General features: G+C 70.8%; 51 protein-coding genes and 2 tRNA genes (2 of these 53 cut by a window edge). 17 read left to right on the top strand and 36 right to left on the bottom strand.

What is annotated here, in order from left to right; translation table 11 throughout:
• The 9 genes from HQK15_RS15270 to HQK15_RS15230 form a co-directional block, all read right to left on the bottom strand.
• Positions 1-678: the 5' portion of an ATP-binding cassette domain-containing protein gene (locus tag HQK15_RS15270; protein WP_367649208.1), read on the bottom strand. 159 nt of this gene lie to the left of the window's left edge; 678 of the gene's 837 nt are visible here — the first part of the coding sequence; the start codon lies at positions 676-678; its stop codon lies off the left edge, out of view.
• Between the two features lie 59 nt (positions 679-737).
• On the bottom strand, positions 738-1,784 hold the full coding sequence (locus tag HQK15_RS15265; protein ID WP_173492367.1) for an ABC transporter permease: 1,047 nt from the start codon (positions 1,782-1,784) through the stop codon (positions 738-740).
• Positions 1,785-1,848: 64 nt separating this feature from the next.
• Entirely contained in the window at positions 1,849-2,832 is a 984-nt protein-coding gene (locus HQK15_RS15260; protein ID WP_173492366.1) for a sugar ABC transporter substrate-binding protein, read from the bottom strand.
• Positions 2,833-2,866: 34 nt separating this feature from the next.
• Positions 2,867-4,363: a CoA-acylating methylmalonate-semialdehyde dehydrogenase gene (locus HQK15_RS15255; RefSeq protein WP_173492365.1), complete on the bottom strand. Its 1,497-nt coding sequence runs from the start codon at positions 4,361-4,363 to the stop codon at positions 2,867-2,869.
• Positions 4,360-6,312, bottom strand: coding sequence for a 3D-(3,5/4)-trihydroxycyclohexane-1,2-dione acylhydrolase (decyclizing) (gene iolD / locus HQK15_RS15250; protein WP_173492364.1), 1,953 nt, complete (start codon positions 6,310-6,312; stop codon positions 4,360-4,362). The genes HQK15_RS15255 and iolD overlap by 4 nt, the downstream gene beginning before the upstream one ends.
• Complete coding sequence (iolB, locus tag HQK15_RS15245; protein ID WP_173492363.1) at positions 6,309-7,172, bottom strand: 5-deoxy-glucuronate isomerase; 864 nt, start codon at positions 7,170-7,172, stop codon at positions 6,309-6,311. Before iolB ends, iolD begins: the two co-directional genes overlap by 4 nt.
• Complete coding sequence (locus HQK15_RS15240; protein ID WP_173492362.1) at positions 7,169-8,062, bottom strand: Cgl0159 family (beta/alpha)8-fold protein; 894 nt, start codon at positions 8,060-8,062, stop codon at positions 7,169-7,171. The genes iolB and HQK15_RS15240 overlap by 4 nt, the downstream gene beginning before the upstream one ends.
• Positions 8,059-9,024, bottom strand: a complete 966-nt coding sequence (gene iolC, locus HQK15_RS15235) for a 5-dehydro-2-deoxygluconokinase (RefSeq protein ID WP_437340254.1) — start codon at positions 9,022-9,024, stop codon at positions 8,059-8,061. The genes HQK15_RS15240 and iolC overlap by 4 nt, the downstream gene beginning before the upstream one ends.
• On the bottom strand, positions 9,021-9,920 hold the full coding sequence (locus tag HQK15_RS15230; protein WP_367649207.1) for a sugar phosphate isomerase/epimerase family protein: 900 nt from the start codon (positions 9,918-9,920) through the stop codon (positions 9,021-9,023). The genes iolC and HQK15_RS15230 overlap by 4 nt, the downstream gene beginning before the upstream one ends.
• Positions 9,921-10,057: 137 nt before the next feature.
• On the opposite strand from HQK15_RS15230, the gene HQK15_RS15225 reads away from it, so the two are divergent.
• Positions 10,058-10,795, top strand: a complete 738-nt coding sequence (locus tag HQK15_RS15225) for a GntR family transcriptional regulator (RefSeq protein ID WP_173492361.1) — start codon at positions 10,058-10,060, stop codon at positions 10,793-10,795.
• 98 nt (positions 10,796-10,893) lie between these two features.
• On the opposite strand, the gene HQK15_RS15220 is transcribed toward HQK15_RS15225, so the two are convergent.
• The 6 genes from HQK15_RS15220 to HQK15_RS15195 form a co-directional block, all read right to left on the bottom strand.
• Positions 10,894-11,367, bottom strand: a complete 474-nt coding sequence (locus tag HQK15_RS15220; protein WP_173492360.1) for an SRPBCC family protein — start codon at positions 11,365-11,367, stop codon at positions 10,894-10,896.
• Positions 11,367-11,828 (bottom strand): SRPBCC family protein, encoded by a 462-nt coding sequence (locus HQK15_RS15215; RefSeq protein WP_173492359.1) that lies wholly within the window; start codon positions 11,826-11,828, stop codon positions 11,367-11,369. The genes HQK15_RS15220 and HQK15_RS15215 overlap by 1 nt, the downstream gene beginning before the upstream one ends.
• Before the next feature lie 54 nt (positions 11,829-11,882).
• The gene (locus HQK15_RS15210) at positions 11,883-13,139 is read right to left on the bottom strand and encodes an esterase/lipase family protein (RefSeq protein WP_173492358.1); all 1,257 of its coding nucleotides are present in this window, start codon (positions 13,137-13,139) and stop codon (positions 11,883-11,885) included.
• A gap of 80 nt (positions 13,140-13,219) precedes the next feature.
• Positions 13,220-14,587, bottom strand: a complete 1,368-nt coding sequence (tig, locus tag HQK15_RS15205; protein ID WP_173492357.1) for a trigger factor — start codon at positions 14,585-14,587, stop codon at positions 13,220-13,222.
• An 85-nt stretch (positions 14,588-14,672) separates the two neighbouring features.
• Positions 14,673-16,136, bottom strand: a complete 1,464-nt coding sequence (locus HQK15_RS15200; RefSeq protein ID WP_173492356.1) for a sensor histidine kinase — start codon at positions 16,134-16,136, stop codon at positions 14,673-14,675.
• Positions 16,133-16,804, bottom strand: a complete 672-nt coding sequence (locus tag HQK15_RS15195) for a response regulator transcription factor (RefSeq protein ID WP_173492355.1) — start codon at positions 16,802-16,804, stop codon at positions 16,133-16,135. The genes HQK15_RS15200 and HQK15_RS15195 overlap by 4 nt, the downstream gene beginning before the upstream one ends.
• A 134-nt stretch (positions 16,805-16,938) precedes the next feature.
• On the opposite strand from HQK15_RS15195, the gene HQK15_RS15190 reads away from it, so the two are divergent.
• Entirely contained in the window at positions 16,939-17,367 is a 429-nt protein-coding gene (locus tag HQK15_RS15190) for a hypothetical protein (RefSeq protein WP_173492354.1), read from the top strand.
• 45 nt (positions 17,368-17,412) lie between these two features.
• Here HQK15_RS15190 and HQK15_RS15185 read toward each other — a convergent pair whose 3' ends face one another.
• Together HQK15_RS15185 and HQK15_RS15180 are read right to left on the bottom strand one after the other, a co-directional pair.
• Positions 17,413-19,080: an alkaline phosphatase D family protein gene (locus HQK15_RS15185; protein WP_367649206.1), complete on the bottom strand. Its 1,668-nt coding sequence runs from the start codon at positions 19,078-19,080 to the stop codon at positions 17,413-17,415.
• Between the two features lie 107 nt (positions 19,081-19,187).
• A tRNA-Pro gene (locus HQK15_RS15180) sits at positions 19,188-19,261 on the bottom strand.
• A 31-nt stretch (positions 19,262-19,292) separates the two neighbouring features.
• On the opposite strand from HQK15_RS15180, the gene HQK15_RS15175 reads away from it, so the two are divergent.
• From HQK15_RS15175 to HQK15_RS15165, 3 genes are all read left to right on the top strand, one after another.
• The gene (locus tag HQK15_RS15175) at positions 19,293-19,832 is read left to right on the top strand and encodes a nucleoside/nucleotide kinase family protein (RefSeq protein WP_173492352.1); all 540 of its coding nucleotides are present in this window, start codon (positions 19,293-19,295) and stop codon (positions 19,830-19,832) included.
• A 64-nt stretch (positions 19,833-19,896) separates the two neighbouring features.
• Positions 19,897-19,970, top strand: a tRNA-Gly gene (locus HQK15_RS15170).
• 215 nt (positions 19,971-20,185) lie between these two features.
• The gene (locus HQK15_RS15165) at positions 20,186-21,193 is read left to right on the top strand and encodes a hypothetical protein (protein WP_173492351.1); all 1,008 of its coding nucleotides are present in this window, start codon (positions 20,186-20,188) and stop codon (positions 21,191-21,193) included.
• A gap of 4 nt (positions 21,194-21,197) precedes the next feature.
• Here HQK15_RS15165 and HQK15_RS15160 read toward each other — a convergent pair whose 3' ends face one another.
• Genes HQK15_RS15160 through HQK15_RS15130 form a run of 7 tightly spaced genes read right to left on the bottom strand, consistent with a single transcriptional unit; the run spans position 21,198 to position 27,892 of the window.
• Positions 21,198-22,352, bottom strand: a complete 1,155-nt coding sequence (locus tag HQK15_RS15160; protein ID WP_173492350.1) for a PP2C family protein-serine/threonine phosphatase — start codon at positions 22,350-22,352, stop codon at positions 21,198-21,200.
• Between the two features lie 13 nt (positions 22,353-22,365).
• Positions 22,366-23,178, bottom strand: a complete 813-nt coding sequence (locus HQK15_RS15155) for an Fpg/Nei family DNA glycosylase (RefSeq protein WP_173492349.1) — start codon at positions 23,176-23,178, stop codon at positions 22,366-22,368.
• A complete protein-coding gene (locus HQK15_RS15150) occupies positions 23,171-23,629 on the bottom strand; it encodes a ribose-5-phosphate isomerase (protein WP_173492348.1) in 459 nt (152 codons plus the stop codon). Before HQK15_RS15150 ends, HQK15_RS15155 begins: the two co-directional genes overlap by 8 nt.
• 33 nt (positions 23,630-23,662) lie before the next feature.
• Positions 23,663-25,201 carry a CDP-glycerol glycerophosphotransferase family protein gene (locus HQK15_RS19160; protein WP_173492347.1) on the bottom strand — a complete coding sequence of 513 codons (1,539 nt, stop codon included), beginning with the start codon at positions 25,199-25,201 and terminating at the stop codon, positions 23,663-23,665.
• A gap of 16 nt (positions 25,202-25,217) precedes the next feature.
• Positions 25,218-26,108, bottom strand: coding sequence for an alpha/beta hydrolase (locus tag HQK15_RS15140; protein WP_173492346.1), 891 nt, complete (start codon positions 26,106-26,108; stop codon positions 25,218-25,220).
• Between the two features lie 15 nt (positions 26,109-26,123).
• Complete coding sequence (locus tag HQK15_RS15135; RefSeq protein ID WP_173492345.1) at positions 26,124-26,747, bottom strand: mycothiol-dependent nitroreductase Rv2466c family protein; 624 nt, start codon at positions 26,745-26,747, stop codon at positions 26,124-26,126.
• A complete protein-coding gene (locus HQK15_RS15130) occupies positions 26,744-27,892 on the bottom strand; it encodes a glutamate--cysteine ligase (protein ID WP_173492344.1) in 1,149 nt (382 codons plus the stop codon). The genes HQK15_RS15135 and HQK15_RS15130 overlap by 4 nt, the downstream gene beginning before the upstream one ends.
• Before the next feature lie 49 nt (positions 27,893-27,941).
• Between HQK15_RS15130 and HQK15_RS15125 the strand changes: the two genes are divergently transcribed.
• Positions 27,942-28,604, top strand: a complete 663-nt coding sequence (locus HQK15_RS15125) for a class I SAM-dependent methyltransferase (protein ID WP_173492343.1) — start codon at positions 27,942-27,944, stop codon at positions 28,602-28,604.
• 16 nt (positions 28,605-28,620) lie between these two features.
• On the opposite strand, the gene HQK15_RS15120 is transcribed toward HQK15_RS15125, so the two are convergent.
• On the bottom strand, positions 28,621-29,259 hold the full coding sequence (locus tag HQK15_RS15120; RefSeq protein ID WP_173492342.1) for a maleylpyruvate isomerase family mycothiol-dependent enzyme: 639 nt from the start codon (positions 29,257-29,259) through the stop codon (positions 28,621-28,623).
• A gap of 62 nt (positions 29,260-29,321) precedes the next feature.
• Between HQK15_RS15120 and pepN the strand changes: the two genes are divergently transcribed.
• From pepN to HQK15_RS15105, 3 genes are all read left to right on the top strand, one after another.
• A complete protein-coding gene (gene pepN / locus HQK15_RS15115) occupies positions 29,322-31,844 on the top strand; it encodes an aminopeptidase N (protein ID WP_173492341.1) in 2,523 nt (840 codons plus the stop codon).
• A gap of 94 nt (positions 31,845-31,938) precedes the next feature.
• Positions 31,939-32,808: a dihydropteroate synthase gene (gene folP / locus HQK15_RS15110; RefSeq protein ID WP_173492340.1), complete on the top strand. Its 870-nt coding sequence runs from the start codon at positions 31,939-31,941 to the stop codon at positions 32,806-32,808.
• Positions 32,801-33,751 (top strand): glucosyl-3-phosphoglycerate synthase, encoded by a 951-nt coding sequence (locus HQK15_RS15105; protein WP_173492339.1) that lies wholly within the window; start codon positions 32,801-32,803, stop codon positions 33,749-33,751. The genes folP and HQK15_RS15105 overlap by 8 nt, the downstream gene beginning before the upstream one ends.
• 15 nt (positions 33,752-33,766) lie before the next feature.
• Here the strand turns inward: HQK15_RS15105 and HQK15_RS15100 are convergent, their stop codons facing one another.
• A complete protein-coding gene (locus HQK15_RS15100; protein WP_173492338.1) occupies positions 33,767-34,747 on the bottom strand; it encodes an NAD(P)H-dependent flavin oxidoreductase in 981 nt (326 codons plus the stop codon).
• 13 nt (positions 34,748-34,760) lie between these two features.
• Positions 34,761-35,336 (bottom strand): TetR/AcrR family transcriptional regulator, encoded by a 576-nt coding sequence (locus tag HQK15_RS15095; RefSeq protein WP_173492337.1) that lies wholly within the window; start codon positions 35,334-35,336, stop codon positions 34,761-34,763.
• Between the two features lie 64 nt (positions 35,337-35,400).
• Between HQK15_RS15095 and HQK15_RS15090 the strand changes: the two genes are divergently transcribed.
• A complete protein-coding gene (locus tag HQK15_RS15090; RefSeq protein ID WP_173492336.1) occupies positions 35,401-36,543 on the top strand; it encodes an acyl-CoA dehydrogenase family protein in 1,143 nt (380 codons plus the stop codon).
• 57 nt (positions 36,544-36,600) lie between these two features.
• Positions 36,601-37,356: an SDR family NAD(P)-dependent oxidoreductase gene (locus HQK15_RS15085; RefSeq protein WP_173492335.1), complete on the top strand. Its 756-nt coding sequence runs from the start codon at positions 36,601-36,603 to the stop codon at positions 37,354-37,356.
• Here HQK15_RS15085 and HQK15_RS15080 read toward each other — a convergent pair.
• Together HQK15_RS15080 and HQK15_RS15075 are read right to left on the bottom strand one after the other, a co-directional pair.
• A complete protein-coding gene (locus HQK15_RS15080; protein ID WP_173492334.1) occupies positions 37,353-37,856 on the bottom strand; it encodes a DoxX family protein in 504 nt (167 codons plus the stop codon). The two genes, HQK15_RS15085 and HQK15_RS15080, sit on opposite strands and share 4 nt — an antisense overlap.
• Positions 37,857-37,865: 9 nt before the next feature.
• Complete coding sequence (locus tag HQK15_RS15075) at positions 37,866-38,147, bottom strand: hypothetical protein (RefSeq protein WP_173492333.1); 282 nt, start codon at positions 38,145-38,147, stop codon at positions 37,866-37,868.
• Positions 38,148-38,180: 33 nt separating this feature from the next.
• Here HQK15_RS15075 and HQK15_RS15070 point away from each other — a divergent pair, with 33 nt between their 5' ends.
• A complete protein-coding gene (locus tag HQK15_RS15070) occupies positions 38,181-39,116 on the top strand; it encodes a mechanosensitive ion channel family protein (protein ID WP_173492332.1) in 936 nt (311 codons plus the stop codon).
• A 1-nt stretch (position 39,117) separates the two neighbouring features.
• Entirely contained in the window at positions 39,118-39,507 is a 390-nt protein-coding gene (locus HQK15_RS15065) for a globin (RefSeq protein WP_173492331.1), read from the top strand.
• 4 nt (positions 39,508-39,511) lie between these two features.
• Here the strand turns inward: HQK15_RS15065 and HQK15_RS15060 are convergent, their stop codons facing one another.
• The 4 genes from HQK15_RS15060 to HQK15_RS15045 are packed head-to-tail and all read right to left on the bottom strand — an operon-like array spanning position 39,512 to position 42,717.
• The gene (locus HQK15_RS15060) at positions 39,512-40,237 is read right to left on the bottom strand and encodes a thioesterase family protein (protein WP_173492330.1); all 726 of its coding nucleotides are present in this window, start codon (positions 40,235-40,237) and stop codon (positions 39,512-39,514) included.
• Positions 40,234-40,965 (bottom strand): acyl-ACP thioesterase domain-containing protein, encoded by a 732-nt coding sequence (locus HQK15_RS15055; RefSeq protein ID WP_173492329.1) that lies wholly within the window; start codon positions 40,963-40,965, stop codon positions 40,234-40,236. Before HQK15_RS15055 ends, HQK15_RS15060 begins: the two co-directional genes overlap by 4 nt.
• Before the next feature lie 16 nt (positions 40,966-40,981).
• Complete coding sequence (locus tag HQK15_RS15050; protein ID WP_173492328.1) at positions 40,982-41,209, bottom strand: biotin/lipoyl-binding carrier protein; 228 nt, start codon at positions 41,207-41,209, stop codon at positions 40,982-40,984.
• Entirely contained in the window at positions 41,209-42,717 is a 1,509-nt protein-coding gene (locus HQK15_RS15045; RefSeq protein ID WP_367649205.1) for an acyl-CoA carboxylase subunit beta, read from the bottom strand. The genes HQK15_RS15050 and HQK15_RS15045 overlap by 1 nt, the downstream gene beginning before the upstream one ends.
• 159 nt (positions 42,718-42,876) lie before the next feature.
• Between HQK15_RS15045 and fabG the strand changes: the two genes are divergently transcribed.
• From fabG to HQK15_RS15025, 4 genes are all read left to right on the top strand, one after another.
• A complete protein-coding gene (gene fabG, locus HQK15_RS15040) occupies positions 42,877-43,632 on the top strand; it encodes a 3-oxoacyl-ACP reductase FabG (protein WP_173492327.1) in 756 nt (251 codons plus the stop codon).
• Between the two features lie 7 nt (positions 43,633-43,639).
• Positions 43,640-44,677 carry a phosphotransferase family protein gene (locus tag HQK15_RS15035; RefSeq protein ID WP_173492326.1) on the top strand — a complete coding sequence of 346 codons (1,038 nt, stop codon included), beginning with the start codon at positions 43,640-43,642 and terminating at the stop codon, positions 44,675-44,677.
• Between the two features lie 10 nt (positions 44,678-44,687).
• Complete coding sequence (locus HQK15_RS15030) at positions 44,688-45,305, top strand: TetR family transcriptional regulator (protein WP_173492325.1); 618 nt, start codon at positions 44,688-44,690, stop codon at positions 45,303-45,305.
• Positions 45,306-45,524: 219 nt separating this feature from the next.
• Positions 45,525-46,505 (top strand): type IV toxin-antitoxin system AbiEi family antitoxin domain-containing protein, encoded by a 981-nt coding sequence (locus HQK15_RS15025; protein WP_173492324.1) that lies wholly within the window; start codon positions 45,525-45,527, stop codon positions 46,503-46,505.
• Between the two features lie 120 nt (positions 46,506-46,625).
• On the opposite strand, the gene acpS is transcribed toward HQK15_RS15025, so the two are convergent.
• From acpS to HQK15_RS15010, 3 genes are all read right to left on the bottom strand, one after another.
• Positions 46,626-47,018, bottom strand: coding sequence for a holo-ACP synthase AcpS (gene acpS, locus HQK15_RS15020; protein WP_173492323.1), 393 nt, complete (start codon positions 47,016-47,018; stop codon positions 46,626-46,628).
• Positions 47,015-56,044 carry a fatty acid synthase subunit beta domain-containing protein gene (locus tag HQK15_RS15015; RefSeq protein WP_367649204.1) on the bottom strand — a complete coding sequence of 3,010 codons (9,030 nt, stop codon included), beginning with the start codon at positions 56,042-56,044 and terminating at the stop codon, positions 47,015-47,017. Before HQK15_RS15015 ends, acpS begins: the two co-directional genes overlap by 4 nt.
• A gap of 185 nt (positions 56,045-56,229) precedes the next feature.
• On the bottom strand, positions 56,230-56,905 hold the 3' portion of the coding sequence (locus HQK15_RS15010; RefSeq protein ID WP_173492321.1) for an SDR family oxidoreductase. The gene runs 92 nt beyond the window's last position; only the last 676 of its 768 coding nucleotides appear in the window; the start codon falls outside the window, past its right edge; its stop codon occupies positions 56,230-56,232.

The following is a 56,905-nucleotide window of genomic DNA, read 5'->3' as shown; positions in this document are numbered from 1 at the left end:
GCCGCGGCGCAGCAGCATGAAGCGGTCACCGACCGGATAGGCGTGGTGCGGGTTGTGCGTGATGAACACGACACCGAGACCGCGGTCGCGGGCCTTCGCGATGTACTTCAGCACGACACCCGACTGCTTGACGCCCAGGGCGGCCGTCGGCTCGTCGAGGATCAGCACACGGGCACCGAAGTAGACCGCGCGGGCGATCGCGACGCACTGCCGCTCACCGCCCGACAGCGTGCCGATCGGCTGCTCCACGTCGCGCAGGTCGATGCCCATCGCGGCGAGCTCGTCCTTGGAGATGCGCTTCATCTCGTCGACGTCGAGCTTCCTGAACGGCCCGACACCCTTCGTGATCTCGCTGCCGAGGAAGAAGTTGCGCCACACCGGCATGAGAGGGACGACCGCGAGGTCCTGGTAGACCGTCGCGATGCCGAGCTCGAGCGCGGCGCGCGGGCTCGAGAGCGTCGTCGCCTCGCCGTCGATCAGCAGCTCGCCGTCGGTGTGCTCGTGCGCACCGGCGAGGATCTTGATGAACGTCGACTTGCCGGCGCCGTTGTCGCCCAGCACGCAGGTGACCTCACCGGCGCGGACCGACGTGGAGACGTCGCTCAGCGCAATGATGTTGCCGTAGCGCTTGCCGATGTCCTTGACCTCGATGACGGCGGTGCCCACGGGAGGGGGCACGGAAGCCGGTGTGACCTCGCTGGTCTTGGAGGGTGTCTTGGACTCTGTGGACTTGCCGATCATCGTGCCAGCTCCGCTCGCTTGCGTACCCATTCGTTGAGGAGCACCGCCACCAGGAGCATCACGCCGAGGAAGGCGAACAGCCAGTCGTTCTCCCAGCCGCTGTAGACGATGCCCGAGTTGACCATGCTGTAGATCAGCGCGCCGAACGCTGCACCGATCGCCGAGCCGTAGCCGCCGGTCATGAGGCAGCCGCCGACGACGGCGCAGATGATGTAGATGAACTCCTGACCCACACCGGTGCCGGCCTGGACGGTCGAGGTGCGGAACACCAGGAGCATGCCGACGAGCCAGCCGGCGCCGGCGGTCGTCATGAACAGACCGACCTTGGTCTTGAAGACCGGGACGCCGACCTGGCGCGCGGACGTCTGGGCGCCACCGACGGCGAAGACCCAGTTGCCCACGCGGGTGCGCAGCAGGATCCAGGTCGCGAGCGCCGTGACGGCGAGCCACCAGAAGACCGAGATGCGCAGGGCGCCACCGGCGGCGTCGCCGTTGATGTCGATCGATGCACCGAAGACGGCCTTGGCCTGGTCGTAGTAGGGCACGTTGCTGAGGCCCTGGATCGCGACCTGGCCGATGAGGGCCTTCGTGCCGGCGAGGTTGACGCCCTGGAGGACGAAGAAGGTGCCCAGCGTCACGATGAAGCTCGGCAGGCCCGTCCGCATGACGAGGATGCCGTTGACCAGGCCGATGAAGAGGGCGATCGCGAGCGAGATGAAGATCGCGGCCCAGACGTTGAGGCCGTACTCGGTCGTGAGGATGCCGACGACGAGGCCCGTGGTGCCCGTGATGGCACCGGCGGAGAGGTCGAACTCGCCGCCGATCATCAGCAGGGCGACGGCGACCGCCATGATGCCGATCGTCGAGGCGCCGGAGAGCCAGGTGGCCGCTCCCTGGGACTTCGCGAAGGTGTCGGTCGTGACGGCGAAGAAGACGAAGATGACGACGGCCGCTGCGAGGGCGCCGATCTCCGGGCGTTTCATGAGTCTGGTGAGGGTCGAGGTGCGCGCGATGCGCTCGTCGACCGCGGTGGCTGTCGCCATGATCTGCTCCAATTCCTGGGCCGCCTGGCCCTGGGGCCCGGACTCGCCGGGCCCCAGGATCAGGTCAGCGGGTTCCGTTCGCGGCGAACTTCAGGACCGCGTCGGCGTTGTCCTTCGTGATGAAGGCGGGACCGGAGTTGACCGGCTGGCCTCCACCGACGTCGTTGCCGTTGATGTCCTTCAGGTACAGCGTCGTGATGCCCAGGAAGCCCTGGACGTACGGCTGCTGGTCGACGGCGAACAGGATCTTGTCGGACTGGATGTTCTTGATGACGTCCTCGGAGAGGTCGAACGTGGCGACCTTGGCCGAGCTGCCCGACTCCTCGACCGAGCCGACGGCGTCGATCGCGTACTGGCCACCGAGGGTCAGGACCGTGTCGATCGACTTGTCCGTCTGCAGCTTCGACGTGATGGTCGCCTGGACGGCGCTGTCGTCGGTGCCGTCGACCTGCAGGTTGGAGATCTTGCCGCCGAACGTCGCGGCGACCGCCTTGCAGCGCTCCTCCAGACCGACGTTGCCGGCCTCCTGGATGACGCAGATGGCGTTCTTGGCGCCCTCGGCCTTGAGACGCTCGCCGACGGCCTCGCCGGCGATCGTCTCGGTCTGGCCGATGTGGGTGATGGCGCCGAACTCCTTGAAGCGGTCGACGCCGGAGTTGATCGTGACGACGGGCACTCCTGCGGCGGTCGCCTTCTTGACGGCGTCCTCGAGTCCGTCCGGGTTGGCCATCGAGACGACGATGCCGTCGTAGCCGTCAGCAACTGCGGTGTCGATCAGCTGCGACTGGTTGGCCGGATCGGGATCGGCGCTGTACTTGACCTCGACGCCGTAGTCGCCGCCGGCCTTCTCGGCGCCGGACTTGACCCGGTCCCAGAACGCGTCGCCCGGTCCGCTGTGGGTGATCACGGCGTACTTGAGGTCCTTGGCGTTGTCCTTCGTGGCGTCCTCGTCCTTGCCGGTGCCGCTGCACGCGGCCAGCAGCGAGCCGACGATGGCAGCCGTGCCGGCGAGCTGGAGCAGCCGCTTCTTCGAGGTGGTGGTCTTCATCGGTGTGTTCCTTCTCTTCTCCATGAACCCGGCGTCATTGAGCCGTCGGGAAGTTCAGCTGGGCGAGCGATTCCTCGCTGACGTGGGGCCACCGGGTGGTGACGACCTTCGCCTGCGTGTAGAACCTCACTCCTTCGGGACCGTGGATGTGGTGGTCGCCGAACAGTGAGTCCTTCCAACCTCCGAAGGAGTGGAAGGCCATGGGGACGGGGACCGGCACGTTGATGCCGATCATGCCCACGTGGACCTTGCGCTGGAAGGTTCGTGCCACCTCACCCGAGGAAGTGAACACAGCGGTGCCGTTGCCGTACGGGTTCGAGTTGATGAGCTCGATCGCGGCATCCAGCGTCGGAACCCGCAGCACGGTGAGCACGGGTCCGAAGATCTCGTCGGTGTAGACCGACATGTCGGTGGTGACGTCGTCCAGCAGCGAGGGGCCCACGAAGAAGCCCTCCTCGTAGTCGTCGACGACCAGGTCGCGGCCGTCGACGACGACCTTCGCGCCGGCGGCCTCGCCCTGACCGATGTAGTCGACGATGCGGTCGCGCGACGCCTTCGTCACGACGGGGCCCATCTCGGCGTCCGGGTCGGTGCCGACGCTGACCTTGAGGTCGGTCGAGCGCTCGCGGATCTTCTCGACCAGCGTGTCGGCGGCGGGGCCGACCGCGACGACGGCCGAGATGGCCATGCAGCGCTGTCCGGCCGAGCCGTAGCCGGCGGCCACGATGTGGTCGGCCGCAAAGTCGAGGTTGGCGTCGGGCATGACGACGGCGTGGTTCTTGGCGCCGCCCAGGGCCTGCACGCGCTTGCCGGTGCGCGAGGCGCCCTCATGGACGTACTTCGCGATCGGCGTGGAGCCGACGAACGAGACGCCCGCGATGTCGGCGTGCTCCAGGATCGCGTCGACCGCGACCTTGTCGCCGTGGACGACGTTGAACACACCGTCGGGCAGGCCGGCCTTGGTGTAGAGGCGGGCGACCAGGTCGGACGCACCGGGGACGCGCTCGGACGGCTTGAGGATGAACGTGTTGCCCGTCGCGATCGCGACGGGGTGCATCCACAGCGGCACCATGATCGGGAAGTTGAACGGCGTGATGCCCGCGACGACGCCGATCGGCTGGCGGAACGTGTGCGAGTCGACACCTCCGGAGACGCTGTCGGAGTACTCGCCCTTGAGCAGCTGCGGGATGCCTGCGGCGAACTCCACGACCTCGCGGCCACGGACGACCTCGCCCTTCGCGTCGTCGAGCGTCTTGCCGTGCTCGGAGCTGATGATCGCCGCGAGCTCGTCCTCGTGCTCGACCAGCAGCTGGCGGAAGTCGAACATGATGCGCGAGCGAGCCGTCACCGACGTCTCGGACCACGTCTGGAACGCCGTGAGCGACGACGCCACCGCGGCGTCGACGTCACTGGCCGTCGCAAGACGGACCTGCGACTTCGCGACGCCACGCGCCGGGTCGAACACGTCGCCGAAGCGGTCGCTCTCGCCCGGGAAGCTCTGGCCGTCGATGTAGTGGTCGTACTGGGTCATTCTGAGTCCTTCTCGTTGTGTGCTGCCTCGGGTGCCGGCGTCAGGTAGCTGCGCTGGCGAGACTTGTGGTCCTCGTAGGCGGTGCGGGCCTGCTGGGTCGACTCCAGCACCGAGACCTCGGCGACCGGCACGTCCCACCAGGCGGGGCTGTCGGGCGCCGGGACCAGCGGATCGGTCTCGACGTGGATGACGGTCGTACGGGTCGACTCCTTGGCCTTGAGCACCGCGGCCCGGAAGTCGTCGATGCCCGCGACGGCCAGCACGTCGGCGCCGAGGCTGGCCGCGTTGGCCGCCAGGTCGACGGGCAGTTTGTCGCCGTCGAGGCCCGTGCTGGTGCGGTAGCGGTAGGACGTGCCGAACCGCTGCGAGCCGAGCGACTGCGACAGGGCGCCGATCGACGCATAGCCGTGGTTCTGCACCAGGACCACGATGATCTTGATGCCCTCGGCCACCGCGGTGACGAGCTCGGTGTTCATCATCAGGTAGGAGCCGTCGCCCACCATGACGAAGACGTCGCGCGGCGCCTCCCCCCGATCGTGCTCGGAGTCGAGGCTCGCGAGCTTGACGCCCAGGCCGCCGGCGATCTCGTAGCCCATGCAGGAGAAGCCGTACTCGACGTGATAGCCCTTGCGGTCGCGGGTGCGCCACAGCTTGTGCAGGTCGCCCGGCATGGAGCCGGCGGCGCAGAGCACGACGTCGCGCGGGTCGGACAGCTCGTTGACGGCACCGATGACCTGCGACTGGATCGCGAGTCCCTCGGCAACCTGCGGAGCGCCCTGCCCGTCATACGCGCGCTGGACGATCGTGTCCCACTCCCCCGCCAGCTCGGTCGCCCGGGCGGTGTGGGCCGGGTCGGCCGTCCAGCCGTCGAGCGCGGCGGTCAGTGCCGTGAGGCCTTCGCGAGCATCGGCGACCAGGCTGACGGCCGAGTGCTTGTGGGTGTCGAACGCCGACACGTTGAGGTTGACGAACTGCACGCCCTCACCCTGGAACACGGTGCGGGAAGCAGTCGTGAAGTCGCTGTAGCGCGTGCCCACGCCGATCACGACGTCGGCCTCGGCGGCCAGCGCGTTGGCGGCGGTCGTGCCCGTGGCGCCGATCGCGCCGACCGACTGCGGGTGGTCGTAGGGCAGCACGCCCTTGCCTGCCTGCGACTCGCCGACCGGGATGCCGGTGGCCTCGACGAAGGCGCGGAGCGCGTCGTTGGCCTGCGAGTAGGTGACACCGCCACCGGCGACGAGCAGCGGCCGGCGTGCCGAGCGGATCGCCGCGACGGCCCGTGCCAGCGCAGCCGGCTCCGGGACGGGACGCGCCACGTGCCAGACGCGCTTGGCGAACAGCTCGTCCGGGAAGTCGTACGACTCGGCCTGGACGTCCTGCGGCATCGCGAGCGTCACGGCGCCCGTCTCGGCGGGATCGGTCAGGATGCGGGTCGCGTGCAGCAGCGCGGACGCCAGCTGCTCGGGACGGTCAACCCGGTCGAAGTGCACCGAGACCGGGCGGAAGATGTCGTTGACCGAGATGTCGCCCTGCTGGGCGCTCTCGAGCTCCTGCAGCACCGGGCTCGCGACTCGGGTCGCGAACGTGTCGCCGGGCAGCAGCAGGACGGGCAGGCGATTGATCGTGGCCAGAGCCGCACCCGTGACCATGTTGGTGGCGCCGGGGCCGACCGAGGCCGTCACGGCCATCGCGGCGAGACGGTCGCGCTGACGGGCGTACGCCACGGCGGCGTGCACCATGGCCTGCTCGTTGCGACCGTGGAAGAAGCGCAGGTGCGACGGATCACCCGACTGCTCGCGCTCCAGCAGCGCCTGGCCGATGCCGGCGACGTTGCCGTGGCCGAAGATGCCCCAGCACCCGGCGAAGAAGAGCTCCTCGACGCCGTCGCGCTCGACGTACTGGGCCTCGAGGAAGCGGACGGTCGCCTGGGCGACGGTCAAGGTCGTCATCGGTCTCCTCCGAACGGAAGTCTCGGGTCGATGGGCTGGTCGGCCCAGGTGTCGCGGATCCAGGCGTGGGCCGGGTCGTCGCAGATCAGCCACGCCCGCTCCTCGCCGGGACCAGCCATGACGTTGAGGTAGTACATGTCGTAGCCGGGCGCCGCGATCGACGGACCGTGCCAGCCGTGCGGGATGAGCACGGCGTCGCCGCTGCGCACCTCGGCCGAGATGTCGATCTCGGCGTCGTCGTGACCATAGACCCGCTGGAAGCCGATGCCCGGCCCGGCGGGGCCGTCGGCCACCTCGAAGTAGTAGATCTCCTCGAGGGCCGTCTCGCCGTCGCGCTCCTCGTCGTGCTTGTGCGGCGGGTAGGACGACCAGTTGCCGCCCGGCGTCAGCACCTCGCACGCAATGAGGTTGACCGCGTCGAGCACGCCCGGGACGCCGAAGTTGTTGACCTGGCGGCTCGCCTGGCCGGCGCCGCGCATCTCGACGGGCACGTCGGCGTGGGCCAGGTAGGCCGGCTCGAGGCGCTCGTGGCAGCGGGCCGACGCGAGGGCGAAGCGGCCTCCGGCGGCGCTGGCGACCGTGAGCCGGGCGTCACGCGGCGCGTAGACCACGTCGCTCGGACCGTCGAAGACGCTGGCGCGTCCGCCGAGCGTGAAGGTGTGACCGTCGACGGTCACCTCGGCGGACCCGCCCAGCGACAGCACCATGACCTCGGAGTCGTCGGTGTCGAGCTCCTGGGACTGCCCGGGGGCGAGGGCCAGGACGCGCAGCCCGCTGAACTCCCAGCCGGCGGACGTCGGGGTCACCTCGAGCGCGTACGGCGCCGAGACGCCTTCGCCCGCACGGATGACGAGGGTCATCGGGCCATCATCTCCACGGTCGCGTCGACGGCGCCCTCGACGTCCCCGCCGGGCGGGAACAGCAGGGAGCGGCCGACGACCATGCCCTTGACCATGGGGCTCGTCAGGGCCTTCGACCACGCGGCGAACTGCGCGTCCTGGTCGGCGGCGACCTCGCCGCCGAGGAGCAGGACGGGAAGCGTGGTCGAGGCCAGGACGGCCTCCATGTCCTCGATGACCGGCAGCTTGAGCCAGGTGTGGGCGGACGTGCTGGCCAGACCGGCGGCGACAGTGGCCGAGCGCACGACGGCCTCGGTCGACAGGTCGTTGCGGATCCGTCCTGACTCGTCGCGCCCGGAGATGAACGGCTCGACCATCGCCATCAGCTGGTGCGACGCGAGCGAGTCGACCGCCTGGGCGCACGCCTGCATCGTCGAGACGGTCCCGGGGTCGGACGGGTCGATGCGAAACAGCATCTTGCCCCCCTGATATCCCGCGCCGGCGATCGCCGGAGCATCGTACGCCGTGAAGCGGTCATCGATCTCGAACGTGGTGCCGGCGAGGCCACCGCGATTCATCGAGCCGATCACCACCTTGCCCTCCAGGGCGCCGAGGATCAACAGGTCCTCGATCAGGTCGGCGGTGCCGAGGAAGCCGTCGACCCCCGGACGGTCGAGGGCCCGCACGATGCGGTCGAGCAGCTGGACGCGGTCACCCATCGCCAGGGCGTCGTCGCCGGCGCGCAAGGCGCCCCGGGCCGGGTGGTCGGTCGCGATCAGCATCAGGCGACCGGTCTCGCCGATCAGCCCCTCGGGCTGCCGGCGGGCGGCGGCCAGCTCGGCGATGCGCTCGGGGTGAGCGCTGCGGACGTCGACGATCGTGCGGATGTCGTCAGGAGTGACGGCGCTCATCGAGCAGCTCCTTGTGCGAGGTAGGCCGACAGCTGGTCGACCGTGGGCATGGCGTCGGCGCAGGACAGCTGACCCGCGACGTACGACCCGGCGGCGTTGGCACCGGCGAGGGTATCGGTGAGCGAGGCACCGGTGAGCAGGCCGTGCACGAGGGCGCCGCCGAAGGCGTCACCCGCACCCAGCCCGTTGACGACGTCGACGGGCACGGGCGGGACGACGACGGACTCGTCACCACGGACGCCGAGCACGCCGGCCGGACCCTGCTTGACGACAGCGAGGTCGACACCGGCGTCCTGCAGCGCCTTGGCGGCGGCGTGCGGCTCGGTCTCGCCGATCGCGACCCGGCACTCCTCCTTGTTGCCCACCGCGACAGTGACGTGCGGCAGCGCCTTGGCGATCTCGGCCGTGGCTGCCTCGGGCGAGTCCCAGAACATCGGCCGGTAGTCGAGGTCGAGGACCGTCGTGCCGTGCCCCGACCGCGCCTCGAGCGCCGCGAGGTGCGCCTCGCGGCTCGGCTCCTGCGACAAGCCGGTGACAGTCACCCAGAAGACGTCGGTCGCGCGGATCGCGTCGTAGTCGAGCTCGTCGGGGCTGATGTGCAGGTCGGGCGCCTTGGGGCCGCGGTAGAAGTAGAGCGGGAAGTCGTCGGGCGGGAAGATCTCGCAGAACACGACGGGCGTCGGCAGCCCGGCGACGGCCGAGACCCACTGGTCGTCGACCCCGAAGCCCTGCAGCGCCTGGTGCACGAACCGGCCGAACGGGTCGTCGCCCGTGCGGGTGACGACGGCCGAGCGGTGCCCGAGTCGCGACGCCGCCACGGCGACGTTGGTGGCGCTGCCCCCGAGGAACTTGGCGAACGACGTCACGTCCTCGAGGCCGACGCCGATCTGCTCGGGATAGATGTCGACGCCGACGCGTCCCATCGTGATCAGCTCGTGCGGTGCGCTCTGGGTCTGGGTCACGCCAAGGCATCCTTCACGAAGTCCAGGCACGAGCGCACGTCGCCGATGGGGCCCTCGCCGGCCGGCTCGCCGTCCTTGAACATCACGTCCTGCTCCAGGACGTACCAGCCGTCGTAGCCGTGCCCCTGCAGGGCGGCGATCATCGCGCGGATGTCGACGTCGCCCTGTCCGAGCACCTGCCACATCCCGGCGGCGACAGCATCGGCGAACGCGACCTCGCCGGAGACGACCTTGGCTGCCGCGGCGGCGTCGACGTCCTTGAGGTGCACGTGCTTGACGCGCGGGAGGTTGGCCAGCGTGATGGCGACCGGGTCGGCGCCGGCGGCCGCGAGGTGGCCGGTGTCGATGCAGAGGCCGACGTGCGAGCCGTCGACGACGCGCTGGACGTCGTCGGCGTTCTCGACGAGGGTGCCCATGTGCGGGTGGATCGCGGCGACGACACCGCGCGTCGCGGCGTGGTCGGCGATGCGGTCGAGGTTGGCCAGCAGGGTCTTCCACTGCAGCTCGTCCAGCACGGGTCGGGCGTCATACCCGTCGGCACCGGTCGAGGCGGCCAGCACGACGACGCCTGCGCCGGAGGCGAGGCACGCGTCGATGAACGGGTCGACGTCGGTCAGCGGGTCGTGGTCGGGGTCGTGGAGCACGACGGGCAGGAATCCGCCGACGGCCTGCAGCCCGTAGCCCTCGAGGAAGGCAGCCTTGGCGGCCGGCTCCTCGGGCAGGAAGCCGTCGGGTCCGAACTCCGTGGCGGTGAGACCGAGGGCCTGCATCTCGGTCAGGACGCGGTCGGCGGGCATCTGGTAGCCCCAGCCGGGGACCTCGCACACTCCCCAGGAGATGGGGGCGCCGGCGATGCGGAGCGGGGTCTGGCCCTGGGGGTCAAGGGTCGTCGACACGGGTTCCTCACGTTTCTGTGTTCAGGTCTATTTGTCGTGACAAAGTCGGTGGGTCGAGTGTGTCCCACGACACAAGAGGCTGTCAAGCCTTTGTCCTGACATATTGACATGGGGTTGCCGCCCGGTAGATTGACCGCATGCCAGGCCCCCGGTTCACCCTCGATCGATCGAGCCCCGTACCCCTCTACTTCCAGGTGGCCGAGCAGTTCGAGCGCGCGATCCTCGACGGATCCATCGCTCCGGGAGAACGTATCGACAACGAGGTCTCCCTCGCCGCGGACCTCGGGCTGTCGCGCCCGACGATGCGCCAGGCCATCCAGGTGCTCGTCGACAAGGGCATGCTCGTCCGCAAGCGCGGCGTCGGCACGCAGGTCGTCCACGGCAAGATCCGCCGGTCCGTCGAGCTCACGAGCCTGCACGACGACCTCAGCGCCGCAGGGCAGCAGCCCCACACCGAGGTCATCGCCGTGGGCAAGGTGCCGGCAGACGAGGACGTCGCCCGCGAGCTGCAGCTCTCCAGGGGCGCCGACGTCTGGTCGCTCGAGCGTCTGCGGTTCGTCGACAAGCAGCCCCTGGCCCTGATGCACAACTTCATCCCCGTCGACGTCGTCGACCTCGACGCGGTCGACCTGGCCGAGACGGGGCTCTACGCCCACCTGCGCGACTGCGGCATCGTCATGCGGGTCGCCCGGCAGCGCATCGGCGCCCGGGGGGCCACGGTCGACGAGGGACGCCTGCTGCGCGAGCGCAAGGGCGCACCCCTGCTGACGATGCAGCGCACGGCGTACGACAACGCCGGCCGCGCCGTCGAGTACGGCCGCCATGCGTACCGCCCTGATCTGTACGCGTTCGAGCTCACCCTCGTCGACCGCTGACCCCCTCGCGCTGACGAGAGCGTTCCCGCCCCTCCAGGAGAGGGTTCCTGCCCCTCGAGGGGCGGGAACGCTCTCGTCAGGGGGCGGGAAGGGTCTCCTCAGCGGTGGGTGTCGGCGGCGATCGCGGCGAGGGTCGTGTCCATGCCGGCGAGGAGCTCGACGTCGTGGCTGTCCGAGCCGCCCAGGAACACCTTCGCCGTCAGGCGCACGACCAGGCTGGGGTCGACCAGCGCCGACCGCCGCTCGGTCAGCAGGGTCCCGCCGCCGGCGGTCGGTTCCAGCTCGTAGGACCACTCGACGTCGGTCGGCGTCACGTGGAAGGCCAGCGCGCCGCGACCGGAGTCACGAGCGGGGTCCTTCCATCGGGTGATGCGCGTGAACGTCGGCCAGACGAACCACCCGCGGCGGTTGAGGTTGACCGCCCGACGACCCACCCGCGGGCGGCCGATCATCCACGAGCCGACCAGCTCGGGGCTGCGGCGTCGCATCGCCCCCAGGTCGGACACGGCGGCCCAGACGGCGGCCGGGGGTGCGGCGATCTCGATCGAGGTCTCCAGCGGCGGCTGGCCCATCAGGCCTTCTCCGCAGCGGCCTTGACCTGCTCCAGCGTGCGCCGGATGCCGTCCTTCAACGACACCTCGAACGTGTCGGTGCCGCCGAGGAACCGCTGCGTCGCGACGTTCGAGACCTTCGAGACCCCCCGCGGCGCCGTGCGCGACTCGGTCAGCCGCGTGCCCGTCGCCGTGGGCTCGAGCTCGTACGTCCAGACCGTGCGGTTCTCGAGGATCTGGAACGCGATCCTGCGCTCGGGCTCGAACGCGACGACCTTGGCGTTGGTGGGCCAGCGCTTCCAGCCCTGACGGTTGAGGTTGAACGTCCGCGTGCCGAGGCCGATCTCCTGGCCCAGCACGAACATCCGCCGGCACTGGGGGCTGCGCTCCCCCATGCTCCGCAGGTCGGACACGATGCCCCACACGGTCGCGGGGGTGGCATCGATGTCGATCGTGCCGTCGATCAGCTGCTGGTTGGCCATGCGGGCTCCTCGGGAGTGGGGGTCGCCCGAGGATATCCAGATAACGGCGGTATGTCAGGCCTGACGCGGAGCCGGGAGCGCCTGGGGGTTGCGGGTGCGGGCGTTGAGCCACTCCACGAGCCAGTCGCCGACCTGCGGATGGTTGAGCAGCGCGAAGTGATGGGCGCTCGGGAGGTACTCGAACCGTGCACCGTCCACGACAGGTCCCGTCCGGCCGACGCCGGTCGCCGACGAGAAGTGGACGAGCAGGTCACCGAGCACGGCGCTCAGCGGGTGCCCCTGCGACGCGCCGAGGGTTGCGGCGACGAAGTGGTACTCCGCGTGGGCGAGCGGCGCCGCGGCGATGCGGTCGAGACCCCACTGACCGGTGAGGTCCTGCCCCTCCCACTCGTCGCGGGTGATGTAGCCGTGCCGCAGGTCGACGATGCCGGCCGACCGGCTCTCGAGGATCGAGCTGAACGGGGCCGACTCCGGCCAGAACCGCAGCAGCCGCGAGCCGAGGTGGGCGACCTTCTCCAGGTTGGCGCCGGCGTGCGGCGTGCCGAGGCAGACGACGTCGCGCACCAGGTGCTGCCAGGTCTCGCCCGCGGCCGTGGCGTGGTTGGTGGCGGCACGGGCGACCAGGCCACCCATCGAGTGCCCGACGAGCGTGATGCGCGTGACCGGCACCGGCCAGTTGGCCACGATCTGCTGGACCAGCACGTCGAGGTGCTTGCCGTTCTCCGAGATGTGCAGGCCGGTGTTGTAGCGCACCATCACCGGTGTGCCGTCGGTCTCGGCCGCGATCCGCTCGGCGTACGTCGTGCCGTGCACCTTGGCTCCGTTGGACCACGACTCGTCGTTCTCGCACAGGCCGTGCAGGAAGATCACCGGGTGGCTCGTGCCGTGCCGGAACGCCTGCGCGAGCGGCCAGGACGTCGCGGGCACGTCGTCGCCCTCGACCCGGACGGCCATCGTGATGGCCTGCGGGTCGTCCAGCATGCGCAGCTCGTCGCCGATCAGGCCGTTGAGCGCGGCGACCACGAGGCGGCCGCGCGGGCCGGCCTCGATGGGCCGCCCGACGCCGCGCGAGGCCATCGCGCGGACCGATCCGCTCGAGACCCGCAGCACGCCGGAGATCGCACCGTAGACGGAGGTCACGACCGCGTCGTGCAGCGACTCGGGCACGCGCCCGCCGACCAGGCGGGTGGCCCTGAAGACCCGTGACGAGACGGCGCGGTGCATCTCGCGCGCGGTGCCGACGATCAGGCGGTCGCCGTAGTCGAGCGCCAGCGCAGCGACGTCAGTCGTCCGGGCGGGTTCGGCAGGCATGTTCCCATACTGCCGGTATCTGAGCGGGATGGGAACAGGCCGCACCGAGGCGTTGGTCACGCCTCGGTGCGGGACGAGGCTCAGGCCTCGTCGGACGCCTCGGCGTCGTCGGTGTCCTCGGCGATCGAGCCGTCGGCGCGCAGCTTGGAGAGCTCGACGACGTTGCCCGACTTGTCGCTGACCTTCGCACCCTCGACCAGCGACGCCAGCGCCTTGCCGCGCAGAACCTCGCTGACCATCTCGGGCACGTGGTTGTGCTCCATGATGTGCTGGATGTAGGAGTTCGGGTCCTCGCCCGACTGCTGAGCGCGGCGCATGATGTGCTGCGAGAGCTCGTTGTCGTCGATGCCGAACTCCTCGTCGGCGACGACCTGGTCGAGCACGAACTGCGCGATCAGCGAGTCGCGGACGCGCTTCTCGAGCTCGGCCTCGAACTCGTCGACGGTCTGCTCCTCGTCGTCGAGGTACTGCTCGAACGAGACGCCGGCCATGGCGAGCTGCTGCTCGATCTGCTGACGACGGCTCGAGATCTCCTCGGTGACGAGGTCCTCGGGCAGCGGCGCGTCGATCGCGCTGACGATCTCGTCGAGCACCAGGTCACGGGCCTCGTTGGCCTGCTCCATGCGCTTGCCGCGGGTGACGCGCTCGGTCAGATCGGCGCGGAGCTCCTCGATCGTGTCGAACTCCGACGCGGTCTGGGCGAACTCCTCGTCGAGCTCGGGGAGCTGCTGCTCCTTGACGTCCTTGACCGTGACGGTCACGTCGACGTCCTGCCCGGCGAGGTCTCCGCCGACGAGCTGGGTCGTGAAGGTCTTGGACTCGCCGGCCGACAGGCCGATGACGGCCTCGTCGAGGCCGTCGAGCATCGTGGCCTTGCCGACCGAGTAGGGCATGCCCGCGGCCTGCGCCTCGGGGATCTCCTCGCCGTTCTGCGCGGCGGACAGGTCGATCGTCAGGAAGTCACCGTCGGCGACCGCGCGGTCGACCTCGGCGAACGTCGCGAAACGCTCCTGCAGCGCGGTGAGCTGCTCGTCGACGTCGGCGTCGGCGACGGTGGCGTCCTCGACCGTGACCTCGATGGTCGACACGTCGGGGAGCGTCAGCTCGGGGCGGACGTCGAGCTCGGCGGTGACCTCGATCGGCTGGCCGTCCTCGAACGTGGACAGGTCGATCTCCGGCTGGCTCAGCGGCTGCAGGTTGGTGTCCTGGATGGCCTGGCTGTACCAGCCCGGCAGTGCGTCGTTGAGGGCCTGGTCGAGGACGGCGCCACGGCCGACGCGCTGGTCGACGATCGCCGCGGGGACCTTGCCCTTGCGGAAGCCGGGGATGGTGATCTGCGAGCCGATGGTCTTGTAGGCAGCATCAAGACTGGGCTTGAACTCCTCGAACGGCACCTCGATGGTGAGCTTGACCCGTGTCGGGCTCAGTGTCTCGGTGGTGCTCTTCACGTGTTTGACTCCTGCTTGATCTCGGGTGGGGGGTCGTCTGACCCGCTGCGGCCGTGGGCGGCCGTCAAAGCGTCCCTTCAGTCTCTCATGACCGGGAAATGACCGGGAATGCGCCACCGACTGCCGGCACGGGCGCCGTCAGTGCCGGCAGGACCAGCCGGAATCGCGCTCCTCCCGTCGACTCCACGCACGTCAGATCACCTCCGTGCGCCCGCGCGATGCCCCGGGCCACCGGCAGCCCGAGACCGACTCCCCCGGCGTGGCGGTCACGGCCATGGTCGAGGCGGACCATGCGCTCGAAGATCCGCTCACGGTCCTGCGGCGCGACCCCGGGGCCGTCGTCCGTGACGTCGACGACCACCTGGTCGCCGTGGCGGACCACCGCGATCTCCACGTGGTCGGCGACCCGTTCGGCGTTGGCCAGCAGGTTGCCGAGCACCTGCGCGACCCGGTCGGGATCGGCGAGGACGGTCACGTCGCCGTCGGACCTCACCGTCACGGCTGTCGCATCGCCCAGCAACGGGCGCTCGGCGGCCGCACGGGCCGCATCGGCGAGGTCGACGGGCCTGCGCACCAGGTCGAGCCCCTGGTCGACGCGCGACATCAGCAGCATGTCGTCGACGAGGCGCGCCGCGTGGCGGGCTTCGCGGACGACGTGCACCGCGAGCTCCTCGCGTCCGGCCCGCGTCGACTGGTTGCGCAGCAGGCTCTCGGCGGCCGCCTGCATGCCGGCCACCGGTGTCCTGAGCTCGTGGGCGGCGTCCGACAAGAAGTCACGCAGCCGCTGCTCGGCCTGCAGCGCCGCACGCTCGGCGCCTTCCACCTCGTCGAGCATCGCGTCGAACGCACTCGCGGTACGACCGATGTCGGTGTGGGGCCGGTCGGGCCGCAGGCGCCGTCCCCGGTCACCGGACGTGATCGAGCGCGCGACCCGCGTCATGTGGTCGAGCGGCGCGAGCGCCCGGCGCACCACGACCAGCAGCACCAGCGCGGCCAGCAGCAGGGTCACGGCAGACGCCACGACCAGGATCAGCCGCAGCTCGGCCAGGGTCGTCTCGACCTGGCTGGAGTCGGCCGCGACCCGGACGATCGAGCCGTCGTCCAGCTCGCCGTCCAGGGTCAGGGCCGTGCCGAGCTCCTCGACCTGGCCGCTCGGCTGCGTCCTCTCCCCCGGCGGGTTGCCGCCGCGGCCCGGCGGCGGCCTGCGACTCGCCCCGCCGGCGTCTGCCGTGATCTCCTCGGGCGACGGCCCCGACGTGAAGACCTCGCCGGCGCTCGTGCGGATGAACGCTGACACCCCCTGGCCCGACAACCGGTCGACGAGCTCCTGGTCGGTGACCGACCCGCTCAGCGCCTGCGCGGTCTCGATGCGGTCCTGCAGGCGCTGCTCGATCTCGCCGCGCAGCCGCGACCCGAGCGCCGCGTCGACGCTGACCCCGAGCACGACCAGGAGCCCCGTCAGCGCGACCAGCACCGAGGCGACGGTGCGGGTCCGCAACGACCGCGTGCGCTGGCGCCGCGGAGACGACGTCCGTCGGCGCAGCCTCATGCGGCTCGCACGACGTAGCCGATGCCGCGCACCGTCTGGATGACCCGTGGCCCGTGCTCCTCGAGCTTGCGCCGCAACGAGCTGACGTGGACCTCGACGAGGTTGGGGTCGTAGTTGTCGTAGCCCCAGACCTGGGTGAGGATCTGTGTCTTCGACAGCGTCCGCCCGCGCTCACCCACCAAGAAGCCGAGCAGCCGCAGCTCGGTGCCGGTGAGGACGACCGGCGTCCCCCCGCGCACGACCGCTCCGGCCTCCAGGTCGACCAGGAGGTCGCCGATCTCCACGACACCGGGCGCGCGTCCGCGCCGGCGCAGGATCGCCGTCATCCGCGCCACCAGCTCGGCCATCACGAAAGGCTTGGCCAGGTAGTCGTCGACACCGACCCCGAAGCCGCGCAGCTTGTCGTCGACGCCGTCACGGGCCGTCAGCAGGATCATCCCGGCGTCGCCGTGCGTCGTGACCACCCGGGCCAGGTCGATGCCCGACCTGCCCGGCAGCATCCAGTCGAGGACGACCAGGTCAGGACGGAACGTGTCGAGCAGCGCCTCGAGGTCGCGTCCGTCGGGCGCGGAGGTCGCGGTCCACCCCCGGGACTCGACCGCGGCCACGAGAGAGGCGCGGATGGCGTCGTCGTCCTCGACCACGAGGACGCGTGCGGGATTGGTCATGACGCCATGGTGCGCAGGCGGCGCTGAAGCCTGGCTGAAGAAGACCTGTCGTGGGCCTGTGCTTCAGGGCGGCTTCAGCCTGGCTCCGCATCGTGAAGGTCGAGGCACCACCGTGGTGCCTCGGGAAGGACACCATGAACGACGACACCACTCCGCTCGCCGCGACCCCGGCGGCCCCCCGCCCGCGCCGCACCGTGCTGCTGATCGCCGCGGCGGCGGCCGTAGGCATCTCCGCCCTCGGCGTCAGCGCGGCCGTGGCCGGGTCATCGGACTCCGGCTCCGGCTCGGGCTCGGGCTCCTCGACGTACGAGACGCCGCAGGGCGAGAAGACCGCACCCGGCAGCCCCCGGGCCGACCGCGGGAGCGAGCGTCCGGACGCCGACGGCGCCGCGCGGGGCGAGTGCGACGGCGACAAGGTCGACAAGCCCGAAAAGCCGGGCAAGGGCGGCGCGGCTGGTCAGGGACACGACGGCCAGCGTCCCGGCGCGAAGGACGGCGACAAGCCGGCCGGCCCCCGTGGCGGCGCCGAGCGTCCGGCGCCTCAGGAGAAGTCAGCCGAGTAGCCCCGCACGGGGCCGCCGCACGCTCGTGCGACGGCCCCGGCGTGCTCAGGCCTGCACGGGGTGCTGCACCGGCCGCAGGCGTGGGTCCCCGGCAGCGACGGTCCACGACGTCAGTGTGTTGCACGTCGCCGCGGGGTCACGGCGGTCGCTGATCGCGTACCAGTCCATCTGCACCCGTTCGGCCGTCACCTGCAGCACCGTGAAGCCGTGATCGTCCAGGTCGACCCAGCGCACGTGCGGATTGCGCTCCTGGATCGCCGCCTCCAGGCTCAGCGACACCGTCCGCGGCGCCGCTCCGATGAAGTCGTCGACGTTGTTGCTCGTCAGGGACGGGCAGACGAGCTCGGTGGCCAGCGGCATCCCGGTCGTCGGCGACGGCAGGTCGATGGCCCACGCCGAGTGGACGTCGCCGGTCAGGAACACCGTGTCGGTGACCCCGTCCGCCTCCATCCGTTCGAGCAGCCGTCGTCGGTCCAACGCATAGCCGTCCCAGCCGTCGGTGTTGGGCTCGGCCGACTTCAACGGCGTGAAGGTGACGTTCTGGGCGAGGGCGAACTCCTCGAGCTTCGGGCGCGGCGGGAGCATCAGCGGCGACATCATCACCGGGTTGCCGATCAGCTTCCAGCGACAGGGCGACGTCGCCAGGTTGCCGCCCAGCCAGGCCAGCTGGGCGCCTCCGGTGATCGTCCGGCCGACGTCGTCGATCGCAGGATCACCCGGGTCGACCCGTTCGCTGCGATAGCTGCGCAGGTCGAGCATCGACAGGTCGGCCAGCTGCCCGAACTGCAGACGTCGGTAGATCCGGTCCCCGTCACCCACGACCGCCGTGCCCGAGATCCTCACCGGCATCCACTCGTCGTACGCGCGATGGGCCGCGCGCACGCGCCGCTTCCACGGCCCTTCCGCGTCGGGCTGGTGCTCGAACGCCCCGCCGGTCCAGTTGCCGTCGGCGACCTCGTGGTCGTCCCACGTCACGATGAACGGAACGGCCGCGTGCAGCTGCTGCAGGTCGGGGTCGGTCTTGTACTGCGCGTGCCGGCGGCGGTAGTCGCTCAGCGTCACGGTCTCGTGGAGGGGGTCGTGGGTGCGCACGTCGACGTTGCGGTGCCCGAAGGAGTACTTGCCCGGCTGGTACTCGTAGAAGTAGTCGCCCAGGTGGATGACCGCGTCGAGGTCGCCCCGGTCCGCGAGATGGCGGTAGGAGGTGAACCAGCCGGCCTGCCAGTTGGCGCACGACACCACGCCGAACCGCAGCCGCTCGGGCGAGCTGGACGGGGACGGGGCGGTGCGGGCGCGGCCGGTCCGCGACGTGAGCTCGTCCAGCAGGAACCGGTAGTGGTAGTCGGTGGCCGGCTCGAGCCCGGTCGCGTCGACCTTGACCGTGTGGTCACGGGCGGGGCCGGTCCGGACGACGCCGCGCCGGACCACGTCGACGAAGTCGGCGTCGCGGGCGACCTCCCACGTGACGTCGACCCGCGGCCCACGACCCGAGCCGGGCACCGCGTCGTCGGTCGGGGTGACACGGGTCCAGAGCACGACGGCGTCGGGCAGCGGATCGCCCGACGCGACGCCGTGACCGAAGCCGGTCGGCACGGCGGCGGGGGCCGAGGTGGGGAACGCGGCGGGTCCGAGGACACCCAGGCCCGCGGCGATGCCCACACCCCCCGCCAGGAACTTGCGGCGGTCCAGTACGTCAGCTGCTGCGCTGCTCACGTACCTCATTGCCGCAGGTCGACGCGTACGGACCTCGAGGTGAGGGTGAACGTCGACCGGCCGGTGCGCGTCCGTTCGGGATCGGGCGCGCGGGAGCTCCACCTGTGTCGGGATGACAGGATTCGAACCTGCGACCTCACCGCCCCAAACGGCGCGCGCTACCAAGCTGCGCTACATCCCGTAGCCGCGTCAGTCTAGTGGACACTGGGTCGGTGACCTCCCCGCGGTACGACGCGCTCGTCCGACTCGTCGACGGGCGCCAGCCGGCGTGCGGAACGACGAAGGTCCTCGCGGTCGACGGACGCAGCGGAGCGGGCAAGACCCGGTTCACCGCCGGCCTCGCCGAGGCCACCGGGGCGACGGTGCTCCACCTCGACGACGTCTATCCGGGCTGGGACGGGCTGGCCGCCACCCCGCCGATGATCGCCGATGCGCTGAGCAGCGTCGCGGTCGGCGACGTCGGCCGCGTCCCCCGGTGGAGCTGGGTGCGCGACGAACCGGTCTCGGAGCTGCGGGTCCCTCCTGCTCCCCTGCTCCTCCTCGACGGGGTCGGCAGCGGGGCCGCGACCATCCGGCCCTACCTCAGCCTGCTGATCTGGCTCGACGCACCCGCCGCCGTCCGCAAGGCTCGCGCGCTCGCCCGCGACGGCGAGACGTACGCACCGCACTGGAACCGGTGGGCCGCCCAGGAGGACCGTCTGCTGGCCGTCGAGCACACCCGCAGCCACGCCGACGTCGTCATCACCACCTGAGACCGACCGGTTCACGCTCCGGTGCACGCTTGTGGCATCATGGTGGCGCTGCTCCGGCAGCACTGCGGACGTAACTCAATTGGCTAGAGTCTCTGCCTTCCAAGCAGAATGTTGCGAGTTCGAGTCTCGTCGTCCGCTCCCCTGCAAGGGCCCCTCCGTGAGGGGCCCTTCGCGCTTTCCACCCCCGCACGGAGCAACGAGCGGACGGCGAGACTCCTGGGCCCCACCCCCGCGCCGCAGGCGCCGACGAGGGATCGTCGTCCGCTCCCCTGCAAGGGCCCCTCGGTGAGGGGCCCTTCGCGTTTTCTGCCCCGTACGGCTCGCGTGAACCGCGCCTCCGGGACAATGGCGGCATGACAGCGGTGGACTCGGCCACGAAGGACCAGGTCGCCCTGGCCCGGCGGGCGATCCTCGCGCTGGTCGATCGCGAGCTGGCCGTCACGGCCCAGGAGATCGAGACGCGGCTCTGCGAGCACCAGCAACCCGGCCTCCCCGCACGGCTGGACCCCATGGACGTCCGCCTCGCGCGCGACGACCTCGAGGCGTCCGGGCAGATCCGACGCAGCCACGGCAGGGTGCCCCACAACAGCCGGGACCTGCCGCTGTTCACGTCTCCCGAGCCCCACGACGTCGAGCGCCGCGACGCGGTGCTCGAGCACAAGCGCGACCTGCTCGCCCGCTACCTGTCGTGGACGGACGGGCCCGACAGTCCCCTCACCAGCGCCGCGGAGCAGGTCGTCCATGCCTCGTTCCAGGTCGCGGCCCGCTCGGGCTACCGGATCGGTCAGGCACCGCCCAGCGACGTCGTCATCTACGTGACGACCGGTCCGGACGGGCTGCCGGGTCCGGCGATCCTCATGCCGATCGAGATCCGCAACACCCGCGAGTGGCTCATGACGCACACCCGTGGCCTCTACCAGCTGCTGCTCAAGGCCACCCGCATCCAGGTCACCGAGAGCCAGGTGCCCATGGTGCCCATGTTCGTGTGCCGGCGAGCCCATCCGCAGCTGCTCGCGATGGGCCACGACCTCGGCTTCCTCGTGCTCGAGACCCGTCGCGAGTTCATCCTGCCGAGCGTCGCCGAGACCGCCGTCTCGGACGTCCGCTCCCGGCTGGGGCTCACCGACCTGACCCGCACCGACGAGCCCGACCGGCTCCTGGTCAGCCGGCTCGAGCAGATCGTGCCCGGCCTCGCCACTCCGCTCGTGACACGCTGGCAGCGCACGGCGATGACGACGATCCCCCTGCGCTTCGACGACCTCGTCGCCGAGCCGACCCTGGCAGGACGCCGCCGGATCCTGAGCGACATCAGGGCCCTGGCGATCGAGGCCGACCTGGTCGGTCCCCGATCAGTCTGGTGACGCCTCAGGCCGGGAGGGAGTCCGAGGCAGTGGCGCCGGGACGGCTGAGGATCAGGACGGCCCGGTCGTCGTCGCCGGACGTGACGAGCTTGAGGATGCGGCGCGGCGCCTGGTCGAAGCCGGTCGAGACCACGGTCCTGGCCGCGGTGCGCAGCCACTCGATGCCGCTCGTGAAGTCCTGCGTGCGGGTCTCGACGACGCCGTCGGTGTAGAACATCAGCGCGTCGCCGACCTCGAGCCGTCCGGTCGTCTGGTGGAAGTCGGGCCGCTTCGTGATGCCGAGCGCCGTGCCGCGCGCCCCGTCGATCTCCCACTCGTCGTGCGCGGCGACCCAGCGCAGCGCGGGCGGGTGCCCGGCGTTGATGATCGAGTAGCAGCCCGTCGAGAGGTCGACCAGGACGTGGACGGCCGTCGCGAACCCCTCGTCCCAGCTCTGCCGCAGCAGGAAGTCGTTGCCGGCGGAGAACAGCCCCAGCGGAGGCAGGGCGCCGATCAGGCCGCCGAGGGCGCCGGCGAACTGCAGCGACTGGGTGCCGGCAGCGAGGCCCTTGCCGCACACGTCGACCAGCACCATCTCCAGCGTGGTCTCGTCGTCGGACAGGTTGGCGACGAGGAAGTCGCCGGCGAACTTCGCGCCGCCCGCCGAGAGCATCGCCGACTGCGACGCCCACCCCTGCGGCAGGGGTGGGACGACGCCCTGGGCCTGCAGTTTGTCGCGCAGGTCGACCAGCATCGCCTCGCCGAGCGGACCGGGCAGCCCGCTGCGGTGGCGGCTGGACTCGTAGAGGACGATCGCGGCCACGATCGCCATGACGACCAGCGTGCTGATCCGCCCCGACGTGATGCCGGGCAGGTCGTTGCCCACGGCGATGACGTACTGCCGCGTGACCGTGATCGCGATGAAGGCGAAGATCACCAGGACGAGCGTCAGCAGCGGCCGGTAGCGCAGGGCCATGGTGCCCAGCAGCATCGGGATGACGAAGGTCGCGGCGGGAAAGGTGTTGTAGCTGACGAGGGAGCCGACGAGGATCGCCCCCGACATGGCGATCAGGGCGGTGAGCACGGCGACCTGCCCCTCCGACGTGCCGGTGCGCCACCGCACGATGCGCTCGTCGAGGTAGCCGGCCAGGGTCGGCAGGGCCCGACGAATGCTGCTCATCACATCGTCGACCCTATCGACGATGCTGACAGGTCGGACACCAAAAGAGGTTTCTTCCGGCCAGCACACGGCGCCGGATCGGCGTGTCGCAGACGAGGCAGGCCTGTCCGTCGCGGCGATAGACGTAGACCTCTCCCCCGTGGTCGTCGGCTCGCGGCTCGCGACCCATCGCCTCGGGCTCGTGCTCGGCCCTGACCGTGTCGATGCGACCACGCTCGACGCCGACCCGCATGAGGTCGACGAGGTCGGACCACATCGCGTCCCACCGCACGCGCGGGACGCGACGACCCGCTGTCATGGGAGCGACGCGCTGACGAAAGAGCACCTCGGCGCGATAGACGTTGCCGACGCCGGCGAGCACCTTCTGGTCCATCAGCAGCGCCGCGATCGACACGTCCGACCGGTGGATGCGGTGCCACGCCCGGTCGGGGTCGGCGTCGTCACGCAGCGGGTCGGGACCCAGCCGGGCGAGGATGAGATCGACCTCGGGCGGCGAGAGCAGCTCGCAGGCGTTGGGCCCCCGCAGGTCGGCCGTCGCCCCCGACTCGATCCGCCACCGCACCTGGCCGACGACCGGCAGGCCCGTGCCCGGCGAGATCACGAACGTGCCGTAGAGCCCCAGGTGGACGTGGACCTGCTCCGGAGTGCCGTCGAACGACACGAACACGTGCTTGCCGTACGCCTCCGCCCCCAGCATCACCTGACCGTCGAGCCGAGCGGCCTCGGCGGCGAACCGCCCCTGGGGGCTGGACGTCGACACGCGCCGCCCCGCGTAGGTGCGGGTCAGGTCGTCGGCGAGGCGATGGAGGGTGTGCCCCTCAGGCAAGCTCGCCGGTCTCCTCGTACGACAGCAGCATGTCGATGCGGCGCTGGTGCCGTGCGGCCTCGCTCCACGGCGTCGTCAGGAACGCCTCGACGATCGCGGTGGCCTCGTCCTCGGTGTGCATGCGCGCACCGACCGCGACGACCTGCGCGTTGTTGTGCTGGCGAGCGAGCGACGCGGTCTCGGTGCTCCAGGCCAGGGCCGCGCGTGCGCCCTTGACCTTGTTGGCGGCGATCTGCTCGCCGTTGCCGGAGCCACCGATGACGATCGCGAGCGATCCCGGCTCGGCGACCGCTGCAGCGGCGGCGTCGATGCAGAACGGCGGGTAGTCGTCCTCGGCGTCGTAGGCGTGGGCCCCGTGGTCGACGGGCTCGTACCCGTGGGCCGACAGCCAGGAGATGAGGTGGGACTTGAGCTCGAAGCCGGCGTGGTCGGCGGCGATGTGGACGCGCATGGAGGAAGTCTCCCAGCCCGCCTCGACCGGCCGTCAACTGCCTCGGACGAGGCCCTTCACGAAGTCGGCGAACGCATCGGCCGACTCCTCGCCCACGAAGTCTCCGAGCACGTAGCGCTTGCGCTCGGCCCGCGCCGCGGCGAGCGGGTCGGCGACCAGCAGGTCGTCGAGCACCTCGTCGAGGTTGGAGAGGTCACCCAGCAGGACGTAGCCCGTCTCGGCGACGGAGAACTCGGCGCGAAAGTCGTCGACCGAGGCCCGCATGCTCGTCATGGCGTAGGGCTTCTGCGACTGCAGGAAGTCCGAGACGACGCTCGAGACGTCGGAGATCAGCGCGTGCGAGCGGTTGGCGCAGTTGGCGACGGTCCACTTCTTGTCGACCGTGCGGCCCCACAGGTGCTTGCGGTCGGAGGTCGCCTTGTCCTGCTGGAGGATCTCGCGGATCTCCTGCACGACCGCCCGTCGGATCCGCCAGCGATAGCTCAGCGGGTGCGGACGGAAGACGACCGTCACGTCGCGCTCGATCAGGGCCCGGACGATCTCGGGGCCACGCTCGAGCGACGAGAAGTTGACCGCATCCTCGAGCCCCTGCCACGTGGGCGCGTAGAGGACGACCTTCGGGTCCTTGTCGGCGATCCGGCCGTAGGCGGGCTTGACGCCGGAGGCCTGTGGACGACCCAGGATCACGAACTTCTCGGGGTCGACGTGGATGCCGTGCTTGGCGTAGCGGTCGATGCCGGCCTGGCCGCAGACCACGAGCACGTCGTAGAGCGCGTGGCGCGGGTTGAAGTTGGCGGGCTTGTCGGAGTCGCCGTGGTTGAGCCACACGTGGGTCAGCCGGGTGTGCTCCATGAACCCCGCGTTGGCCCGGGCGTTCTGGACGTAGAACACCGCCTTCAACGACGGGACGAGCACGTCGTCGAGGTCCTTGAAGCCCCGGGAGCCGAGCTGCACGTAGGGCGAGGTCAGGCCCGCGTCCTTGAGGATCATCCGGGCGTACTTCTCGTGCAGGTTGATCACCACGTTGCGCTCGCCCGACCGCAGCACGTAGGGCTCCCACATGCGCAGCTGCCACGGCCCGCCGGAGCGGCCGGCATAGCCCATCGCGGTCGTCGGCGTGTAGGCCCGGAGGCCGCGTCGCACCCGACGCGCGTGCAGGGCGTACCGCCACGCGCTCTCGGCGGAGACGAGCAGGGCAAGGGCTGCGAGCACCGCGAGCACGACGAACGCCCAGCCGGGCGCATCGGCCAGGACGAGCACCGCCGTGGCCACCACGACGACCGCGCTCGACACGAGGTAGACCACCGGCGGGACGCGGCTGGCGGGAGGCGGGCCGTCGGGCACGCCCGGCAGACCCTGCGTCCAGGGCGGCCGCTCCCCCAGCATCGGATCGGCCAGCGCACCCAGCATCAGGACCGCAACCACCACGATGGCGAGCAGGTCGCGCTGCAGGACGATCGCCAGCACGGTCAGCACCGCGAGGGCGGGCGCGAAGACGAGCCGATGGTGCTTCTGGAGGTCGAATCGAGTCTTCGGGGCGGCCTGCACGGTCGCCGGCACGTCCTCGGTCACCCGGACAGTATGCCAGTCAGCGTGCGGCGGCCCGCCGGGCGTCGAGCAGCGCGCCGACCATGGTGACGGTCTGTCCGGCGGCGTCGAAGAGGTCGGGCTGGCGCCAGAAGGAGTGCACCATGCCCAGCGCGCGGTGAGCGACGACGGTGACACCGGACTCGGCGAGCCGGGCGGCATAGGCCTCGGTCTGGTCGCGCAGCACGTCGTGCTCGTTGGTCAGGACGTAGGCGGGCGGGTGGTCCGCGAGGTTCGTGGCGTTGACGACCGAGACCTCCGGGTGGTCGCCCAGATCGCCCGGGGCATAGGCGTCCCAGAACCAGTCCATGCCCGCGGCGTCGAGCGCGGCGTTGTCCTCCGCCGCCGGGAGGACGGCCCGCCGGTCGACCGGCGGGTAGACGAGCACCTGGAAGTCGAGCGCGGACGGGTCGCGCACGCACAGGCCAGCGATCAGGTTGGCCCCCGAGGAGTCACCGATCGCCGGCAGGAACGACGCGTCGACCCGGTGGTCGCGGGCGTGCACCCTCAGCCACGCGGCGGCGGTCTGGACGTCGTCCAGCGGAGCCGGATAGCGGTGCTCGGGCGCGCGCCGGTAGTCGACGGCCAGCAGGGCCCATCCCGTGCGGTGAGCGACGTAGCGGCAGAACGCGTCGTGGGTCTCCAGGTCGTGCAGCACCCAGCCGCCGCCGTGGACGTACAACGCCACCGGCGCCCCCACCCGCGGACGGTAGAGCCGGCACGGGACACCGTCGACATCGATGTCCTCGACGGAGTCGAGACCGATCCGGTCGCCGACGAGGGCGGCGGCCCGGGCACTCTCCCGCACCTCGTCGAGCCCCTCGGGCAGCCGCGGATGGCTGCCCGAGGAGAGCATCTCGAGGTAGGCGCGTGACTGCGGGTGCAGGGTCATCCGGCCAGCCTACGATCAGCTGAAGTCGAGCTCGCCCTTGCGCGTGCGCTTGAGCTCGAAGAAGTCCGGGTATCCGGCGAGCAGGCGGGCTCCGTCGAACACGTCGCCGGCCACGTCACCCTTCGGGATGCTCTGCAGGACCGGACCGAAGAACGCCGTGCCGCCGATCGCGATGACCGGCGTGCCGACCTCCTCGCCGACCCGCTCGATGCCGTCGGTGTGCGAGGCGCGGACCGCGTCGTCGAGCGACGTGTCGTCAGCGGCGGCAGCGAGCTCGACGGGCAGGCCGACCTCCTGCAGCACCTCGGCGTAGAGCTCGGCGGAGAACTCGCGCTGCTCGTTGTGCTTCTTGGTGCCGATCGCGGTGTAGTAGTCGCGCAGCGCCTGCTGTCCGTGCTGCTGCTCGATGGCGATGGCGAGGCGGACGGGGCCCCAGCCGCGCTCGATCATCTCCTTGTACTCCTCGGGCACGTCCTTGTCGGCGTTGAGCACCGACAGGCTCATGACGTGGAAGGTCGTGTGCACGGGGCGGACCTTCTCGACCTCCAGCATCCAGCGGGAGGTGATCCAGGCGAACGGGCACAGGGGGTCGAACCAGAAGTCGACGGTCTCTGTCTGGGCGGAGTCTGTGGAGGTCATGACGGGTGCAACACCGGATGGCCCGCTCGCATTTCCTCCACGAGCGATCCGACCACCGCGTCGAGCTCGCCGGCGTTGAGGGCAGCGACCCGTCGCTGGCGCTGGTAGGACGCCCCACCGGCGACGATGTCGTGGATGCCGCCCAGCTCATCGGTGCATCCCAGACGCTCGGCCACGGGCTCCAGCGTCACCAGGAGCCGGTTGAGGTCGGTCGTGATGAGGTCCTCCTCCGCGTGCTGGTTGAGGATGAGGATCGCGTCCATGCCGTAGCGCGCCGAGCGCCACTTGTTCTCCTGGGCGAACCACGGCGGGACGCTCGGCAGCTCGCGTCCGGCGTCGAGCTCGGACGAGAAGTGCTCGACGAGGCAGTGCGTGAGGGCCGAGATGCTCATGAGCTCGGACATCGTGGGGATGCCGTCGCAGACCCGCACCTCCAGTGTGCCGAACTTCGGCGACGGCCGCAGGTCCCAACGGATCTCGTCGAAGACGTCGATGACGCCGGTGTGGAGCATGTCGTCGACATATCCCTCGAGCTGGCTCCACTGCTCGAACTGGAACGGCAGCCCCGCCGTCGGCAGCTGCTGGAACATCAGGGCCCGGTTGGACGCGTAGCCGGTCTCCTTGCCGCCCCAGAACGGGGACGACGCGCTGAGCGCCTGCAGGTGGCCGTAGTAGGTCAGCATCGCCCGGCTGATCGGGAGCACCTTGTCGCGATCCTCGATGCCGACGTGCACGTGCACCCCGTAGATCAGCATCTGCCGGCCCCACCACTGCGTGCGGTCGATGAGGGTCGCGTAGCGCTCCTTGTCGGTCACCTTCTGGTGGGTCCATGCCGCGAACGGGTGCGTTCCCGCGCACATCAGCTCGACCCGCAGGGGGTCGGTGACCTCGCGGATCTCGTCGATCGCCCGCTGCAGGTCGGCACCTGCCTGGCCGACCGTCTTGCAGACACCCGACACGACCTCGACGGTGTTGAGCAGCAGCTCCTGGCGGATGTGCGGATGCTGCTCGGCCCCGGCGGGCGTCACGGCGTCAAGCACGGTCTGTGCCACCTGGCGCAGGTCACCGGAGTCGGAGTCGACCAGCGCCAGCTCCCACTCGATGCCGACCGTCGAGCGTTCGGACTTCGCGAAGGGGATGGACATGTCACCATCCTGCCCGACGGACGGGGCCCGGACCGGCTACGGTCCAGGGATGGCCAGACGTGATGCGAGCCAGGTGTGGCGGGGCGACCACCCGTGGGCCGTCGTGTACGACCGGATCTCCGGCGGTGAACGTCTCGGCCGGCTGGTCTGGCGGGTCGGCATGGGGTCCGACCTCGGCCTGCTGCACCGCTCGGCGGCCGCAGAGCTGGGCGCCTTGCCCGACGGTGCGGCGGTGCTCGACATCCCGTGCGGGGGCGGCGTGGCACTGCGTGACCTGCCGGCGGGTCGCTCCGTCCGCTACGTCGCCGGTGACATCTCACCGGCCATGCTGGAGCGAACCCGGCGGGAGGCCCACCGACGGCGCGTCGACGTCGAGCTGCGTGAGTGCGACGTGCACGACCTGGCGTTCGACGACGGCGCCTTCGACCTCGTCCTCGCCTTCACGAGCCTTCACTGCTTCCCGCAGCCCCGGCGCGCCGTCCAGGAGATCGCCCGGGTGCTGGCGCCCGGCGGCCGGCTGGCGGGCAGCACGATGCTGACCGACATGGGGCTGCGGCACCGGCTGGGCTGGATCGGCGGTCGCACGATCGGCGTGCTCGGTCCCGGCTGCACCCGCGCCGACCTCGTCACCTGGCTGGAGGAGGCCGGGATGCACGACATCGTGCTTCGTCCCTCCGGCGGGATCGTCTACGTCACCGCCACGCGCGGCTGAACGATCGGGGCAGCCCTCAGCCCTCAGTCCACGCCCGCAGCTCTGCGGCACCCGGGCCGTCGAGCTCGTCGAGCCGCGCCGCGCGGCGGGTGAGGGCCAGCGCCAGGACCTCGGCCGGGCCGGACACCTCCGGTCCTGCACCGTGCGTCCAGTCGACGTCGGTCGCGCGGTAGGAGAGCGCCGGTTGGCCGGCAGCCGTGAACCCCATCTGCGCCTTCCTGCTCACGATGAAGCCGAGCACCTCGGGCCACGCGTCCAGGGGCCGGTCGGACGGCAGGCCCAGCGGCACGATCACGTCGAGGCGGTGGACGAGCAGATCGGCGAGGGGCGCATGCCAGTCCATCGTCGGCGGTGCGAAACGGTGCTCGGCGTGGCTGCGGAAGTCGTCGGCGATCTGAGACGTCGGTCGCGAGCTGCGCCGGTCGACGAGCACCTGGTTGGCGACGTCGAACCGCCCCCGGGCCTTCACCATCGCCGACAGGAACCCGGCGAACGTGCCGGTCTGGCCGACCATCATGTGCGTCGCGACCTCGCGCACCGTCCACGCGCCGCACAGGCTGGGGGCCTCCCACTGCGCGGGGCTCAGGGGGTCGAGCAGGTCGGCGAACGCGCGTCGCTCGGTGGCGACGGTCTCCCATGCCGCGTCGGCCTGCATGCCGACGATTGTTCCACGAGGCAGCAGTGGCGGCCAGAAGCCACCGTGGAAGAGTAGGACCCATGCCTGGTACGAATCTCACCCGCGAAGAAGCCAGCGAGCGCGCAGCGATCGTCTCCACCGAGACCTACGACGTGCAGCTCGACCTCACCCTCGACTCCGAGACGCGCTTCGGCTCGGTCACGACGATCACGTTCGGCGCCACGCCGGGCGCCTCGACGTTCGTCGACCTCGTCGACGGCGAGATCTCGTCGATCACGCTCAACGGCGCCGCCGTGGACGTGTCGACCTACGTCGACAGCCGCATCCCCCTGGAGGGGCTCGCCGAGTCCAACACCCTCGTGGTGGAGTCGACACAGGCCTACTCCCGCTCCGGCGAGGGCCTGCACCGGTTCGTCGACCCCGTCGACGGCAAGATCTACCTCTACACGCAGTTCGAGGTGCCCGACGCCCGCCGTGTCTTCGCGACGTTCGAGCAGCCCGACCTCAAGGCCACCTTCGTCTTCCACGTGACCGCGCCGTCCCACTGGGCCGTCGTCTCCAACTCCCCCACGCCCGAGCCCGAGGCCGCCGCCGCCGGCGCCTCGACCTGGCACTTCGCACCGACCAAGAAGATGTCGACCTACATCACGGCACTGATCGCCGGTGAGTACGTCTCGGTCACCGACTCCTACCAGGGCGCGTACGACGAGATCCCGCTCGGCATCTTCTGCCGCCAGTCCGTGCGCGAGTTCCTCGACGCCGACGACATCTTCCTCATCACCAAGCAGGGCTTCGAGTTCTTCGAGGGCGCCTTCGAGATGGGCTACCCGTTCGGCAAGTACGACCAGCTGTTCGTGCCGGAGTACAACATGGGCGCGATGGAGAACGCCGGCGCCGTGACGTTCCGCGACGAGATGATCTTCCGCAGCCGTCAGACCGTCGCCGCCTACGAGAGCCGCGCCAACACGATCCTGCACGAGATGGCGCACATGTGGTTCGGCGACCTCGTGACCATGAAGTGGTGGGACGACCTGTGGCTCAACGAGTCCTTCGCCGAGTTCGCCGCCTCCCACGCGTCGACCAACGCGACCCGCTTCACCGACTCGTGGACCAGCTTCACCAACGCCCGCAAGAACTGGGCCTACCGCCAGGACCAGCTGCCGTCGACGCACCCGATCGCGGCCGACAACTACGACCTGCACGCGGTCGAGGCCAACTTCGACGGCATCACCTACGCCAAGGGCGCGTCTGCGCTCAAGCAGCTCGTCGCGTGGGTCGGCGAGAAGGACTTCTTCGCGGGTCTGCGGGCCTACTTCGGCAAGCACGCCTACGGCAACACCCAGCTGTCCGACCTGCTGGTCGAGCTCGAGGCGGCCTCGGGCCGTGAGCTCGGCGACTGGACCCAGGAGTGGCTGCAGACGTCCGGCGTCAACACGCTCCGCGCGTCCTTCGAGACCGACGAGAACGGTGCGTTCACGTCCTTCTCGATCGAGCAGACCGCGATCGACGCTTACCCGACGCTGCGCCGTCACCGCATCGCGATCGGCCTCTACGACCGGATCGACGGCTTGCTCGTGCGCACCGAGCGCATCGAGACCGACATCCGGGGTGCCTCGACCGAGATCACCGAGCTGCTCGACCACCAGCAGCCCGACCTGATCCTGCTCAACGACGACGACCTGACCTACGCCAAGATCCGGCTCGACGACCGGTCGTTCGCCACCCTGGTCGACAGCATCGCGACGTTCGAGGACTCGCTCCCCCGCGCCCTGTGCTGGGGATCGGCGTGGGACATGACCCGAGACGCCGAGCTGTCGGGTGCCGACTTCGTGACCCTCGTGCTGGCCGGGGTCGGGTCCGAGACCGACCTGACCGCCGTCAGCGCGCTGCTCCGTCAGGGCAACAGCGCGGTCAACCTCTACACCGCCGACGCCGCGCGTCCCGCGCTCGCCGAGCGCTGGGAGGCAGGCCTGCGGACGCTCGTCGACGCCGCGGAGCCGGGCAGCGACCACCAGCTCGCCCTCGTCCGCGCCTACGCCTCGGCCGCCTCCGGCCCGGCGTTCCTGCGCGAGGTGCTCGACGGCTCCCTCGAGGGCCTGTCGCTCGACACCGACCTGCGCTGGACGCTCGTCACCGCGCTCGCGCGTCTCGGCGAGGCCGACGAGGCCGAGATCGCCGCGACCCTCGAGGGCGACAACACGATCGCCGGCCAGGAGCGGGCAGCCGCCGCGCGGACGATCCGTCCGCTCGCCGAGGCCAAGGAGGCCGCCTGGCACACCGCCGCGGTCGACCCCTCGACCCCCAACGAGACCCGTCGCCAGACCGCGGTCGCGTTCCAGGTCTCGGGCCAGGCCGACATCCTCGAGCCGTTCGTCGACCGCTACCTCGAGATGGCCACGACCGTCATCGACGACATGGGCGTCTGGATCGGACAGGTCGCGTTGATCTACCTGTTCCCCCTGGCCAACCCGACGCAGTCGACGCTCGACAAGGTCGATGCGTGGCTGGCCTCGACGACGGCCAACCCGGCGGCGATCCGCTACGTCTCGGAGGGGCGCGACGACCTCGCGCGGGCGCTCCGGGCCCAGGCCGCCTTCCAGTAGGGGGCCGCGGCTCACCCGCCCGGTGAAGTGAGCCGACTCGTAGGACAATCAAGGGGGGCCTGATCGTCAGGTCCCGTGAGCCGAAGGGGCCCCCATGTCGGTGGACGTCACCTTCCGCGGGCGTCGTGTGCTCCGCGATCGTGCGTTGGTCATGGCGATCGTCAATCGCACCCCGGACTCCTTCTTCGACAAGGGAGCCACCTACACCGACGACGCGGCCCACGAGGCCGTGCGGGCCGCCATCGCCGCCGGCGCCGACATCATCGACGTCGGCGGCGTCAAGGCCGGGCCAGGGTCGGTGGTCGACGTCGACGAGGAGATCCGGCGCACGGTGCCGTTCCTCGCGGCCGTGCGGGCCGAGTTCCCCGACACGATCCTCAGCATCGACACGTGGCGCGCCGAGGTCGGCCGCCAGTGCGCCCTCGCCGGTGCCGACGTCATCAACGACACCTGGGCCGGCGCCGATCCCGGTCTCGCCGACGTGGCAGCCGAGCACGCCCTCGGCTTCGTCTGCTCCCACACCGGCGGGGCGGTGCCGCGCACGCGTCCGCACCGCGTGCACTACGACGACGTCGTGCGCGACGTCGTCGACCAGACCACGGCAGCGGCCGAGGCGCTCGTCGCCCGCGGCGTGCCACGCGGCGGCATCCTCATCGACCCGACCCACGACTTCGGCAAGAACACCTGGCACGGCCTGGAGCTCCTGCGCCGCGCCGGCGAGCTCGTCGACACCGGGTGGCCCGTGCTCATGGCGTTGTCCAACAAGGACTTCATCGGCGAGACCCTCGGACGTCCGGTCGACCAGCGTCGTGAGGGCACGTTCGCGGCGACCGCGATCGCCGCGATGGCCGGGGCCGCGATCTTCCGGGCCCACGACGTCGCCGGCACCCTGCGGGTGCTGGAGATGACCGCGAGCATCCGGGGCGACCGCACGCCCACGCGGGTGGTGCGCGGCCTTGTCTGACCTGCACGAGGCAGCGGCCTGGTTCGACTCGCACACCTACCGCTTCGACCAGTTCGACCCGGCCGCGCTGGTGGAGGCCAAGGGCCGGACCCGGGTCAGCATCCTCATCCCGGCCAAGGACGAGGCCGCGACGATCGGTGCGATCGTGACGACGCTGCGCACCGAGCTGATGGACCGGGTGCCCCTCGTCGACGAGATCATCGTGATGGACTCGCACTCGACCGACGAGACCGGCGACATCGCCCGCTCGGCGGGAGCCAAGGTGTTCCACGTCGACGAGGTCGTCCCCCACGTCGGCAGCCGGCGTGGCAAGGGCGAGGCCATGTGGAAGGCCCTGGCGGTCATGTCCGGCGACATCGGCATCTATCTCGACGCCGACGTGCAGGAGTTCACCGCCGACTTCGTCATCGGGCTGCTCGGCCCCCTGCTGGTCGACGACGACCTGGTGTTCGTCAAGGCGTTCTACGACCGCCCGTGGTCGTCCGGCCCCTCCCGGTCGTCAGGCGGTGGCCGGGTCACCGAGCTGGTCGCCCGGCCGCTGATCCACGACCGGGCACCGCTGCTCTCGGGCTTCGTGCAGCCGCTGGCCGGCGAGTGCGCGTTCAGGGTCGACGCGCTGCGCGACATCCCCTACGTCTCCGACTACGGCGTCGACATCGGGCTCATGATCGACGTGCTCCGCGAGCACGGCCTGTCGGCCATGGCCCAGGTCGACCTCGGCCTGCGGCTGCACCGGCACCAGGACCTCGCGGCCCTCAGCGCGATGGCCCAGCACGTGCAGGCCGCCTTCGACCTGCGGGTCGAGCCCGGCGACCGGACCACGGTGGAGGGCACGGCGATGGTGTTCCGCCGCGAGGGCTCGACGATGCGCATGGCCGAACGCACGACCACGACGGTCGAGCGTCCGCCCATGCGCGACGTCCTCGGTCTGTCCGGCAGCTGAGCGACCGGGCCGACCTCAGGAGCCTGCGACGAGGCTGGGCAGGCGCCCGATGATCTCCTCGGCGTCGGCGATCACCTGGTCGATGACCTCCTGCACGGTGCCGACGTCGTGGATCAGGCCCTGGGTCTGCCCCGCCCACCACATGCCGTCCTCCATCGAGCCCTCGGCGAGGACGTTCTGGCGCCCCCGCATGCCCGAGGCGAGCTCGGCGATGTCGTCGAACGTCGCGTCCTCCCGCTCGGAGATCGCGACGATCTCCTCGGAGATGCTGTTGCGGACGACGCGGGCAGTGTTGTGGAACTTGCGGAACACCAGCACGGTCGACCGCTCGTCGTTGGCGACGATCTGGTCCTTGACGTTCTGGTGGATCGGCGCCTCGGTCGTCGCCATGAACCGGGTGCCCATGTTGACCGCCACCGCACCCAGCGCGAGCGCGGCGGCGAGGCCCTGACCGCTGGCGATGCCGCCCGACGCAATCACCGGGATCTTCAGCTGTCGCACCGCGGCCGGGATGAGGATCAGTCCGGGCACGTCGTCCTCGCCCGGGTGGCCCGCGCACTCGAAGCCGTCGATGCTGATCGCGTCGACGCCCTTGCGCTCGGCCGACAGGGCGTGGCGCACGCTCGTGGCCTTGTGGATGACCTTGACGCCCGCGCCGTGGAAGTCGGGCAGGTGGGGCTCGGGGCTGGAACCGGCCGTCTCGACGACCGTGATGCCGGCCTCGATGATCGCGGCGCGGTACTCGTCGTACGGGACGGGGTTGATCGTCGGCAGGATCGTGAGGTTGACGCCGAACGGCTTGTCCGTGAGCTCACGCGTCCGCGCGATCTCCTTCGAGAGCGCCTCCGGCGTCGGCTGCGTCAGCGCCGTCAGGAACCCCAGGGCACCCGCGTTGGCGACCGGAGCGATGAGCTCGGCGGTGCCGAGGCCGGTCATGCCACCGCAGAGGATCGGGTGGTCGACACCGAACTGCTCCGTGAACGTCGTGCGGATCATCGTGGGGTCCCTTTCATGAGGGGTCGGGGTGGTTGCCGGAGAGCCCGGCGAGAATCAGCCCGGCGAGCGCACGGTACGCCGCCGAGTCGTCGAGGCCGGTCGCACGGGAGATGTCTCCCCGGTGGATCGACTCCATCATGAGTCGCGCGACGGCGCCGAGGAACGTGGGGTCGATGCCCGGCGAGGCCTCCAGCACGAGCTCCTGGACGCGTGCCGCGGCGATCTCGGTGTTCTGGCGGTAGATGTCGCCGGCGGGCGCGAAACGATCGAGGTCGCGGAAGAAGGTCGGCGAGGCCGGAGCCAGCTCGCGGGCGACCGCGTTGAGGTAGGCCCCGATGCGGTCGCTCGCCGGGGCTGACGGGTCAACGGCGTCCTCGACGCGCTCGGTCGCTCGGCGAAAGAACGTGCGCACCACCGACACGAGCAGCTGCTCCTTGCTGGGGGCGATGGCGTACAGCGTCGACTTGGAGCAGTTGAGCCTTGAGGCGAGGTCGGACATCTGCATCCCGATGAATCCCTCGGCGAGGACGATCTCCACGATCGCGTCGCGCAGGGTCGCGGTCCTGCCGCTGATCTCTGCCGTCGCCATGCCGCGACAGTACCAGAACCAGTGCTGGAGTACAGTTGCTCGTACACCAATGGAGGAGGACCCCATGCCGGCCGAACGCCACATGCCGACCCCGGAGTCGCGGGACCTGATCGAGCTCACCCGCGAGATCGTGGCCAAGGAGCTGCGTCCCCGTATCGCGGAGATCGACGCCCGTGAGGAGTTCCCTCGTGACCTGTTCCGCACGTTGGGTCGTGCGGGGTTGATGTCGTTGCCCTATCCGGAGGAGCTGGGCGGTGGTGGTCAGCCGTACGAGGTGTATCTGCAGGCGTTGGAGGAGATCGCGTCGGCGTCGGCGTCTGTCGGGGTGGGGGTCAGCGTGCATGCGTTGTCGTGCTTCGGGCTGTTCACCGCGGGCACGCAGGAGCAGAAGCAGCGGTGGCTGCCCGAGATGTTGTCGGGTGACCTGCTGGGGGCGTACTGCTTGTCGGAGGCGCATGCGGGTTCTGATCCGGCGGCGATGCGGACGCGTGCGACCCGGGTGGGTGACGAGTACGTCATCAACGGGGCGAAGGCGTGGACCACGCATGGTGGCAAGGCCGACTTCTACAAGGTCATGGCCCGCACGTCCGACGACGGTGGCCGGGGGATCTCGTGCTTCCTGGTGCCGGCGGACACGCCGGGGCTGACGGCCGACAACCCTGAGCAGAAGATGGGCCTGATGAGCTCGACGACGGCCACGATGCTGTTCGACGACGTCCGGATCCCTGTCGAGCGTCGTCTCGGCGACGAGGGGCAGGGTCTCCCGATCGCGTTGGCCGGCCTCGACGCGGGGCGCCTGGGCATCGCGGCGGTCGCCACGGGTCTGGCGCAGGAGGCGCTGGACGTCGCGGTGCAGTACGCCAAGGAGCGTGAGACGTTCGGCAGGGCGATCATCGACCACCAGGGACTCGCGTTCGTGCTGGCCGACATGGCCGCGGCGGTGGAGTCCGCGCGGGCGACGTACCTGGCGGCCGCGAGGCTCAAGGACGCCGGTCACCGCTTCTCACGGCAGGCGTCGATCGCCAAGATGGTGTGCACCGACAACGCCATGAAGGTCACGACCGACGCCGTGCAGGTCCTCGGTGGCGCCGGCTACACCAAGGACTTCCCCGCCGAGCGGTTCATGCGCGAGGCCAAGGTCATGCAGATCTTCGAGGGCACCAACCAGATCCAGCGACTCGTCATCAGCCGCGACCTCGCACGCTGACCCCCTCCACACACCTCCCGACCCACACACGACTAGTTCCACAGAAGCAGGAGAACCATGCAGCTCAACGACACCGCCGCGATCGTCACCGGCGGAGCATCAGGCCTCGGCGCCGCGACCGCCCTCGCGCTCGCCGGCCGGGGCGCAGCCGTCTACGCGATCGACCTCGCGTCGTCGATCGACGACGCGCCGGCCGTCGACGGCGTGACCTACCTGGTCGCCGACGTCACCGACGAGGCCCAGGTCCGCTCCGCCGTCGCGACCGCCAACGAGGGCGCACCGCTACGCACCGTGGTCAACTGCGCCGGCATCGGACCGTCAGCCCGGATCCTCGGGCGCGGCGGCGTCCACGACCTGGCCCTCTACGCCAAGATCGTGCAGATCAACCTCGTCGGCTCCTTCACCGTCCTGGCCCTCGCCGCCGAGGCGATCGCCCAGACCGACCCCGACGACAACGGCCAGCGCGGCGTGATCGTCAACACCGCCTCGATCGCCGCCTACGACGGACAGATCGGCCAGGTCGCCTACGCCTCGTCCAAGGGCGGCATCGTCGGCATGACCCTGCCCGCGGCCCGCGACCTCGCCCAGCACGGCATCCGTGTCTGCACGATCGCACCCGGCATCGTCAACACCCCGATGCTCGCCACCGTGTCCGAGGAGTTCCGCGCTGGCCTCGCCGCCGGCGTCCCGTTCCCCCAACGCCTGTGCGAACCGGCCGAGTACGCCCAGCTCGTCACGATGATCATCGACCACGACTACCTCAACGGCGAGACCATCCGCATGGACGGCGCCCTCCGCATGGCACCCCGCTAGTCGGACGCCGACGGACGGTAGGACGTCAGCATCAGGAGGCCGGCTGCGGCCGCCCCGCCCACCGCGGCGGCGACGGCCCAGCCGGCACCGGCCAGGTCGAGGCCGACGGCATGGTCGAGCGACCACTCACCCGGTCCGAGCGCAGCGATCGCCACGGCGACCATCGCGACCAGCACGGTGTACTCCCAGCCGCCCTTGAACACGAAGTAGCCCTTGCCCCGGTGGTCGGTGAACGTCGCGACCAGCATGAGGCCGACGAACGCCATGGCCGCCAGGCCGTTGAGCAGGCCGAGCGTCATGAGGACGCCCGCGCCGATCTCGTTGAGCGGCGCGATGCGGGCGTGCAGCCAGGCAGGTCGCAGGCCGAGGCTCTCGAACCAGCCCTGGGTGCCGGCGAGGCCCCCGGCGCCGAACACCTTGTTCCAGCCGTGCAGCACCAGCATGGGGCCCAGCGAGAGCCGCAGGATCAGCAGCCCGAGGTCGATCTCGTGCTCGGACATGGGCCCCACTCAGTGGTGGGCGGGAGCCTTGTCGCCCGTCGTCGCCAGCTCGGTGCTGGGCGGCGGGGGCACGTAGTTGTTGCGTGCGGTCATCAGGCCGAACAACGCGACGAGGATGAACAGGCCGACCGTGCTGCCACCGAACAGGATCAGCAGGTCGAGGCGGCTCTTGTCCGGACCCTCGGGCCAGGCGTCGCTGGCCGGGGCATCGGCGAGGGCCGCGCCGGACCCGACGACGAACATGACCACGAACGAGAGCGCGACAGCGAGCACGCGAGCAGGAGTCCTCATGGTCCCCATCGTATCCACCCGTAGGCTGGAGCAATGCTTGACCTCGACCTGTCCTCCTTCGACGTCAGCTGGGACGTACCCGCCGGCAAGGCGTACGGCTGGTTCGTCGAAGCCCCGCTCTCCATCATCCTGACGATCGTCGTCGGGCTCGCGTTCCGCTGGTTCGTCTGCCGATCGATCGACCGGCTCGTCAAGCGCGCCGGTCAGGGCGCCGTCCCCGGCATGATCGCCAACACCAAGGCCGGCGAGCTGCTCGCCGAGATGCGACCCGGCAGCAACGCACGCCGGCACCAGCGGGCCGAGACGATGGGCTCGGTCCTCAAGAGCATCGTCACCGGTCTCACCTTCGGCGTCGTCGCGGTCATGGTGCTGGCCAAGATGAACGTCGAGGTCGCCCCGATCATCGCCAGCGCCGGCATCGTCGGCGTCGCGCTGGGCTTCGGTGCCCAGAACCTCGTCAAGGACTTCCTGTCGGGCGTCTTCATGATCCTCGAGGACCAGTACGGCGTGGGCGACACCGTCGACCTCGGTGAGGCGACCGGCACGGTCGAGGCCGTCGGCCTGCGCGTCACGCGGCTGCGCGACGTCAACGGCACCGTCTGGTACGTCCGCAACGGCGAGATCCTGCGCGTCGGCAACCAGAGCCAGAACTGGGCTCGCACGGTCCTCGACGTCACGGTGACCTACGAGACCGACCTCGACCGCGTGCAGGACATCCTCCAGAAGGTCGCGACGACGACCTACGAGGAGGAGGCGTTCCACAACGTCATCATCGAGCCGCCCGAGGTCTGGGGCGTCGAGCGGTTCGACAAGGACGGCGTGGTCGTCCGCCTCGTGCTCAAGACGGCACCGGCCCAGCAGTGGCTCGTCGCGCGGGCGATGCGTCAGCGCATCAAGGCCGAGTTCGACCGTGCGGGCATCAAGATGCCGACGACCTTCCCGACCGTCCACATCGATGGAGAGGCCTGAGATGGCATCGACCGACCAGCCGACCTTCTACGAGGCGATCGGCGGGCACGACACGATCAAGCTCATCGTCGACACCTTCTACGACGGCGTCGCGACCGACGAGCTGCTGCGTCCGCTCTATCCGGAGGAGGACCTCGGTCCGGCCAACGAGCGGTTCCGGATGTTCCTCGAGCAGTACTGGGGCGGCCCGACGACGTACTCCGAGCAGCGCGGCCACCCTCGCCTGCGCATGCGGCACGCCCCGTTCGAGGTGACGCCCGAGGCCAAGGACCGGTGGCTGCTGCACTTCCGCGAGGGCCTCGACAAGGCCGCCCTGTCCCCCGAGCACGATGCGGAGTTCTGGGCCTACGCCCAGCACGCGGCGCAGTTCATGGTGAACACCGCGTCCTGAGCGGTCAGTCCTGCGGGACGAGAGTGGCGAGCTCGGCCTTCTCGTCGTCGGAGAGCCGGCGAGAGCGCTGTGCCTCGAGGTCGAAGCCGACGAGCGTCGTCCGGCACCGGGCGACGACCTCGTCGCCGTCGGCGATCTGCGACTCGATCGTGACCGAGGAGCCGCCGATGCGGGTGACCCAGTTGACCGACTCGAAGGGTTCACGCCGCCAGGTGATCGGGCGGCCGTACTCGACCTCGACGTGCGCCGCGACGAACCGCCCGGGCGACATCGAGGTCAGCGCCGCCGCGATGGCCGGGATACGGCTCTCCTGGAACAGCTCGAACATCTTGTCCGTCCGGACCGACCCCGTGGCGTCGAGGTCGCTGCGGCGGAGCAGGAGCGGCGAGGCGGCCCCGGGGCCGCGGGCCGGCAGCTGCGCCGGGCGATCGGCGAGCTCGGTGACGACCCGCGCGAAGTCCTGCTCGGCGCCGGCCGGCCTGATCCGCTGGGTGAGCTCGCTCCCCGAACGCACGGACCGCACCTGGACCGGGCGGCGGCTGAGCAGGATCGGTCGCAGGAAGTCGACGCCGATGCGGACCGGACGCTCCTCGGCGCCGATCAGGCCGTCGTCGACCAGCAGGGCCCGGCTCTCGGCGGCGTAGTCGAGGTAGACGACGTTGTTGACGTGGTTGAGCGAGTCGAGGTCGGCCCACCGCATCGGCAGCTCGTGCAGGGTCTCGTCGGTCACGCGACCTCCTGCGTCTCGACCAGGCCCGTCATGCTGGCGCGTTCCTCGTCCGTCAGACGACGCGGCTTCTGGGTCTCGATGTCGAACGGCATGTGCACCGATGATCCCCTCGCGTGGACCGTGCCGCCGCGCAGGATGTCGGACTCGATCATCACGAGGGCGCCGGTGACCTTGGTGAGGCGGGAGCGGACCGTGCACTCGGTCTCGCTCCAGGCCAGCGGCGGTCCGACCTCGAGCGTCATGCGCCCGAGCGCCAGGGCGCCGTCGAGCATCGCGTCACGGTGGCGTGCGGCGAATCGCGCGCGTCCCTCCTGCAGCAGCTCGAAGATCCCGGCGACGGTCGCGTCGCCGTGAGCGTCCAGATCGCTGCGCCGCAGGCGCCCCGGCTCGTCATGACCCCGTCCGGTGCCGGGCTCGAGCGTCGCAGGAACCCCGAAGGTCGTCGTGACGCGCGCGTAGACGACCCTCCGGTCGCCGTCGCGGGAGCAGACCTCCTGCTCCAGGACGTCGCCCGTGCGCGTCGACTCGACCAGGGCCGGCCGCCGCGTGAACAGCAGCGGCCGCTGGAACGCGACCGTCACCGCGACGGGGCGCTCCTGCGGACCGACGACACCGGCGTCGACGAGCGCGGCCTGCGACTCGACGGCGTAGTTGACGTAGGAGACGTTGTTCAGGTGCTTGTTGGGGTCCAGGTCCGTCCAGCGGACGGCCAGCTCGTGGGAGTGCACCGCACCATGATGGCAGTCAGGCGCTGGCGGTCTCGTCGATCTCCATGATGGGGTCGCCCTCCTGGACGATCTGCCCCAGCTCGACGAGGATCTTGCTGACGTGTCCACCCTGCTGGGCGACGAGCGGGATCTCCATCTTCATGGACTCCAGCACCGCCAGGACGTCGCCGGCTCCGACCTGGTCACCCTCCCGGGCGACGATCTTCCAGACGTTCGAGACGATCTCTGCGCGCGCGAGGAACATCACTCACCCGACCCGTGGGTCAGCATGCGCAGCGCGCCGATCATCCGGTCGCGGGTCTCCTCGGGGTGGATCACGTCGTCGACGATCCCCGCCTCGGCGGCGAGGTACGGCCGTGCGACCTCCTCGCGGTAGACCGCCGCGAGCTCGTCGCGCAGGACGGTGGGCTCCTCGGCCTCCTTGAGCGCACGACGGTGCAGCAGCGCGACCGCGCCACCGGGACCCATCACCGCGATCTCTGATCCCGACCAGGCCCAGTTGGCGTGGGCACCGAGCGACGCCGATCCCATCGCGATGTAGGCGCCGCCGTACGACTTGCGGACGACGACCGTGAGCTTGGGGCTCTTGGTGTCGACGTAGGCCTTGAGGAGCTTGGCGCCATGCGTGATGACGCCTCGCCCCTCCTCGACCGTGCCGGGCAGGAAGCCGGGCACGTCGACGAACGTCAGGACGGGCAGGTCGAACCGGCCGCAGAACTCCACGAACCGGGCCGCCTTGACCGACGCCTTCGAGTCGAGGATGCCGCCGCGGGCGTTGGGCTGGTTGGCCAGGACGCCGACGGCATGGCCGTCGATCCGGGCGAACAGCGTCAGGATGCTCGGCGCGTGGGTCGGCATGAGCTCGAGCCGTGCCCCGTTGTCGAGCACGCCGTCGAGCAGCTTGTTCATGTCGAAGACGATGCTGGACTTCTCCGGCACCAACGTCGGGAGCGCGGCTGCCGCGTGGGGGTTGGCCGGCACGGAGTCGTGACGCTTCTGCTTGCCACCCTTGTGGGTCGGCAGGAACGAGAGCAGCAGGCGCGTCGCGTCGAACGCCTCCTCCTCGCTGTCGACCTCGAGGTGGGCGACGCCGCTGACCCGGGTGTGCAGCGCCGAGCCGCCGATGTCCTCGGCCGAGGCGTCCTCCCCCGTGGCTGCCTTGACGATGTCGGGGCCGGTGAGGAACATCTGGCCCTGCTCCTTGACCATGACGGTCCAGTCGGTCAGCGCCGGCGAGTAGGCCGCGGCGCCGGCGCAGGGGCCGAGGATCAGGGAGATCTGCGGGATGCGGCTCTGCGCCTCGATGTTGAGGGCGAAGATGCCGCCACACCCGTGCAGGGCGAAGATCCCGTCGTGGATGCGCGCGCCGCCCGAGTCGTTGATGTAGACGATCGGGTAGCCCTTGTCGATCGCGAACCGCTGGGCCTTCTGGATGCTCTCGGCCATGACCGCGCCGATCGCGCCCGAGGCGACGGCGGCGTCATGGGAGACGACGACGACCGAGTGGCCGTCCGTCGTTCCCCATCCCGCGACGACACCGCTGCCCGCTCCGGCGCCCGCCGAGCGCATCGGCGTCATCTCGACGAAGCTGCCCTCGTCGACCAGCATCTCGGCGCGTTCGCGGGCGGTGTAGACCCTCTTGCCCTTGGGATCGACGCGGGCGAACCGGGCGGTGCGGCGCTGCGTGAGCACCTCTCGCTGATCGGCTGGTGCTGCTGCTTCGACAACCGCGGGGTGATCGAGCTTCGACACGTCGACTCCTAAACATGAGGTTTTCCTCAACTATACACAAAGATGAGGAATCCCTCATCTTTGCCGACACGATCTCGGCCGTGATCTCGCGCACCACCGGGGTGCTGCGCTACCGTGCAACTAAGCAAGCGCTTAGAACGCCACCTGGAGGAGAACACCGTGACTGAATCCCGCACCGCGATCGTGACCGGCGCAGCCCGAGGCATCGGCGCAGCCGTCGCCCAGCGACTCGCCGCCGACGGCTTCAAGGTCGCCGTCGTCGACCTCGACGCCGCCGCGTGCGCGACGACCGTCGACGCCATCACCGCGGCCGGTGGCACCGCCCTCGCCGTCGGCGCCGACGTCAGCAACGAGGAGCAGGTCTCCGCAGCGTTCGACACGATCGTGGACGGCCTCGGCGCCCCTACCGTCCTGGTCAACAACGCCGGCATCCTGCGCGACAACCTGCTGTTCAAGATGACCGTGGAGGACTGGGACCTCGTCATGGGCGTCCACCTGCGCGGCTCGTTCCTGATGAGCAAGTACGCCCAGAAGCACATGACCGAGGCGGGCTACGGCCGCATCGTCAACCTGTCCAGCACGTCGGCCCTCGGCAACCGCGGCCAGGCCAACTACTCCGCCGCCAAGGCCGGCCTGCAGGGCTTCACCAAGACCCTCGCGATCGAGCTCGGCAAGTTCGGCATCACCGCCAATGCCATCGCGCCCGGGTTCATCCAGACCGACATGACGGCCGCGACCGCCGCCCGGATGAAGGTCGACTTCGACGACTTCATCAAGTACAGCGCCGAGCAGATCCCCGTCCAGCGCGTCGGCCAGCCCGATGACATCGCCCACACGGCGGCCTTCCTCGTCAGCGAGGGTGCGGGCTTCGTGTCCGGCCAGGTCATCTACGTCGCCGGCGGACCGAAGGACTGACCGCCCCATGACCGATCCCCAGGGGCTCGACACCGCGGTCGTGGCGGACTGGCTGGCCCAGCAGTCGCCCGACGCCGTCGCCGGCCCGTTCGAGGCGAGCCTCATCACCGGCGGCAAGTCCAACCTGACCTACCTGGTCACCGACGGCGCGCACGACTACGTCGTCCGGCGTCCGCCCCTGGGGCACGTCCTGGCCACGGCGCACGACATGGCGCGGGAGTACCGCGTCATGGCGGCGCTGGCCCCCACCCCGGTGCCCGTGCCGCGCATGGTCGCGCTGTGCGAGGACACCGAGGTCATCGGCGCGCCGTTCTACGTCATGGAGCGGGTTCCCGGCACGGCGTACGCCCGCGCCACCCAGCTCGAGGCACTCGGCGCCGACCGCACCCGCGCGATCACCGAGCGCATGGTCGACACCCTCGTGGCGCTGCACGCCGTCGACCACGAGGCGGTCGGCCTCGGCGACTTCGGACGTCCTGACGGCTACATCGGACGTCAGGTCTCGCGCTGGAAGAAGCAGCTGGCCGCGTCGACCAGCCGCGAGCTGCCCGGCATGGACGAGCTCGTCGCCTACCTCGACGCCAACATCCCGGCCAGCGGCGACGGGACGATCGTCCACGGTGACTTCCGGCTCGACAACCTGCTGGTCGACACCGATCCTGCCTCCGGGCAGGACGAGGTCACGGCGGTCCTCGACTGGGAGATGAGCACCCTGGGCGACCCGCTCAGCGACGTCGCGCTGATGCTCGCCTACCAGCAGCTGGGCGAGTCCGCTCCCCCGTCGGAAGGCGCAGTGGTCACCGACGCCCCCCTGGCAGCCGGCTACCTCGGGCGCGAGGAGACCATCGCCCGCTACGCGGCCGGGTCCGGGCGCGACGTGAGCGACATCGGCTTCCACCTCTCGCTGGCGTTCTTCAAGCTCGCCGTGATCCTCGAGGGCATCCACTTCCGCCACTCCCACGGGCAGACGGTCGGCAGCGGCTTCGACGGCATCGGCGACATGATCATTCCGTTGATCGACGCGGGACGCGCCGCTTCACGCTAGGGTTGCGCGGGTGACGGCCGAGATCCTCGAACCCCGGCGCCGCCCGACGCAGGAGCGCAGCCACCGCAAGTTCGACCACCTGCTCCAGGTGTCTCGCGACCTCCTGCTCGACGTCGGCTTCGAGTCGTTCACCTGCGAGGAGGTCGCCAACCGGGCCGAGCTCCCGATCGGCACGCTCTACCAGTTCTTCCAGAACAAGTACGTCATCGTGTGCGAGCTCGACCGGGTCGACGCCGTCGCCGTCCGCCTGGAGCTGCAGAGCTTCGCCGACGCGATCCCCACCCTCGACTGGCTGAAGTTCCTCGACCGGCTCGTCGACCACATGGCGGCGCTGTGGGTCGGCGACCCGTCCCGCCGCGCCGTGTGGCTCGCGGTGCAGTCGACCCCGGCCACCCGGGCCACGGCCGCGGTCACCGAGAAGGAGCTGGCAGCCGAGGTCGCCCGCTTCCTGGCGCCGCTCACGCCCGACACACCCCGCGAACGCCGCACGATCATGGCCGAGGTGCTCGTCCACGTCGTCTACTCGATGCTCAACTTCTCGATCCGCGATGGCCAGGAGCACAGCGAGTCGATCATCGAGCTCAAGCGGCTCCTGGCGTCCTACCTCCTCAGCGCCGAACGTTCCTGACCCCCCACCCGCTGCGGTTTACCACGGTCCCTACGCAAACTGAAGGGGGCGGACGGGCCGCCCGGGGCAAAGATCGTCCGCCCGAGGGAGATTGTCCTCGGGAGGACGACGGCTCCCCCGGGAGGACGCCCGTCCACAGCACGGTCGACCGTACCGCCCGTCCACAGCCCCGCCCCGGGGCATGGCCGCGCGGCACACCGGGCGTCCACCCTGACGTGCATGGATGACCTCACCCCCATCGCCGAGGCCAACGGCGGCTACCTCATGCGACACCAGCTCAACGACCTCGGACTCCACGACGCGGCGATCCGCCATGCCGTGCGCGCGGGCGTGCTGCTGCGCGTCCGGCACGGCACCTACGTCGTCAAGGCCGTCTGGGACCTGCTGAGCGACTCCCAGAGACATGCGACCCTGACACGGTCGCTGCTCGACAAGCTCGGCCCGAACGTCGTCGCCACCCACCAGTCGGCCGCCGCGCTCCACGGCTTCGACCTCTTCGGCAACGACCTGGGCCTCATCCACGTGACCCGCCTCGACGGGCACCGTGGCCGGCGCGAGGCGGGTGTCGTCTTCCACGAGGGCCGTCTCGAGGACGAACAGATCGTCGACGTCGAGGGGCGTCAGGTCGTCGCGCCCGCCCGTGCCGTCTTCGAGACCTGCACGCTGGCCGGCACCGAGGGCGGCATGGTCGTCGCCACCTCGGCGATGCGGTCGGGCACCGTGTCACGGGAGCAGCTCGACGAGGAGGCTCGCGCGTTCGACCACTGGCCGGGCACCCGCGTCGCCCGACTGGCGATCCGACTGGCGGATCCGCGGCTCGAGACGGTCGGCGAGGTCCGTTCGCTCCACCTGATGTGGCGTCACGGCATCCCGCACCCCGAGCTCCAGTGGACGGTCACCGCCGACGACGGCACCGTCATCGCCCGGACCGACTTCGCGTGGGTCGAGGCACGTCACACCGGTGAGTTCGACGGCATGGCCAAGTACGGCCGCCTCAATCCGTACGTCACCGACCCCGGTCGGACGATCGAGAAGGAGAAGGTCCGGGAGGACGCGGTGCGTGGGCAGCTGCTCGGCATGACCCGCTGGGTGTGGGCCGACCTCGCGCCGAGACACCAGGGCGCCACTGCCCAGCGCATCCGCGCCGGTCTCGCGCAGTCCGCGAAGCTCTACACGCGCAACGCCCGCACGATCGCCTGACTCCGCCCGAGGCATCCGTCGTCCGCCCGTGGCATCTTTCCCCCGGGAGGATGACGTTTGCCCCGGGCGGTCCGTCCGCCCCCTTCAGTTTGCGTAGGGACCGTGGTAAACCGCGCGGGGTCAGGGGCGGGAGAGGATGACGTACGCGATCGCGTAGTCCCCGTCGTGGCTGAGCGACACCTCGAGCGCGTGACCCGTCAGGTGCCGGGCCACCTCGCCGTGCAGGCGGATGCGCGGACGTCCCCAGGCGTCGGAGACGAGCTCGATCAGGTGGTGCACGCGCTCGTCCATGACCGGCGCCTCGCCGAAGATCGAGGCCGACCAGGCCTTGATCACGGCCTCCTTGGCCCCCCACCGAGCGGCGAAGTGACGCGCAACGTCGGAGGGATGACTCTGCGCGTCACTCCGCTCCCCGGGAAGGAACGCGGCGGCGAAGCCGGTGCCGGGTCGTTCCAGCTGGTCCGCGAACGAGGGAACGTGGACCAGATCGACACCGACACCGACGACCGTCACTGGCAGGCGACGCCGTAGTAGGCGCCGTCCTCCCCGAGCCGTGCCTGCGGATCCAGGAGCATGCCTGCCTCCCGCTTCCGCACTCCCTCGCTGCCGAGACGACGGTCCGCCGGGCGCTCGTACAGGGAGGGGCCCCCGTACATCGCCCGGACGATCCGCATCCGGCCCTCGATGGCACGGGCCTGCGCACGCTCGGCGTACGCATCACGGTCCGCGGCCGGCAAGGTCGCGAGGAATGCCTGGGGGTGCACGATCGCCAGCAGGCCGGCGACGTGACCGAAGCCGAGGCTCGTGACGAGCCCGGCCTTGAGCTGACCGGTCGCGAGCGGCTCCCGCAGCCACACGAGGTGCTCGTGCTCGGCGAGGTCGTCCATGACGCAGTCGAGGCTGCGGTTCGGCGGGATGACGCCGCCCGCGAGCACCTGGCAGAGGCCGATGATCTGGAACGCGGCCGCGCCACCCTTGGCGTGACCGGTGAGGGTCTTCTGCGAGATGACGAACAGCGGGTTGCCGTCGCTGCGACCGATCGCGCCCGCGAGCCGCTCGTGCAGCTCGGACTCGTTGCGCTCGTTGACGCCCGTCGAGGTGTCGTGCTTCGACAGGACGGCGACGTCGTCGGCGGTGAGGCCGAGCGTCTTCAGCGACTTCGCGAGCGCCGACTCACGGCCACCGAGACCGGCCGCCAGCGCGCCGATGCCGGGCGCCGGGATCGATGTGTGGACGCCGTCCGCGAACGATCCGGCGTAGGCCACGACGCCGAGGACCGGCAGCCCCATGCGAGCCGCGACGTCGCCGCGCGCCAGCAGGATCGTGCCGCCGCCCTGCGACTCGACGAACCCGCCGTAGCGACGGTCGTTGCCGCGGCTGAAGTAGCGGTCCTCGAGGCCCTTGGCCCGCATCGCGGCCGAGTCGGCGGTGGCCGACATGTCCGCGAAGCCCACGATGCCCTCGACGCTCAGGTCGTCGAAGCCGCCCGACACGACGAACTCCGCCTTGCCGAGCCGGATCTTGTCGACGCCCTCCTCGACCGAGACGGCCGTGGTGGCGCACGCGGCGACCGGGTGGATCATCGCGCCGTACGACCCGACGTACGACTGCACGACGTGGGCGGCGATGACGTTCGGCAGCGCCTCTTGGAGGATGTCGTTGGCCTTGCTCTCACCGAGCAGGGTGTCGAGGTAGAGCGACTGCATCGACTGCATGCCGCCCATGCCGGTGCCCTGCGTGTTGGCGACGAGCGCGGGGTGGACCCAGCGCATCAGCTCCGACGGCGTGAAGCCGCTGGAGAGGAACGCATCGACGGTGCAGATCAGGTTCCAGAGCGCCACGCGATCGATCGACTCGACCATCTCGGCCGGGACGCCCCACACCGTGGGATCGAACCCGGTCGGGATCTGGCCGCCGACCGTGCGGGTCAGCTGCATCCGACGCGGCACCCGGATCTCGGTGCCGGCCTTGCGGGTCACGGTCCAGTCACCGTCTGCCGAGGCGGCGATGACGGTGCGCTCCGGGTCGGCGTCGCGCAGGGCGCGCGCCTCCGCCTCGTTGCTGACCGTGAACGACAGGTCCTTGTCGAGGTAGACCGACGTGAGCAGCGGAGCCGCGTTGTCGACCATGGTGCCCTCGTCGACGTAGCGACGGATGCCGACCGCCTCGCGGACCGTCTCCTCGTAGCGCTCCACGAGGTCCGCCTCGTCGACCTTCTCCTGGGTGGCCGTGTCGAACCAGCCGCCGCCCTGCTCGTCCCAGCTGACCAGGCCGGTCGACCAGGCGAGCTCGAGGACGCCGGCGGCCGACAGCTGGTCGGACACCTCCACCTCGAACCGGGTGCGTGCGGAGCCGTAGGGGCCGAGCTCGCCGGCACCCACGATGACCACGAGGTCCTCGGGTCGGGCCTCGATGTCGGCCCAGTCGAGCTGCTCGACCCGGTCGAGCTGCGCGGGCGACGGGGCCAGAGCCGTGATCGTCACGGTCTCGTCGTCCGCCGGGGCGGCAGGACGCTCGATGCCCTCGGCGAGCGCCTTCATGTCGATCTTCGTGCCGCCGAGCCCACCGGTGAGGTCGACCGTGACGGGCTCGGTGCGCGCAGCCGTGCGGGCCGCGGACTCGCAGGTCTCGAGCAGCGCGGCGGCCATGCCGTCCGGCGTCCAGGTGCGGACACCGGCCGCCTCGACCGCCTCGACGAGGGGGTCGTTGGCACCCATCAGCCCGGTGCCACGCACCCAGCCGATGATCGCGTGGGCCAGGGTGACCCGCTCGCCCCACGTACGCTCCGCGGACCAGCGGGCGACGAGCGCGTCGAGTGCCGCCTTCGCCTCGCCGTAGCCGCCGTCGCCGCCGAACATGCCGCGGTTGGGCGATCCCGGCAGGACGACGTGCAGCGTCGCGTCGATGTCGTGGTCCTGGCCGTGGGCGGACAGGGCGCCGATGAGGCGCTCGACCGACCACAGCAGGATGCGCATGTCGACCTCGGTGCGGCTGCCGGCATCCGTCAGGTCACCGGCCACCCGTCCTGCGGCGAAGGGGAACAGCAGCGTCGGCGTCATCGCCGGCTTGAGCACGCTCGTCGCGCCGGCCCGGGTCTGGGTCTGCTCCGAGCTGATCCAGTCCGAGAGCGCATCGACGTCGGCGAACGACGCCATGTTGGCCGGCACGACCCACAGAGCCGCACCGTGGACGGCGTGCGTCCGGTAGAGCTGCTTGAAGAACGCGAGCTTGGCCGGGCCGAGACCCGACGTCGTCGCGACGACCGTCGCGCCGCCGGCGAGCAGCTGGCCGGCGATGCCGGCAGCGATCGATCCCTTGCTGGCGCCGGTCACCACGGCCAGGTCGTCGGCCCACTGGCCGGACGTCGTCGCGGTCGCGTCGACGGCGATCTGGCGGAACCGGTCGGCCAGCACCTGGTCGTCCACGTGCGTCGACCACCAGGTGGCCTGCGCAGCGACGACGGCACCCGCGCCGACGAAGGAGGCGTCGACCGTGTCGCCGTGCGCGAGCCGCGCGAGGTCCTCACGGGCGCTGGCCCACCGGTCGTCGAACAGCACGGCCTTGAGCGGGTCGAACGCCGGCGCGGTGAGCTTGGCCCAGTCGCTGCCGAGCTCGGACTCCACCCGGGCGAGGACGATCGCGTCGGCCTCGTCGGGCTCGACCGCCGTGGGCGCCTCGGTGAGACCGAGCTGGTCGAGCACCAGGCGCGCCGAGGACGCAAGCACGCCGTCGGGGCCGGTGATCTGGGCGGTGAACTCGCCCAGGGCGGCCGCGTCGATCGTGGCCTCTCCCCCACCGCTGGACGGCAGGTCGACGCTCACGCCGTGGCGCGCGCCGACGGCCTGGACGCTGGCGTCCACCGCGGCGTCGACGTCGGCACCCGACGAGATCGCGGTCAACGACCCGAACTCACCGCCGCGGACGCTCGAGCCGTCGCGGCTGGACATCGCGAGCTCGGTGAGCACGTGGCTCGCCCACCCCGGTCCGAGCTGCCAGACGTCGGTCACCCGCTCGGCGATGGCCGCCTGGCGCTTGCCCGTCGGGCCGAGCACCTTCTTGAGGTGATCTCCGAGGGCCTCGGTGAGGACCGGCCCGAAGGCCTTGTAGCCGCGCGCCAGCCCCTTGACCTGGGTGGACAGCGCCGGGATGACCGCGTCCGCGGCCCCGTCGATCGCGCCCAGGCCCAGCTCCCCACCGAGGTCGACGAGCAGCTGGTTGCGGCGGGACGAGGCCCCGTCGCACAGCGACTCGATCGAGTCGGCGGCGCCGATCTGGTCAAGGCGCATCTTGGTCCACCAGGCGATGAGCACCGACGTCGCATCAGCGGCGTCGAACGTCAGGTCGGCCGGACGCGGTCCGCTGGACGTGGCCGCGGCGGCCGCAGGCGCCGGCGCGGCGCTCGTCGAGGCGGCCGCGACGGTCTCGACGGGCGACTCGTCCTCGACGACCTGCTGCTCCTCGTCGGTCGAGAACACCGCGGCGTTGTCGCGCTCGAAGTTGAGCACCTGCACGGCGGGGCCGACACGGCCCGGCAGCTTGAGCGTCGACGACGCGAGGTTGGCGACCGTCGGCGACTGGCCGACCCCGATCTCGACGAAGCGCTCGACACCGAGCCCGCCGTCCTCGACCGGGGTGAAGAACAGGTCCTGCGTCTCGATCCAGCGCACCGGGCTGGCGAACTGCCAGGCCAGCAGCTCGATCAGGACGACGCGGCACAGCTCTCCGGGACGGCTGGCCCACGCGGCGTAGTCGGCGAGCACCTCGTCGAGCGGGGCGGACGGCACGAGATCGGCGATCTCCTGCAGGAACGCGCGGTCGAGCGTGAACGGGCGCGGCACCAGGTTGGGCACGTAGCGACCGGCCAGGATCGACGGGTCGATCGTGGCGGGCAGCAGCTCCTGCAGCCGCTCCCGGAAGTCCGGGACGCCGCTGTGCAGCACGGTGGAGTGGAACGGCACGTCGATGCCGGGCACCAGGATGAACGCGGCCTTGCCACCGAACTCCGCACGCCGCTTGGCGACCTCCGCCTCCAGCACCTCGAGGCCCTTGACGGTGCCCGCGATGGCGTACTGGGAGTCCTTGAGGTTGTAGTTGACGATCTGGAGGAACTCGCCGGTGCGGTCGGCGATGCCGTCGACGAACGCGGTGACGTCGGCGTCGGTCAGGCCGATCTGGGAGGGACGGATCGCCGCGAGACGGTAGTCGCTGCGTCCGGCGGCGTCGCGCGGGACGAGCCCGTGCATCACGGAGCCGCGCTGGAACACGACCTCGACGACGGCCTCGAGCGGGATGACGCCCGAGACGGCGGCCAGCGCGTTGTACTCGCCGACCGAGTGACCGGCCAGGATCGAGCCCTCGACGAAGCCTCCCGACTCGCGCAGCTCGGCCATCTGGGCCGCGCCGAGCACCGCCATCGCGACCTGCGTGAACTGGGTCAGGAACAGGACGCCGTCGGGGTGCTTGTGCGTGACACCGCGGGTGACGAGCGTCGTCGGGTTGTCGCGGACGACGGTGAGGATCGAGAAGCCGAGGGCCTCGCGGGTGTGCGCGTCGGCGCGGTCCCAGATGTCGCGAGCCGCCTTCGACCGCTGGTAGGCGGCCATGCCCATGCCGGGGTGCTGGATGCCCTGGCCCGGGAAGGCGTAGGCGGTGCGCGGCGCCTCGAGGCGGGCCGTCGCCGACATCACGACGTCACCCCCCGAGCGGACCGTCACGTCGACGACCTCGGCACCTTGGTCGAGGCCGACCCGGTCGGCGGAGATCGAGACCGTGGCGCCCGGCGCGAGCGGCGAGAGGAAGCGCGTGGTCCACCCTGTGATGCGGCGGCCCGAGACGACCTGCTGCGCGGCGGCCGAGATCCACATGCCGTGGACGATCCGGTCACCGAGGCCGGCGAGGCGGGCCGCGGCGACGCTGGTGTGGATCGGGTTGTGGTCGCCGGTGACAGCGGCGAACGCCCGCAGGTCGCTCGGCGCCACGACCGTGGCTGCACCGCGGGACTTGCGCGGGGTGTCGCGGACGTCGTCGCCCAGGGAGCCACCGGCACGAGCGGGGTCGGTCAGCTGGCCTGCACCCGTGCGTCCACGGATCGCGAAGCGCTCGCGCATCGTGGCGACGTCACCCGCGGGCGACGAGACCGTGACGTCGACGGCGACGACGCGACCGAAGTCGGTGTCCTCGATCGTGTCGAGCACCGACGAGATGACCAGGCGTGAGGGCGAGACCGGCAGCGAGCCGGTGAGCCGGATCGCGTGGTCGAGGTGGACCAGGTCGAGCATGCCCTCGATGACCGGCACGCCGTCTGTGGTCGCGGCGTCACCGAGCACGGCGAAGACCGACGGCCAGGCGAGGCCGACGAGCACGTCGGGAACGGGGTGGACGGGACCGTCCACGGCCGAGGTGGCCGCACCGGTCACACCGGCGTGGTCCGCGACGAGATCGGGGTCCCAGTCGACGGCGACGCCGGCGCGACCTGCCGTGACGACGGGCACGGCTCCACCGGCAGCACCGACGACGAGCGCACTCATCGCCTCGACAGCGCTGGCGGTCGTGACGACCGGGGCGGCGCCGACCAGCACGGTCTCGTCGACCGCGATGCGCAGCGTTAGGGGACGCGCCATCGGCACGGTCAGCTCGGCGGTGCGGGCATCGACCTGCACCAGGGCGGCGCCGGTCTCGGGGTGCTCGGCGCGCTGCGGGTCGACGATGACCCACTCGGAGCCGAGGCGGTGGACCGGGTTGCGGACGGTCCGACCGGCCCACACCAGGTCGGGCGCGGCGAGGACCAGCGAGAGCACCTCACCGGCGTCGTCGACGCGGCGGCGTCCGGCAACGCGCTGCGGCGACCGTCCGGCGGCGAGCAGCCCGTCGATCGTGGCGTCCTCGAAGCGGCGCAGCAGCTCGGCGACCGGCTCGTCGACCCGGTCGATGCCGGCGACGGAGACCGTGCCGGGGATGATGCAGACCTCGTCGGCGGCGTAGCGCGGGTCGTGCGCCTGCCAGAGCGAGTCAGAGCGCCACCAGCGCCGGACGTCCTGGTCGAGCACCGGCACGAAGTTGACCGGCTTGCCCGGGGTGCGGCACTGGTCGACGAAGAACAGCACGTCGGCCGGGTGCATGAGGACGGTCTCGGCCTGCGGGTAGGCGTCGAGCAGCGTCGCGATCGCGGACGCACCGTCGTCGACCAGGGAGGCATCGGCGAAGAGCGTCGCGATCTCGCCGCGATCGGCGTCGTTGAGGCGTGCCTCGGCGCGCTGCAGCATCGCCACGAAGCGACCGCGCAGCGTGACGTCGAGCCACGTCGGGGTGCCCGCGAGCTCGAGGTAGCGGGTGAGCCACTGGGCGTACGTCATGGTGTCGACGTCGCCGAAGTAGGGCTTGGCCGTGCGGTTGAGCGCGTCGATGATCTCGTCGCGGCGCTCGGCGACGGCGGTCGCGTCACCCGCGACCTCGTCGAGCAGTCGGCCGGTGCGCGAGGCGGTGTTGTCGATCTCGTGGATGTCCGCACCGAGCTGGCTGCGGCCCGAAGCCATGCCGCCCTTGGCGGTGCCCGCGCCGACCCACGTGCCGGTGCCGCGGGTCTCGACGAGCAGCTGCTTGACGGCCGGCGAGGTGGTCGCCTCGAGCGTCGCCATCGCCGCAGTGCCGACGAGGATGCCGTCGAGCGGCATGAGGGGGAAGCCGTGACGGCGGGCCCACTCGCCCGTGAGGTAGGCCGCAGCGACCTCGGGCGTGCCGATGCCACCGCCGACGCAGACCACGACGTTGTCGAGCGCACGCAGCTCGCCGTACGTCGCGATCAGCAGGTCGTCCAGCTCCTCCCACGAGTGGTGTCCGCCGGCCTTGCCGCCCTCGATCTGGACGTGGACCGGCGTCGGCGCGACGGCCTTGGCGATCGCGACGACCTGGCGGATCTGCTTGACCGTGCCGGGCTTGAACACGACGTGCGTGATCGCTGCCTCGCGGAGCTCCTCGACCAGGGCGACTGCCTCGTCGAGCTCGGGGATGCCGGCGGTCACGACGACGCCGTCGATCGGCGAGCCGGCGGCGCGGGCGCGCTGCACGAGACGCTTCTGCCCGAGCTGCAGCTTCCACAGGTAGGGGTCGAGGAACAGCGAGTTGAACTGGTAGGTGCTGCCCGGCGTGAGCAGCTCGTCGAGCTCGGCGACGTGACAGGCGAAGATCTCCTCGGTGACCTGTCCACCGCCGGCAAGCTCGGCCCAGAAGCCGGCGTTGGCCGCAGCCGCGACAATTTTCGGATCGACCGTGGTCGGCGTCATGCCGGCCAGCAGGATGGGCGACTTGCCGGTGAGGCGGGTGAACCGGGTCTCGGCGTGCAGGGTGCCGTCAGGCAGGGTGACGACGGTCGGCTCGTAGGCGGACCACGGCGTCGACGGACGCGGCGCAGCGCCCGCAGCGGTCAGCTCGCGGTGGCCGCGACGGGTGGTGGTGGCGATGACGCTGGCTCCGCGGATGCGCAGCTCGCGGGCGGACAGGCGGGCAGCGATGTCGCCGGGACCGAGGTCGAGGATCCACGACGCTCCGGCGTCCATGGCCTGCTCGAGCGACGCGACCCAGTCGACCGGGTCGACGATCGAGCGCAGGGTCAGCATGCGGGCCAGCTCGGCGTCGATGCCACAGGTCTCGGCCCAGGCCGCGACCAGGTCGGCCGCCTCGGCGAGATCCGGGTGGTGGAACGCCAGCTGGGCCGGCAACGGCTCGACCACGGGGGCGAACGGCGTCCCGCCGGTCGTCTTGCGATCGCGCTCGGCCTTCTCGGCGGCGGCGATCTCGTCGAAACGGGCCTCGACGACGCGCAGGCTCTCGGCGGGTCCCGACAGGACGACGCTGCGACGACCGTTGCGCAGGCGCGACACCACGCGCAGCGAGGACGGCAGATCGGCGAGGATCTCGTCGACGTGCTCAGGCACGACGTTCGAGACGCTGAGCATCGTCTGGCCGAGCAGGCCGCGGCGCCGACCGACGAGCTGGGCCGCGGCGCCGATCAGGCGGGCGACGGCGAGCAGCTCGACGTCGGGGACGCCGGCGAGCGACTGCGTCGCGAGGTAGCCCTGCGAGTGGCCGATGACCGCGGCGGGGGCGACCGCCTGCGGGTCGAGGCCCTGACGGTGCAGGGCGCGGATGCCGGCGAGCTGCGCGAGCAGGATGCCGGGCACCGACGCTCCGGGTGTATCCAGCACCTCGGAGGTCGGCAGCTGCGGGGCGTCGTCGTCCTCGGCCGACTCCGCGGAGGCGAGCACGTCGGCCCAGGCCAGCGGGGTGAACGTGACGCCGACGCGGGCGAGCTCGGTCGCGACCGGGGCGATGCGCTCCTCGGCCTGCGCCACGAGGGCCTCGAGCTCGGTGTCGAGGGCGAAGTCACGGATCAGACCGGCCAGCGGCTCGAGCCACGGCGCACCCTGGCCGCCGAAGCCGATCGCGTACGGCGTCCCGGCGAGGAGCCGGTCGACGAGCGCTCCGCGGCGCTCCTGGGCCGGCGTCGTCTGGTTCGTGGCAAGCGGGGTGTCGATCGTCGTCACGTGGTGTCCCTCGGTACAGCCGTCGCTGGATCGACGGTCGGTACCAGCCATCCTCCCAAAACATGAGGGATTCCTCAACTTTAATGCGAGGGTTTCCTCATGTTTCTGGTGTGGCGTGACTCACTCCCCCGACAGACGTCGGGCCCACCTCCCGCAGGAGATGGGCCCGATCATGTCGGCGAGGGTCAGACGCCGCCAGTCAGCAGCACGCCGCCGTCGATCGTCAGGGTCTGGCCGGTCATCCAGGCCGCGTCGTCCGACAGCAGGAACGTCACGACCGAGCCGATGTCGTCCGGCACGCCCAGCCGCTTCAGCGGGTAGGGCGCGGACACCTCGTCCTCACGCCCCTCGTAGAGCGCCTCGGCGAACCGCGTCTTGACCACGGCAGGCGCCACGGCGTTGACCCGGATGTTCGGGCCGAGCTCGACCGCGAGCTCCTCCGTCACGTGGATCAGCGCCGCCTTCGACGCCCCGTAGGTGCCGATACCGGGGGCCGGACGCTGGCCCGCGACCGAGGCGATGTTGACGATCGCCCCGCCCCGCTCGGCCAACGACGAGCGGTAGACCTTCTGCGCCCAGCCGATCGCCGCGACGACGTTGACCTGGAAGATCTTGTTGGCGGCCGCCAGGTCGATGTCGATCATGCGCCCGTACGCCGGGTTGATGCCGGTGTTGTTGACCAAGAAGTCGACCGGGCCGAAGGCATCGGTCGTCGCGGCGACGACGTCGTCCTGGTGGGCGGCGTCGTCCGCGGCACCCGCGACGAAGATCGCGCGCTCGTGACCGCCCAGCTGCTCGACCGCCTCGGCGAGCGCGTCGGCCTTGCGAGCCGTGATGCAGACCCGGCCGCCGTCGGCGACG

This window comes from Aeromicrobium stalagmiti, from assembly GCF_013283745.1.
GTDB lineage: Bacteria > Actinomycetota > Actinomycetes > Propionibacteriales > Nocardioidaceae > Aeromicrobium > Aeromicrobium stalagmiti.
This window is presented reverse-complemented; position numbering and strand designations above follow the sequence as displayed.

Excerpts from the sequence above, each read along its gene's own strand:
- pepN (WP_173492341.1), top strand. The coding sequence starts at position 29,322 with ATGCCTGGTACGAATCTCACCCGCGAAGAAGCCAGCGAGCGCGCAGCG.
- HQK15_RS15100 (WP_173492338.1), bottom strand. The coding sequence starts at position 34,747 with ATGATCCGCACGACGTTCACGGAGCAGTTCGGTGTCGACCACCCGATC.
- HQK15_RS15065 (WP_173492331.1), top strand. The coding sequence starts at position 39,118 with ATGGCATCGACCGACCAGCCGACCTTCTACGAGGCGATCGGCGGGCAC.
- HQK15_RS15140 (WP_173492346.1), bottom strand. The coding sequence starts at position 26,108 with ATGACCCTGCACCCGCAGTCACGCGCCTACCTCGAGATGCTCTCCTCG.
- HQK15_RS15265 (WP_173492367.1), bottom strand. The coding sequence starts at position 1,784 with ATGGCGACAGCCACCGCGGTCGACGAGCGCATCGCGCGCACCTCGACC.
- HQK15_RS15070 (WP_173492332.1), top strand. The coding sequence starts at position 38,181 with ATGCTTGACCTCGACCTGTCCTCCTTCGACGTCAGCTGGGACGTACCC.
- HQK15_RS15050 (WP_173492328.1), bottom strand. The coding sequence starts at position 41,209 with ATGTTCCTCGCGCGCGCAGAGATCGTCTCGAACGTCTGGAAGATCGTC.
- iolB (WP_173492363.1), bottom strand. The coding sequence starts at position 7,172 with ATGACCCTCGTCATCCGTGCGGGCGAAGGCGTCTCGGCGCCGTACGCG.
- HQK15_RS15125 (WP_173492343.1), top strand. The coding sequence starts at position 27,942 with ATGGCCAGACGTGATGCGAGCCAGGTGTGGCGGGGCGACCACCCGTGG.
- HQK15_RS15200 (WP_173492356.1), bottom strand. The coding sequence starts at position 16,136 with ATGAGGCTGCGCCGACGGACGTCGTCTCCGCGGCGCCAGCGCACGCGG.
- HQK15_RS15120 (WP_173492342.1), bottom strand. The coding sequence starts at position 29,259 with ATGCAGGCCGACGCGGCATGGGAGACCGTCGCCACCGAGCGACGCGCG.
- HQK15_RS15165 (WP_173492351.1), top strand. The coding sequence starts at position 20,186 with ATGACAGCGGTGGACTCGGCCACGAAGGACCAGGTCGCCCTGGCCCGG.
- HQK15_RS15130 (WP_173492344.1), bottom strand. The coding sequence starts at position 27,892 with ATGTCCATCCCCTTCGCGAAGTCCGAACGCTCGACGGTCGGCATCGAG.
- folP (WP_173492340.1), top strand. The coding sequence starts at position 31,939 with ATGTCGGTGGACGTCACCTTCCGCGGGCGTCGTGTGCTCCGCGATCGT.
- HQK15_RS15195 (WP_173492355.1), bottom strand. The coding sequence starts at position 16,804 with ATGACCAATCCCGCACGCGTCCTCGTGGTCGAGGACGACGACGCCATC.
- HQK15_RS15220 (WP_173492360.1), bottom strand. The coding sequence starts at position 11,367 with ATGGGCCAGCCGCCGCTGGAGACCTCGATCGAGATCGCCGCACCCCCG.
- HQK15_RS15210 (WP_173492358.1), bottom strand. The coding sequence starts at position 13,139 with ATGCCTGCCGAACCCGCCCGGACGACTGACGTCGCTGCGCTGGCGCTC.
- HQK15_RS15255 (WP_173492365.1), bottom strand. The coding sequence starts at position 4,363 with ATGACCCAGTACGACCACTACATCGACGGCCAGAGCTTCCCGGGCGAG.
- HQK15_RS15025 (WP_173492324.1), top strand. The coding sequence starts at position 45,525 with ATGGATGACCTCACCCCCATCGCCGAGGCCAACGGCGGCTACCTCATG.
- HQK15_RS15075 (WP_173492333.1), bottom strand. The coding sequence starts at position 38,147 with ATGAGGACTCCTGCTCGCGTGCTCGCTGTCGCGCTCTCGTTCGTGGTC.
- HQK15_RS15090 (WP_173492336.1), top strand. The coding sequence starts at position 35,401 with ATGCCGGCCGAACGCCACATGCCGACCCCGGAGTCGCGGGACCTGATC.
- iolD (WP_173492364.1), bottom strand. The coding sequence starts at position 6,312 with ATGACGACCTTGACCGTCGCCCAGGCGACCGTCCGCTTCCTCGAGGCC.
- HQK15_RS15035 (WP_173492326.1), top strand. The coding sequence starts at position 43,640 with ATGACCGATCCCCAGGGGCTCGACACCGCGGTCGTGGCGGACTGGCTG.
- HQK15_RS15190 (WP_173492354.1), top strand. The coding sequence starts at position 16,939 with ATGAACGACGACACCACTCCGCTCGCCGCGACCCCGGCGGCCCCCCGC.
- HQK15_RS15085 (WP_173492335.1), top strand. The coding sequence starts at position 36,601 with ATGCAGCTCAACGACACCGCCGCGATCGTCACCGGCGGAGCATCAGGC.
- HQK15_RS15225 (WP_173492361.1), top strand. The coding sequence starts at position 10,058 with ATGCCAGGCCCCCGGTTCACCCTCGATCGATCGAGCCCCGTACCCCTC.
- HQK15_RS15160 (WP_173492350.1), bottom strand. The coding sequence starts at position 22,352 with ATGAGCAGCATTCGTCGGGCCCTGCCGACCCTGGCCGGCTACCTCGAC.
- HQK15_RS15080 (WP_173492334.1), bottom strand. The coding sequence starts at position 37,856 with ATGTCCGAGCACGAGATCGACCTCGGGCTGCTGATCCTGCGGCTCTCG.
- HQK15_RS15135 (WP_173492345.1), bottom strand. The coding sequence starts at position 26,747 with ATGACCTCCACAGACTCCGCCCAGACAGAGACCGTCGACTTCTGGTTC.
- HQK15_RS15215 (WP_173492359.1), bottom strand. The coding sequence starts at position 11,828 with ATGGCCAACCAGCAGCTGATCGACGGCACGATCGACATCGATGCCACC.
- HQK15_RS15150 (WP_173492348.1), bottom strand. The coding sequence starts at position 23,629 with ATGCGCGTCCACATCGCCGCCGACCACGCCGGCTTCGAGCTCAAGTCC.
- HQK15_RS15240 (WP_173492362.1), bottom strand. The coding sequence starts at position 8,062 with ATGAGCGCCGTCACTCCTGACGACATCCGCACGATCGTCGACGTCCGC.
- HQK15_RS15095 (WP_173492337.1), bottom strand. The coding sequence starts at position 35,336 with ATGGCGACGGCAGAGATCAGCGGCAGGACCGCGACCCTGCGCGACGCG.
- HQK15_RS15260 (WP_173492366.1), bottom strand. The coding sequence starts at position 2,832 with ATGAAGACCACCACCTCGAAGAAGCGGCTGCTCCAGCTCGCCGGCACG.